This is a genomic window from Microbulbifer mixtoriginis (SeqCode) (genome assembly GCF_052467515.1).
Window position 1 is genome coordinate 4,070,172 of the sequence record NZ_CP174314.1, and the last position, 57,671, is coordinate 4,127,842.

Below are 57,671 nucleotides of genomic sequence, written 5' to 3' on the forward strand. Positions count from 1 at the left end.
TTTGCCAAAAATTATATTTCCCGCTGTGAAGAACGCCACGGGCTTGATGAAGTCGAGGCCATTCTCGACTCCTGCCATGCCTTAATGAACTACGGCGTGGATCGCTATAAACGCCCTTACCCCATCTCAGCTATTGAAGAAGAGCGACAGCAACAGGAGCGTGAAGAATATCGGCAACGTCAACTCAACGATCTATGGCGAACGATCCCAAAACTTGGAGAAGGCACCGAGGAAACCAATGAGAAACGTTTTCCGGAGGAACCCCAGGAGAACCTCCTTTACTTTATCGAAAAAAATGCCCCCTTACTTGAAGGTTGGCAAAGAGAATTAGTACGTATCGTGCGCAAGCTCGCACAGTATTTTTATCCACAGCGCCAAACTCAAGTCATGAACGAGGGTTGGGCCACTTTTTGGCACTACACACTGCTAACAGAACTCTACCGGCGAGGACGAGTGACTGAAGGCTTTATGATGGAGTTCCTGCAAAGTCATACAAACGTGATCTATCAGCCCAGTTTTGACAGTCCTTATTACAATGGCATCAATCCATACACCTTGGGCTTCAGTATATTTAGTGATCTCCGGCGTATCTGTGAAGAACCAACCGATGAGGATCGCCGCTGGTTCCCAGATATCGCTGGAAGTAATTGGCGAGAAACACTCCAGTTTGCCATGCGCGACTTCAAGGATGAGAGTTTTATCCTACAGTTTCTCTCACCAAAAGTGATGCGTGATATGAAACTCTTTTGTGTCAGCGACAACGATCAGGAAAATGAAATTGTTGTCAGTGCAATCCATGACGAAAGTGGTTATCGACAACTTCGGGAGAATCTCGCGGGCCAGTACAACTTGGGTAATCGAGAACCCAACATACAGGTTTACTCTGTAGATACACGGGGAGATCGTTCACTTACCTTAAATCACACCCAGCATCGCCGCCGGCCACTTGGCAAAGATACTCCGGAAGTTTTAAAGCATCTACACAGACTCTGGGGTTTTGATATACATCTAAACAGCCTCAACGGCGATGAAATTACGGCTAGTTTCCACTGCCCTGAACAGGGCCGTGATCGGCAGGAAGGAGAAGAGGAGTCAATGCTGATTCCGAAACCTATCTGAATCTTTGCACGGGAGCTTTCTGTTAAAACTCCCGTGCAAACGGGGCGAATGGCCAGGAATAAATCCAGGCAGAAAACTTGGCTTAGTGATCAGCCTCTAGCAGCAACCTGGCTTTAGCAGCCAGTTCACCGCGTTCTTCACGATGTGCCAGAAGAGCATCGGCCCCCGCATCCAGCCAGCGGGCTTTATCCAGATCTTCCTCAGCAGCCACAACCAGGATACGCAGGCTGCTATACTCGCTGCGCGACCTCAAGTAATCCAGTACCTGAAAGCCCCCGTCACCAACCAATGCGGCATCGACAACCAACAGCGCCGGCTTGGCATTAGCTAATAAAACACCCGCAGAGAAACTGTCACCAGCCACTTCAATTTCACAGCCGATATTTTTCAAGGCCTGGAGGCCTGAAGAAGTCAGTTCCGGATCTGTTGTCAGCAACAGAACTTTGCGACTGGGTACCGCCAGGTCATTCGGCACTGGCATAGAGTTATCCCGTAGGAAACCCACGAAGTCCTCTACACAAATCCGATGGTCGCCACGCCCAGGAAGCTTGTAAGCCTTGAGCTGCCCCCGCTCAATCCAGCGAATCACCGTCCGGAAGTTGACCCCACAATACCGAGCCGCTTCCCCGGTGGTTAGCACATGTAGTTCGCTCATATTTATTCTCCCCAACAACTGCAATCCTTGACGACCAGGTCAATTTCAAAAGCCCCAACTCCATCCCCCGAAGCCAGGCGCGAAATTATCCTGCCCAACAGGATCGCCCCTATAAATTATGCTGTTCAATGCTGCAAAACCAGCCCGAAATTCGGTCCATGTATTTAGTTAACGAACAGAGATACAACCCCCTCAAAAAATACTAAAAGATATAGTTGACAGGTATGACAGGTCACATAGAATGACTTCAGATTTAGCGGTACCAGTGTGTCGCCAGATCCTCTCCAGCGGGTATGGCCGGTAAGTCAGCGATCCCGCTATTGGCAATTAGATGTTTGCTAAGCGAATACCCTAAGACCCTGGGCCCCCTTGTTTTTTCGGGGCCTTTTTTTTATCTTGCCAAAACCTCTGACCCTCCTTCCCTGCATTCTTATCCAGCAGCACCCCTGCGGACATTGCCGGAATAAATGGACTTATGGCAGTACAATCACCTACCGAATTAATGATATCTCCAGCTCTGGAGAACAATTTTTGAAGATCTACCTTGTTGGCGGCGCAGTGCGCGACAGACTTTTGAATCGCCCAGTCACCGAGCGTGACTGGGTAGTGGTTGGAGCAGATGCAGATAGAATGCAGGACCTCGGATACAGCCCAGTCGGCAAAGATTTTCCAGTATTCCTACACCCTGAGACCGATGAAGAATACGCGCTCGCTCGCACCGAAAGAAAGAGCGGCCACGGCTATGGCGGTTTTACCGTTAACGCCGATGCCAATATCACTCTGGAAGAGGATCTCCTGCGGCGAGACCTCACTATTAATGCCATTGCAGAAGACATCGACGGCAAGCTAATAGACCCCTACGGCGGGCAGAAAGATCTGAAGGCACGGCTTTTGCGCCATGTTTCTCCTGCATTTGCCGAAGACCCCCTAAGAATACTGCGAGTAGCCCGCTTTGCCGCCCGCTACCATCACCTTGGCTTTAGCGTTGCCCCTGAGACCATGATACTCATGCGCCAGATGGTAGAAGCGGGTGAAGTGGAATATCTGGTGGCCGAGAGGGTCTGGAAAGAGGTAAGCCGGGCGCTTACCGAGCCAGACCCCGATATATTTATTCGAGTACTGCGAGACTGCGGTGCCCTCTCGGTACTGTTACCAGAATTAGAGAATTTGTTTGGTGTTCCCCAACCGCCCAAACACCACCCCGAAGTGGACACTGGAGAACACGTACTACTAGCCCTGCGCGCCGCACCGGCAGAGCTCCCCTTGCGTTTTGCAGTACTGCTACACGACCTGGGCAAAGGACTGACTCCCGAGGAAATTCTTCCCAGCCACCACGGCCACGAGGCCGCAGGCGTACCTCTTGTAAAGGCCGTCTGTGAGCGCTGGCGTACCCCAAAAGACCTGACTGCACTAGCTATCGGGGTCTGCGAATATCATCTGCATTGCCACAGAGCCTTCGAATTGCGCCCACAGACCATTATGAAAATGATCCGCAGTCTGGATGCCTTGCGACGTCCCGAGCGATTTGAAAACTTTCTTCGCGCCTGTGAGGCAGATGCCCGAGGTCGTGAGGGGCTGGAGAATAGAGATTATCCACAGGTGGACTTTTTACGTGCCGCTCGAGATGGGGCAGCAGCAGTAACTGCCGAGGAGTTGATTAAACAGGGCTACCAGGGTGCGAAACTCGGGCAAGCACTGGACCGGGAGCGCATCAAGGCAATCGCCAGAGTAAAGGATAACTACATTGCGTAATGTGTTGATTACCGGTGCCGCCGCACGCCTGGGCCGTGCTATTGCTGAAGAGCTGCATAGAGATCACAGAGTTGTTATTCACTATCGCAACTCGGCTGATGCTGCCAAGGCCCTGGCAAACGAGCTGAACCAACTTCGCCCCAACTCTGCCATAGCGTTGCACAGTGAATTGAATAGCGCCGAAGCCTGTTCCAATCTGGCCCAGCGCGCGCAAGAGGCCTGGGGCGGTATTGATGTTCTGGTCAACAATGCCTCTGCATTTCACCCCACACCTGTGGGAAAGGCGACCGAGGAGGACTGGGATCGGCTGGTAGGCAGTAACCTCAAAGCTCCCTTCTTTCTCACTCAGGCCCTGAAAGAAACACTCTGCCAACAACAGGGTTGCGTTGTTAATATGGCGGATATTCACGCCGAGCGCCCGATGCCCAAGCATACTATTTACTGCGCCGCCAAGGCTGGACTGGTAATGCTGACAAAAAGCCTCGCTCTGGAGCTATCGCCCCAGGTGCGGGTCAATGCAGTCGCCCCCGGTGCCATTCTTTGGCCGGAGCAAGAGGCAACTAACGAAGCCAAGAAAGCACAAATCACCCAGCGCATTCCTTTGGCCCGAACCGGTGACCCCAGCGATATCGCCAAAACCGTGCGCTTCCTGATCTGTGACGCCCCCTATATCAACGGCCAGGTTATTGCCGTTGACGGCGGCCGTAACCTCAATATCTAGAGCGGTCCAATCAATATCTAAAACAGTCCAACAACGGGGCTTCACTTCAATTTCACCGGCACTCTGTCAGAATGCTTTGTAACTTCCTCTGCCAAAAGAGATTTGCCGGTGCGCTCACTGAAGATATTGTTGATTGAAGATAACCCCACTATCGCCCGCCAGCTTGCCGAATTCCTGCACGCTGAGGGCTGGCAGATAGATTATGCCCAGCGGGGCCGCCAGGGCTTACAGCTGGCCCTGGAACAAATCTTCGACCTGATTATTCTCGACCTGGGCCTGCCGGATATGGACGGTTTAGAGGTCTGCGAAAAGATCAAGGCACAAGCGCCAGTTAACATGCCAATTCTGATGTTAACTGCCCGAGATGCTCTCGCAGATAAAGAACGCGGATTTGGTATCGGTGCCGATGACTACTTATGTAAACCCTTCGAACCAAGGGAACTGATACTGAGATGCCGCGCCCTGGCACGTAGACACCAGCTGCATACCAGTGAAGAAATTAAGGTCGGTGATTTACAGATAAACCAGCGCCAGCAAACGGCCTACCGGGATAAACAGCCTCTGCCCCTGACAACTATCGGTTTTCGCATTCTCACTATGCTCGCCCAGGCGTCGCCAGCACCAGTAAGCCGCTCGGCAATAATCCACCATATTTGGGGTGATGAACCCCCAGAAACAGACGCCTTAAAATCCCACATTTATAGTCTTCGCCAAACACTGGATAAGCCTTTCCAGGCCCCTATGTTGAAAACCATCACCAATCTCGGTTATCAGTTGGAAACTCCCAATGCGCGAAACCAGTAATTTACAGAGGAAGGTCTTCGCTATTTTTGGCAGTTTTACCCTGCTGCTATGCTTGGTGTTTTTTGCCATTTGTATGATGGTGGCCTATGTAGTTGAAGATCATTTACTCGATAACTTATTGGCCGGAGAAGTCCGCTACCTCGAACAGCAGGCAAGACTGACTAATGCGCCCCCAGAGCCACGCCTACCCTATTTAACGCTATACACTGAAAGCAAAATAATTCCGGCCGAACTGCGCACTGCCCTACCAAGCTATGCAGAAAAGGCTGAGTTGTTTAGTGATACTGAACATCACTTCCATTTACGCAGAGTACATTTTCCGGACAACCATTCCGCCGTTCTCGTAGCTGAAGTCAGTGAATTGCTCACTGTTACCCGACAATCTTCAAAACTTCTTTGGCTCTTTGCCAGCGCCTGTATCTTGACCCTACTCTTAGCCCTCTATTGTGCTTTTCGTATTTCCCGTAAAACCATAGCGCCTGTAGTAACCCTTGCTAAAGCAGTTCAGCAGCAGAGAAACTGCGATTCTCAAATTTCCCTGCCCTATAACAATGAACAAGATGAAATCGGTTATCTCGCAAGTACGTTGCAAGATACACTTAACCAGCTCAAGCTAACATTGCGCAGGGAAACTGAGTTTACCCGGGATACAAGCCATGAGTTGCGCACCGGGCTAACCATTCTGAAAAGCACACTGGCTCTCAGTCAAAATCGGGAAATGACTTTAGCTGAGAAAAATGAGCTATTAGAAACTGTTACCGGTATGGAAAAAACCGTTAAGACACTATTAGCCCTCGCCCGCTCTGAGTCTCTACAGTCGGAAGATATCCCATTGTGCGCTTTACTAGAGGAACGTCTTTTAGTTCAACACCAGTTAATTGTACAAAAGCATTTTAATGTTGATTTAAAGTTAGGGCACAAAGTCAGAGTCCTGGCCAATCGACACCTGGTAAGTCTGCTCTTCGACAACTTGATCAGCAATGCATTACAGCACGCTACCAGCCCTGAGTTGGTTATTACCTATAAGGGGGACACACTCTTTTTTGAGAACGCCACAGACAACCAATTAGATCTAGAAACCTCCCTCTTACCCGGCCAAAAAAGGGAAGGCAGTGACGGTATTGGTCAAGGCCTTTTCCTGGCCAAGAGAATCTGTGAAGCCTTAAATTGGACCATCTCAATCCAATGTCGAAACAATACTTATCAGTGCGCTCTGTCTTTTACACAGTAGCGTTCTAAGATTCAAATTCTTACCGTATGCGCTCGATATGCACAGTGAATCGGCATCCATACCTTATACGATCTCGAGCGCAGCTTTTTCTTTCATCCTAAATAGCAATTACAATCTCACCTGAATTTCACCTTCCATCCCTTATTCTCCTGCGAACTCACTAGAAGATTTTCCGTCTGCTACTGTAATTTTGGAGATTAATATGTTGAAGAAAATTGTTATTTCCCTGGCTCTGACTTTGTCCGTATTTTTTGGTTTTATTATTTGGATTAAGGGCCTAATTCCAGCCCAAGAGCAGGACTTTTCCACTACGACAGTAAGTGACCTGCCGTATTTACAACAATTACCCAGGGAAAGCCGAGGAAAAATCTTAGCTGTTGTCACCAGTACTGAAACGATGGGAGACAGTGGCAAGGCGACTGGTTATGAATTAACTGAACTGGCACGCCCCTATTACATCTTTTCAGCTAACGGATTTATTGTCGATATTGCCAGTCCCAAAGGCGGCAAACCGCCTGCGGTGATCGATAAAGATGATCTGGGGCCTTTCGACTATGCCTTTCTCAATGACCCGGAGGCACAACAAAAGGTCAACAACAGTATTCCTATCGATCAGGTATCAGCAGAGGATTACCAGGCCGTATTTTTTGTCGGCGGTAAAGGCACCATGTTCGATTTCCCCGACAATCCCCATATCCAGTCCCTGGTGCGGGAAATCTATAACAGCGGCAAAATTATTGGAGCGGTATGCCACGGGCCAGCAGCCCTTACCAATGTCACCCTGGATAATGGCAAGCCCTTAATCGCCGATCGGCAGATCAGTGCTTTTACTAACGAAGAGGAGCTTTTTCTTATCCCTGACGCCGAGCAACGATTTCCATTCCTGCTTGAGGATCGCTTACGTGAGCAAGGCGCGGTGTTCCAGGCTGGGCCCACTTACCTGGAACAAGTCAGTGTGGATGGCCAGTTTATTACCGGGCAAAACCCCTGGTCCACCTGGCTGGCGGCTGAGAGTATGGTAAGCGCGATGGGGTATACCCCTGTTCCACGCCAAATCACTCCGGCGGAGCAGACCGTCAAATTACTACTCACTTATGAGCAGCGCGGCTTTACCGAGGCCACAGAGAAATTACAAAAGCTTCAGGAGAAAGGGAAAATAGACCAACGCCTACTGGCCATGCACGGCGTTGTCTCTGTTATGCGTTGGGAGCCGGGCAGGGCTCTGGACATAATCAGACTGCTGTCCAAGAGCCAGGATTGATAGAGCCCTCAAAAAGCCAGCTAGCCAGCCTGCTCTAGGGGCTGGCCATTTTCATCCACAAATAATACATCGCGAATACTGAGTTTTTGTCCCTGGGCATTCTGTACAGCCACTTCGGAGATAGGCTCACCACTGTTTTTATCGACCAGGTGCATCCCATCTTTATTGCCATTCCAGCGCAGATTCCACTGGCGCAGGGCGATTACCACCGTAAACAGGTCCCGACCTTTTTCCGTTAAGCGGTACTCGTAGCGAGTGCCGTGTTCACCCGCATCAAAGCGAACCAGCACCTCGTTATCCACCAGACGTGATAACCGATCCACAAGGATATTTTTAGCAATTCCCAGGTTTCTTTGGAAATCCACAAAACGGCGGGTACCCAGCATCGCCTGCTTAATTATCAGCAGGGACCACCAGTCCCCCACCTCATTCAGGGCGCAAGCCAGGGAGCAATCAAGATCATCAAAGCGTTTACGTGACATATAGGGAGCCTCTAAATAACTCCGTGATACCTCTGGCATGCAGAGCGGTTCACAATCAAGGCGCGGCTTCGCAGGAATGTCTAGACCTTTCAAGAAGTCGCAACGCGGAGTGTGAATCGCTCTGCAAGCCCCGAAGGGCGGGCCTTGAAGGCCACAGCTGCTGCGTTGCAGCTCTTGCAAAGGACTGAGCCATTCGCGGCGAGCTGCGCCTAACATCTGTAGCCTTCAAGGCCCGCAGAGGCATTACGGAGTTATTCAGAGGCTCCCTAGCCATTATACCGACAAAAGAGTTGCAATACGAAACCAGATATTGAACTCAACCTTAAAATAAGGTCTTATAACGCAACCATTTTAATTGTGACCTAGTGGGACCAGTGAGTCCCAGTGTTGAATCGAGACATTCAGGAGAGAAATATGAGTGGTTCCCTGGACAACCTACTGCGTCCTTTCGAGCATAAATCCCTAAAGCTGCGCAACCGGGTCGCAATGGCCCCCATGACACGCACTATGTCACCGGGCTATACAGCCAATGACCAAGTGGCCGGCTATTACCGCCGTCGAGCTGAAGGTGAAGTGGGACTGATTATTACCGAAGGCACCTTCGTTAATCATAAAGCTGCCAACGGCTACGAGAATGTACCGGCAATCTACGGTGAAGCCGCTCTCGCCGGCTGGAAAAAAGTGGTAGACGAAGTACACGCTGCCGGTGGCCAGATTATCCCGCAGTTATGGCACGTAGGCTCCGTGCGCAAAGAGGGCATAGGCCCGGATAAATCAGTGCCCGGCTACTCCCCCTCAGGCCTGTTCAAACCCGGCAAGCCCAATGGCCAGGCGATGAGCAAAGAGGACATTCGGGAAGTTGTACAAGCTTTTGCAGACGCGGCGAAAGCAGCCAAGGAAATTGGGTTTGACGGCGTAGAGATTCACGGCGCCCACGGCTACCTGATCGACCAGTTTTTCTGGGAAGGTACCAACCAACGCGATGACGAGTACGGTGGCTCCATCGAAAATCGCACCCGCTTTGCAGTGGAAATTATCAAAGCGGTACGTGAGGCCGTAGGCGAAGATTTCGCCATAGTGCTGCGCTACTCCCAATGGAAGCAGCAGGATTACGAAGCCAAGTTGGCGCAAAACCCGGAAGAACTGAAACGCTTCCTGACTCCGCTACTTGAAGCCGGCGTTGATATTTTCCACGCTTCTACAAGACGCTTCTGGGTGCCAGAATTTGAGGGTTCTGATCTCAACCTGGCAGGCTGGACCAAGGAGCTGACTGGAAAACCAGTAATTTCTGTCGGCAGTGTCGGCCTTGACGATGATTTTATCGGCGGCAATAACCAGGGCATGGGCGGTACTGCCAACCCTACCGATCTAGGCGAACTAACTCGTCGTATGGACAACCAGGAGTTCGACCTGATTGCCGTTGGCCGCGCACTATTACAAGACTCACACTGGTTCGCTAAGGTACGTGAAGATCGCGCGGAGGAAATCACTCCGTTTACCAAAGAGGCACTAATGAGCCTGAGTTAATTTTTACTGACAAAAAAGCAGCCTCTAAAGGCTGCTTTTTTATCTACATTTTTTAAAAAATTATTGGAATCACGGCCAAATAAATTCTACCGGCCACAATTTTTGTGAAGCCTGGTCGTACTCATTCCACAACTGACGGTAAGTTTTCTGCTCGATCGGATGCAATACTTCCGGAGCAATCTCTGCCAGAGGCTGTAAAACAAAGGCATTTTTTACAATCTCACCTCGAGGCAATTTCACTCCATCGATAGTCCCCGTAAGTTGATCATAGGTAAGAATATCAATATCTAGGGTGCGCGCACTGAATTTAGGTCCAGAGCGCAGGCGGCCGTTGGCATCTTCGATACCACGCAGACACAGGGCCAGCTGTCCTACCGGCAGGTCAGTTTGTAGCCCCACCACCAGATTGTAAAAATTATCCCCTGGGAATCCTACCGCTTCGCTCTCGAAAACCTGAGACACCTTCAAGTCGCCAAACTGTCCTGCAAGGGCATCCAGCGCTGCGCGGATATATTGCGCGCGATTGATATTACTGCCGAGGCTAAGATACACCTGAGCCACGTTTACACTCCCGCAGACATCGCTGCTGCACCTTTTGCTGGCCTTTCGCCACGCTCAATAATGACACCCACATCCCTGGACCCTCGGACCGCACCCGGCTTGGACAAACGCAGTCGCAGCCAGCTTACGGAAAACTCTTCCCTGACAATTGCCGCAGCCTGTTCCGCCATAGTTTCCACCAGCAAGAACTCGCTGCTTTCAATAAAAGCGATCAAGCGCTTGGCCACCGCCTTATAGTTAAGTGTGTGCTCGATATTGTCTGTACGCGCCGCCTCGCTGATATCGAAAGCCATTTCTATATCAAGGCTGACAGTCTGGCGTACTTCCCGCTCCCACTCGTAAATACCGATAATGGTATTCACCTTTAAATCCCGTATATAAACAATATCCATTTATCGGCTCTTTTCTTTTTACTGCCAGGATGCCCCTGGGATTTCTTAAAGTTCGGTCTTGGGCAATTCTGTCATTGGCCAACGTGGACGCACATCAACTGCAAGGCTCGTCTGTTCTCCGGCTTGCAAACGCAAACTACCGGCATAGGCGATCATAGCGCCGTTATCGGTGCAAAACTCATGACGGGGGTAGTAGACGCTGGCACTATCCTTGCTCAGGCACGTTTCCAAACGTGCACGCAACAATTTATTCGCGGAAACCCCACCGGCAATGACCAGAGTTTTATAACCAGAGGCTTTAATTGCACGACGACATTTAATCACTAGAGTATCCACGACCGCCTCTTGGAAAGCTGCCGCAATATCCGCACAGGTCTGTTCATCCGGCAGGCCATCTTCGAGGGCGTGCTGACGCACAGTGGTCAGGGTGAAGGTTTTTAAGCCCGAAAAGCTGAAATCCAACCCCGGTCGATCCGTCATAGGGCGAGGGAAGGTAAAGCGCTTGGAATCACCTTTCTCAGCCAAGGCTGCCAAACGCGGACCACCGGGGTAGTCCAGATCGAGCATCTTGGCGGCCTTGTCAAAAGCTTCACCAGCGGCATCGTCCAGGGATTCCCCCATCAGTTCGTAGTCGCCAAGACCGCGCACTTCTACTAATTGGGTATGACCACCAGAGACCAGCAAGGCCACAAAAGGAAAAGCCGGTGGATTGTCCTCCAGCATCGGAGCTAATAAATGCCCCTCCATATGATGCACCGCCACAGCGGGCACCCCCCAGCCATACGCCAGGGCGCGGCCGGCACAGGCGCCCACCATCAGGGCGCCAACCAAGCCTGGACCGGCGGTATAAGCTACACCCGCCAAATCGGAAGGCTTGGTATTGGTCTTCGCCATTACCTGCCGTACCAACGGCAACAGCTTGCGCACATGGTCGCGGCTTGCCAGTTCAGGGACTACACCGCCGTAATCGGCGTGCAGGTCAACCTGACTAAATAGAGCATGGCCGAGCAGACCGGACTCAGAATCGTAGATAGCGATGCCAGTTTCATCGCAGGAAGTTTCTATACCGAGGACGCGCACTTGATTTCATTCTCGTGACTACTTCGAGGGGCGGTTATCATACTGGAAAATGGGGTTGCGATCCCGTATAGGAGTGTTTAGAATTTGCGCCCTCGCTGTGAACCGGCCACCGGATGCAACTGCGAGAGCATTGCCGGAATGGCCGAGAGAAACGAATTTTAACAGGTATCCTAATGCCCTCTGTACGAATCAAAGACAACGAACCTTTCGATATTGCTCTGCGCCGCTTCAAGCGCTCCTGTGAAAAAGCAGGCGTACTGTCTGAAGTACGTCGTCGCGAGTTCTACGAGAAGCCCACCGCTGTTCGTAAGCGCAAAGCTGCTGCCGCTGTTAAGCGTCACGCTAAAAAGCTTCAGCGCGAAAACCGCAAGTTCCAGCGTCTCTACTAAGAGCCGCAGGCTGAATAAGCCTGTCGCAGCGAGGCGGCCGGACGGGCTTAGCCCGTAGCGGAGCTATAAAGAACGGCGTGCGAGCCCTACTCGCGCGCCGTTTTTCGTTCTGCCAACCGCATTTTCCATGCTCGGCGGACGCGCTATCCTTAGCGCTCAACCCAATAAACCACAATCAATGCCAATCCCGGAACACTCACTATGAGCACTCTCAAGGACACCCTGACTCAAGCGACCAAAGACGCAATGAAAGCACGCGACAAAGAGCGTCTTGCCACCCTGCGTTTAATCAATGCTGAGATCAAACGAGTTGAAGTGGATGAGCGCATCGATCTGGATGACGCGCGTATCCTCGCTCTGCTGGACAAGATGACCAAACAGCGCCGCGACTCCATCACCCAGTATGAAAAGGCCGGCCGCGCCGAGCTGGCTGCAGTGGAACAGGCGGAGATTGAAGTCATTCAAGAGTTCCTGCCCAAGCAGTTGACCGAAGCGGAGATTAGCGAAATTGTCGCTTCCGCCGTGCAGAGCACCGGGGCCAGCGGCATGGCCGACATGGGTAAAGTGATTGCCCAGGTGAAGCCCCAGGTTCAAGGCCGTGCAGATATGGGCGCAGTCAGCAAATTGGTTAAGGCCCGACTGGCCTAACGCCCAGCCGGATTGCAGAACAGTATGCCCAGCAAGATCCCCCAGCACTTTATCGACGACCTGCTCGCCCGTGCAGATATCGTCGAGCTGGTGGACAGTAGGGTAAAACTGCGCAAGACCGGAAAAAACTACTCCGCCTGCTGCCCCTTCCACGACGAAAAAACCCCATCCTTTACCGTGAGCCCAGACAAGCAGTTCTACTACTGCTTCGGCTGTGGCGCCAACGGCAATGCAATCGGCTTCCTGATGGAATACGATCGCCTGCCATTTCCCGAAGCCGTGGAAAAACTGGCAGCCACCCGCGGCTTGGAAGTACCCAGAGAGGCATTGGCTCCCGGGCAGGAAAAGCGCCAGAGGGAAAGCCAATCCCTCTATCAACTGGCGGAAAAAGCTGCAGAATTCTACCGTGAACAGCTACGCAACCACCCTGCGGCAGGTAACGCAGTGGCCTACTTGCGCAATCGCGGATTATCCGGGGAAATTGCCCGAGATTTCGACATCGGCTTGGCACCACCGGGCTGGGACAACCTGCTCAACGCCCTGGCCGACACTCCCGAAAAAGCCGACCAGCTTGAACTGGCAGGGCTCGCCATTCGTCGCCAGGACAGTGACGGCAACAGCAAACCAGGCGGGCGTCACCACTACGACCGCTTCCGTAACCGTATCATCTTCCCCATTCGCGACCAGCGCGGCCGCACCATCGCCTTTGGCGGCCGGGTATTGGGGGACGAAAAGCCCAAGTACCTCAACTCCCCGGAAACCCCGATTTTCCACAAGAGCCGTGAACTCTACGGCCTGTGGGAGGCGCGCCAGGCCAATCGCAACTTAGAGCGCTTGATCGTGGTGGAGGGCTATATGGATGTAGTGGCCCTGGCGCAGTTCGATATCCGCTACGCCGTCGCCACCCTTGGCACCACCTGCGGCGAAGAGCACATTCAGCTGGCCTTTCGCCATACTAGTGAATTGCTATTCTGTTTTGATGGTGACCGCGCCGGCCGCGCCGCCGCCCGCCGCGCACTGGAATCTGCCCTGCCCCATATGCAGGACGGCCGCAGCCTACGCTTTTTGTTGCTGCCGGAAGGCGAAGACCCCGACACTCTGGTGCGGCAACTGGGTGGAGAACGTTTCCAGCAACTGATAGAAGAGCAGGCCCGCCCCCTGGAGGACTTTCTCTTCGACCTGCTCAGCGAAGACATCAACCTCCAGACCATGGACGGCCGCGCGCGCCTGTCCAAGCTGGCCGCCCCACTGCTGGATTTGCTGCCAGGAGGCGTATATCGCCAACTGATGTTCCAGCAGCTGGCCTCGCGTACCGGACTAGACAAAGACACTCTGCAGGAGGTGATTCACGCGGAGAAGGCTCGCAACACCCAGTTACAGCAAGCACAGGCACAGCCAACTGTCACCGGCGCACCCCTCTCTACCGAGCAGGATGAGGAACTCCAACACCGCACCCCGCCGGAGCCCTGGCCCCGCGAAGACGAATCTGAATATTCCCCCACACTTGGGGACAGCCCACGCCGCACCGGCCAGTATCGCCTACCTCCTGAACGTATGCTGGTAGCGCTGATCCTCCACCACCCCGAGCTGGCCACGCAGATTGAGGACTTGCAACAGTTCCTCGGCGCCGACAACCCAGACCTGCTGCTATTTGCCCAACTGGTGGAGCTTTTCAAGAGCCGCCCACAACTTAACTTTCGCCAATTGATCGGCCACTGGCGCGCCCATCACGGCGCCGAATCCAGCGATATTCTGGCTAAGCTGGCGATATCTCCCCTAGTTTCCGGGGTTCGTCACCTAGCCCAAGGCGATAGCAATCTGGAATACGATCCCCAGGCTGAATTTAACGACTGTCTACGTCACCTAGAAAAATCCGATGCCAAGCAGCGTAATCGCGATCTCTTGGCCCAGTTAAAAGCCGGTGCCCAGCTCAGTCAGGAAGAACAACTGGCTTTATTGGCCAACTGGCGCAGAAAAGACAATTAATCTGCAATAACCCCTTGAAAACTGCGGCCTCAACACTATATTCACTCACCCCGCCGGGCGGGAACGGGAACCTCAGCACCCTAAAATTCACACCAGAGCCGTTGCTTGACAGCTAGAGTGGTTATTGCTAGTGCATATACGCTATAATCCCGCGTCTTTGTCCCGTATTTTCATCCCCAGAATTCAGGGTTGTGCATGACCGACAAAACCCAGCAACAAACCTCCCGTATCAAGGAGTTGATCGCCCGCGGTAAAGAGCAGGGCTATCTCACCTATGCCGAGGTAAATGACCACCTCCCGGAAGATATTTCCGATCCCGATCAGGTGGAAGACATTATTGGCATGATCAACGACATGGGTATCAAGGTGTTCGAAAGCGCACCAGATGCCGAAGAGTTGTTGATGGCCGAGGGTGACAGCTCCGCCGACGAAATCGCCGCAGCCGAAGCCGCCGCCGCACTGGCCGCAGTTGAGTCTGATGTAGGCCGCACCACCGATCCGGTACGCATGTATATGCGCGAAATGGGCACTGTAGAGCTGCTCACGCGCGAGGGCGAAATCGCCATTGCCAAGCGTATCGAAGAGGGCCTACGCGAGCTGATGGCCGCCCTCGCCTACTGGCCTGGCGCAGTACAGCAAATCATCGATGAATACGCGCTAATCGAGAAAGAAGAGCGCCGTATCCCCGATGTCATCGCCGGCTGGCTCGATCCAGCTGAAGATGTGCCCCCCGGAGCCCAGGCTGGCCAAGCCGCTGTAGTAAGCGACAACAGCAGCGAGTCCTCTGAAAGCGAAGGCGAAGAGGACGATGACTCGGACGACGCCGACGATTCCTCCAGCGAGGAAGAAGAGGAAAACGCCGGCGGTCTCGACCCAGAGGAGCTAGCCGAGCGCATGAATGCGCTGATCGCTGCGCAGAAAGCCGCCGATGAGGCCATCGCCGCCCACGGTCGCGACTCCAAGGAAGCCGGTACTGCTCTGGAAGCCGTCGCCGAGGTATTCCGCTACTTCAAACTGGCACCACGCCAGTTCGATCCTCTCTACGGCGAAGTTCGCGATATTCTCGATAGTGTGCGCAGGCAAGAGCGCATCACTATGAATTTGTGCATCAAGCGTGCACGTATGCCTCGCAAGACCTTTATCAAGGAATTTCCCGGTAACGAAACCAATGAAGAGTGGATCCCCGCGATCATCAAAAAGAAGCGCGACTACTCTGACGCCCTGCGTCATGTCGTAGACGATATCGTTCGCGCGCAACGCAAGCTGGCCCAGTGCCAAGAGCGTTCCGGTCTAGACGTAGGCCAGATCAAAGAGATCAACCGCCGTATGTCCATTGGCGAGGCCCGCTCCCGCCGCGCTAAAAAGGAAATGGTTGAAGCCAACCTACGCCTGGTTATCTCTATCGCCAAGAAGTACACCAATCGCGGCCTGCAGTTCCTGGACCTGATCCAGGAGGGCAATATCGGCCTGATGAAGGCAGTAGATAAATTCGAATACCGCCGCGGCTACAAGTTCTCCACCTACGCTACCTGGTGGATTCGCCAGGCTATTACCCGCTCCATCGCAGACCAGGCGCGCACCATTCGTATCCCGGTGCATATGATTGAGACCATCAACAAGCTCAACCGTATCAGCCGCCAGATGCTGCAGGAAATGGGCCGCGAACCCACTCCGGAAGAGCTGGGTGAACGCATGGATATGCCAGAAGATAAGGTACGCAAGGTCCTCAAGATCGCCAAAGAGCCCATTTCCATGGAGACCCCTATTGGTGACGATGAAGACTCGCACCTGGGTGACTTTATTGAAGACCAGAACCAGTCCTCCCCGGTGGACACCGCCACCCAGACTGGCCTGCACGACGCCACCCGCTCCGTGCTCTCCGGTCTGACCGCGCGTGAAGCCAAGGTACTGCGTATGCGCTTCGGTATCGACATGAACACCGACCACACCCTGGAAGAGGTGGGTAAGCAGTTCGATGTAACCCGTGAACGTATTCGCCAGATCGAGGCTAAGGCCCTGCGTAAGCTGAGGCACCCATCCCGATCAGAGCACCTGCGGAGCTTCCTCGACGAGTAAGCCCCCACAAAAAAGCCCGGTTCGACCGGGCTTTTTTATGTGACACAATCATGACCGCCCGCAAGGGTCTACGGATGGCAGGAGAGCAGCATGCAAAAAGAAGTCGCCAATAAACCGGAAGAGTCTGAAGAAGTCGCCAACAAGCCAGGCAAAAAAGGCATTGCCCGCCTGATTGCCGCCGCCAAATATTCAAGCGAAGGTCTCAGCGCCGCCTGGCGTAATGAGGAAGCCTTTCGTATTGAAGTTATCCTCGCTATCTTCTTTGTCCCTTTTGCCCTATGGGTAGGAGACACCCCGGCTGAACGCGCCGTATTGATCGCTGTTAGCCTGGTGGTATTGCCTTTGGAGCTTATCAATAGCGCTATTGAAGCCACTGTGGACCGCATAGGAGCTGAGAAGCACCCACTGGCCAAGATCGCCAAAGACACCGGCTCTGCCGCAGTAGCGGTGGCCCTGTTAATGTGGTTTATCGTCTGGGGTTGTATTGTGATTCCCAAGTTGCCGATTTAACCGCACTACTTGAAAATCGTTAGCTATAAAAAAAGGGAGGCTACGCCTCCCTTTCTACAACCTGAACAATGGTACTAATTAACACCAACAAACTGAACAGGCGTACCAACAAGCTCAAAATGGGATATCCATCCCTTACTTTCCAGGCTGGGAAGTTAAAAGCTCAAATAATAGCTACTGAGATTGACGTTGTTGTGCAAACACGACAAGAAGAAATTTCTGCCACAAAGGCATTGATTTGAAAGGAAAAATCTTGTACTTTGCCCAACCGCTTGCAACGATACCCGCAAGCAAAGTGTGGGCCCTTAGCTCAGTTGGTTAGAGCATCCGACTCATAATCGGCAGGTCCTGGGTTCAAGTCCCGGAGGGCCCACCATTTTGATCTCCAATTAATCCCTTCTCATGTGACTCACTGGGTTTCTAGGCGTCTAGGAAAAGCACCCACTTACGCACTCCCAACGTTGAAGTAGCTAGCGATATATCACATCTTTTCTAAAGCCCACTAAATTCAAACATCAAGCTATTAATCCGCCATCACCACCAAAATCTCCAAGAAACATAGAAGGTCATAAAAACTTTTACAGCGGATGATATTCACCACTGATAGAGAGCGATTAGAAGCCTGAACTTTTATGAATAGATCTATATCAAAACTACCCCTAACAACTAGTCGAAGTATTGTAATTTCAAATAGGGTGCTCAAGCCTCTCAGTAAACCATTAAAAATAGTGTTCAGTTATTTGAAACAGCAGTATCTCTAAATAAATTTTGATCATTCATCCAAGGTATTTTTTCGGCGACATGACATGTCATACATGCAGAGCGGGCATTGGAAAATCCTTGCCAGGCTTTTTTTATATCCCTGGTCTCAAATGTACTAAGTACAGCTTCATATGTTGAGTTTATAAAAATTGCATCCGAGTTTGCCCTCCGGGCAGGACGTTTTAGGTAACCATTCTCAATGACAGCTTTAATTTTTTTCCAATGATATATAGCTAGGTCAAAGTTCTCATTCTGAAGTGCCGAATATATGGTTTTGTAACGATCCCCTACTTCCCACATGGAAACAGAAAAACCACCAAGATAGTTTTGCAGTAAAATTAAGCGATCTTTATCATTTTCTGCATTCAACAACCAATCACGCTCATCGCCCGTATCATAATTCTCAGAATACGCAAAATTTTCTACAGATAAAGATACAACCAGAGCTATCAATAACTTATTCCCATTAAAAATCTTTGTCATGAGCTATACCAGTTTCCCAGAGACGTATACCAACTAAATACTTATAGCAGCAGAAAATGACGCCAGTTACTCTCCATTCAAATAATTTTTAATTTCTAGACTTTTAAGCATCCAATTAAATATATTGCAAGCACTTAAACCTTTCATTAGATATAAGATTTTCTCATAGAGAATAATGAATAAAAATTTGAAGTACATAGCCCTATGACCCCTTCAACGCCATACAGAAGAGTCGTGAGCTTAAAGAATATATTGGCAACTCTGCAGAGAAAAGTGATTGACCGTCATCAACATTACCAAGACCACAATGAGTAAAATAATCTGGTTCAGAGCTTCTCTCAGGATTACCCAATAACCATTGCTCTAGGTAAATTTTATCTCAAAGCCAGCTATAACTGATGGGTGGCCACTACTCCATGCCTATTAACTCTGTAAATGTCCAATTCCAGAATTGGCAGGGACCTGAATTAAGTAAAGGTACACAAAGTATATTTTAAATTCTCGATTTCCGGTTGAAGCGCGCTATGTAGGATATACTGCACCAGTTAAACAATAGTCAGCACCTGCAGCTTGATATGGATGTTCAGCACGCCTGGTTAACAATATCCTCAGATAAGAAGCACAGAATCGGTTGCCTGCCATTGAATTAGTGATAACCCAACCTAATCCTATGATTATTGGCCATCAAGATTGGCTAGAAGGCCTGAAAACAAAGGCTCTTAAGATTAAAGGAAGAACATAATGAAAGCACTGACGCTAAAAGCACCTGGCGGTCTTGAAAATATCTCTCTGAGCGAAATTAATGACCCCGGCAAGCCAGGGCCTGGGCAGATCCGTGTTGCCATTGGCGCATCCTCGCTCAACTTCCATGATTTGCTGGTTGCCGACGGCAGTATATCTACCGAAGATGGCCGTATTTTAATGTCTGATGGTGCAGGAACAGTTGAGGCCGTTGGTGAGGGTGTCACCGAATTTAAGATCGGTGATTCCGTGGTTTCCTGCTTTTTCCCCCAATGGCAGGCAGGGCCGGCATGCCACAGTGTTTGGGGCTTCGCCAATACACCCGGAGATGGCATTGATGGAATGGCAGCCCAGCATGTAGTACGTGATGCCACTGCATTTACCCTGGCACCCAAGGGCTGGAGTCATACTGAATCTGCCACTATTACCACAGCGGGCCTCACGGCCTGGAGGGCCTTGGTCAGCGATGGCAAGGTTAAACCAGGAGATATAATTTTAACCCTTGGTACTGGCGGCGTATCTATTGCCGTAATTCAAATTGCCAATATGTTGGGCGCCCAAGTAATTGTGACCTCATCCTCCGATGAGAAACTAGAACGCGCCAAGAAGCTGGGGGCAACTCACGGGATTAATTATAAAACCCATACACAGTGGTCAGAAAAAGTACTGGAGTTAACCCATGGCAAAGGGGCCGATCATATTATCGAGGTGGGTGGGCCCGCCACTTTGGAACAATCCATTCAGTCAGTTAGGGTGGGGGGGCACATTTCTCTCATTGGGGTGCTAACTGGCAGAGAGGGAGAAGTCCCAACAGCATTACTGATGGGAAAACAAGCACGCCTACAAGGGCTGGTTGTGGGAAATCGCCGTGAACAGCAGAATTATGTTGCGGCATTGGAAAGCAACACAGTGCATCCAGTTATCGATAAGACATTTCCGTTTGCCAATCTTGAGGAAGCTTTTGAGTATCAAACCAGCGGTTCGCACTTTGGTAAGATTTGTGTGGAGTGGTAACCGTTTATTTTAAAGAGCTATTCCCTAGAAAATGAGTAATACACTGCTACCGGCATTTATTATGTATAAACTCATGGATGCGCTCAATGAGTATTGAAACCTAATAAGATTTCGAGTGCAGTGTATTATTTTTTCAGTACAATGAAAGTCAATATTTACTATGACTTTACCTGATTTTCGCGATCCTTTTCTTGAATATGATTTAGTAACTGTAATAGTGTTCCGTCCCTACCCGGCTTATAGTCACGCCAGCTTGTCGTCATCGGAAAATCAGGGTAGAGCGCATCGGTAGGAGATTGAATAAAGCGATAATAGCGCTTGGCAATACTTATCTCTCTCTTCGAGTTTTTAAGCTTAAAACGGTTAGTTTCAGAGGCTATATTAGGATCAGCACCTGTCGGAGTACCCACCAAGTTGGCATTGAGAATTTGCTTATACTGGGCCGCATTACTCACCGCTGCTGATTGAGTACCCTCATCAATCATTACATATATACCATTGCGCCAATCGAATTGATCCAAATTTTGAATACTGGAAGAGAGAGCCAATCCTACGTAAAAATTTCCGCCATGATTATCTCGAAAATCGATAACAAGATTCTGAACTCTACTATCACGTACGATATCAACAATATTCTCACACTGTTCTTGAAGATCACGTAAATCTGGATAACTATCAAAGTCCACGTAAACTGCGTCGTACTTTCTTAGTAAAGCCAGGCGGATACCAGACAAGTCGATATTAAAATAATTAATATCAGGAACCAAAACCGGATACTGTGTGCTCAACCCACCAAATTTTTCCATAGGCACAGAGTGCACTTTCATTGAGATAGATCTACCATCTTTTAAAAACTGGTAAGTCACCTCATCTTGCCCATCAATAATGCCAGTGCCATAAAGAAACTTTGCCAATACTACGCATTAAACGCATTATTCCCACCTCTACTTCTGCTTCATTCATATCTGGCAGAGATTTAAGTAGAGTATGAATTTGCTCATAGAATTCATATTTATCAACATTAACAAGCGGATCTATATGATGTGTTTCAATTAATTTCTGTAATTACTGTATATCTTCCTTCCACAAACTAACCTTCTCAGTTTCAAGTGTGTTGGCTTTATATGAAAAAAATAACAAGTAGATAATTAAAAATAATCTTTGTTTTATGCTTGATTCCGGCTGAAATATGAGGGAGAGACCCCAAACTGAAGGTGAAAGGCCCGGCGAAAACTATCGTAACTGGAAAAGCCCACTCTTAGAGCTACTTGCTCCAAGCTCAAGGGCTCGCAAGTAATCAGGTCCCGCGCCCGGTTGAGACGAATTTGATTTAAATACTGGCTAGGCGTGCTGTGTAAATGACGCTTGAACAAGCGAGTTAACTGGCGCTCACTGATAGATATTCTCTCGGCCATATCGGAGACACTGATAGGTTTTTGATAATCTTGAGCTAACCACTCCAGCAATGGGTTGAGACGCATGCTATCGCCAGATTGTACCTGTAATAAGTCTGAGTACTGCGCCTGGCCACCACGGCGCTGTAGATAGACCACCAGTTCTTTGGCAACACTTGCAGCAATAGTATTGCCGTGGTCTCTGCGAATGATCTCTAAGGCTAGGTCGACGCCAGATAAAACACCGGCGGAAGACCAAATTCCTTCACTTTCAATAAACAGCGGGTCTTCTTCTACTTGATAATTGACCGCCTGTTGTGCCAATTGTCGGCAGTGTCGCCAATGTGTAGTAACTCTATGACTCTGTTCAGGAAAAATCTTTGCCAGTATAAAAGCACCGGTACAGATACTCATTACCCTATGGGCATTTTCAGCTATCAGTCTCAAAGCATTGAGTTGCTTCGAGTTCAGTTCCAATTGCCGCATTCCAACACCGCCACAAATGACCAAGTAATCGACTTGTGGTAATTCAAAGATATCGCAGTCTACAGAAAGGGATTGTCCATATGCTGTTTCAACAACCCCTGAAGACAAACCTAATAAATAGCAAGAATAGGCCTCACTGATAAAACTGTTAGTCTCCATAAATGCATCCAAGGGGCCAAATAAGTCCAGGGCCTGAAAACCATCGGCAATGAAAAAACCAATCTTTTTGCTCATAGCAATTCCTCCTTGTACCTATTCTACTCCTCTAGAAATGTCACAAAAGACGCAATTACGACAAAAACAGACATGCCGATTGCAACGTAAAATACGCTGTGGGTAACAGCTTCATTTTCCATGCCATCTTATGTACTCGTGTCGCAAGCCACAGATATTCGCTATTCATAAGTACTCATTCCTTCAAATTTCTCCTTTTATAGTTTCAACAGAGAACCGTCGAAGTGGATAATCAAATGGAGATATTGCAAAGCAAAGAAATCCGTATGGGGATAGTTGAGAATTCATGAGGGAAAATAGGTTTAGCAGAGTGACCGGTATAGACCTGTCACTCTGCTGTGAGAGAGTATAGATTGACAAAACTCTGGTATAGATCACTACAGCTCTGTAGCCGACTTAGTTATACTTCCCGAGTGATAGCCTAGTGCCTCGATTACCCCGACTTCGGCCAAAGAACAAGATTTATGCTCTTTTCATCTGCCCTACTAGCCATGGTTATGGCCACCACCACACCAAATAATTGTACCGATGGTATTGCCCTGGCAAGGGGGGTAGCCGCCATTGCAAACGAATACCCTTGGTTGAGCGCAAACAAGAAAGACTACGTATTACGTAACTATCATCGTATGTACATCATTATCCCCAAAAAGTCCGATATCAATATCAAGGGTGGTGGTATGCCAACGGCTACAGTAGGTAAGGAGAACTGTGAGGTAATTAATGTTCACCTAGCTCGTTAATTTATTGTCGAACACTAATAAGATGTACTTTAACCTTGCTTTTTATAAACCTGCGTATTGTTAGTTTCATCGCATTCCTCCACGATGTTTTTATAGTCTGCGGTCACTTCCAGCACCGCATCAGGATCAAATACCCAATAATTCAAGGTAAAGATGAGGGTTATCGTCGCACTAACGGCTAAGGCTGGGATTGCTTGAACATCATTGGCCAAAGTATCGGGATCGATCAGGCGAGCAAAACTTGCGGCAGCTGCCATTTGCCCGACATTGGTGATATCTACAGCAATCAGGGATTGCCCTGAACCAGAGTCCCAGATTGGATCATGTATTTTGCTCACGATCAGGTCTGGTTTATCACATACACATAAGCAAATGTAGTGATCATCTTCAATTACTCCAAAGGGTGTACCCGCATAACAATTAGCTTTGTCGTCAAATTGATTACCATATAACCAATGGGCCAATGGATCATCATATGGCTTTTCAATAATCTCTGGATTGCGAGTGATTTTACAAACATTGGTTCGTTCAAACTCCTCTGTCATTTCCTTTGTCAGTTCAGATTCTGGTGTAGCACCGACCCAAATTGCACAAGTTCTACGGCAGGTCAATGGACCCTGACCTTGATAGAAGTTAGGGTACCAACCAGCATTATAGTTCTGCATACTTATATCCTGAATCGGATCTGCATAACTGGTTATCGCAAAAATTAATGTCAGTAAACTAGCTAAAAGACTGATTATTAGTCTCAACATGTTACCCTCCACAAAGTATTCTTTTACTAACTATTTCACCCTTCAGCCATATATCAAATAAAAACTACATTCTATTGGCTGGAGAGATTGTAAAGCGACCTTATGGAATATCTATATATAGCTGGAAAATATTGGCGGGGTTTAACCTTAAACAGTTGCGACTCTCTTATTTATCATGATTTTTTTAATTTTAAATTCAGTTTTATAATTAAGACACTTCAGCGCTAGAGAAAATGTAAATATAACCAAGATGCAAAGCATATATCCTCATCCATCCACATTAACTTATCCTCTTATAATCAAGGGTATTAAACATGTATTTTTAATACCCTAGCACCCTAATTACTACTGAGTGAGAACATCCGAAAATAAACAGAAAATACTAAAATTCCGCGACGCTATATAAAACTGCCAATGTAGCTCCAATTGAAAGCATTAGCGGATACACAACAGCTAAGAAAGAATACTTAATCAAAGTCATAATCCACCCTTGCCTATATAAACGCTTTTGCATGATTAAAAGATATACAGGCATCCAAAACAAAAGGATAGATATTAAACACCACGTGATCTGCTCAACCCATGGATAACCGCCAAACCAACCCTGAACATTAAGTAGAAGAGTCGTCAGTAATAGTGCCAAACTAATAAATGCATGGCTATGTAATGCAACAATTAAGTGTTCCATATATAACCTTCGTTTGAACAGATAAAGCACCCATAACATGAGTGCAAAAATAGGCAGCATAATAAATAGTGTGGAAGGTAATGAACCAAGAAAAATCTTCTTGAAACGATTGGGATCAGCTTCAACTAGATCACTATTTTTTTCGATCTTTAGCAAGAATTCAGCCACGCTATCCACCAGGGATTGTGGTACACCTGAAAATCTTGGGCGTTCAGCTTTGTTATCCCAGCAAGCTCCACCAACCTTTACATTGCAATGATCATCATCTTCACTATCAAAAATATCAACTACCAATTTGGGCTCAGCCCTCTGAAATTCATCGATCATTTCACCAACTTTTTTCTTTGGAGCCTCATTCGGCAAAAACTCAGTCTCGACATCCTGATTTGATGTGTCTGATATAGTATTTCTCACTTCATCAAGGGGCTGCTTTATATCAGATACTTCCTCAACCACAGTCTCATCATTCTCAGATGAATAATCCTTCCAATCAGTGCTAAGCTGAATTGTAAAAAAGGTTGTTATACATAAGAAAATAAACAAACGTACTGGGCTTACATAACGTACCCGCCGTCCAGCAAAATACTCGACTGTTAGAAAACCAGGACGAAACAGCAAAGGCGCCAGAGTGCGTACTATACGCGAATCAAGCGCTAGTAATGTGTCAAAAAAATCCCCGATTATGTTAGAAAATTGGCGCACCATTCCTTTTACAGGCTGACCACAAGAATAACAGTGTGGCCCCAAAAGTTCGGTCTTGCAGTTTGCACATTCAGCAACACTTCCTTTTATATGTTCCACTGTTTCTGAACAACTCATTACCTCTATCCTTTTTTCTACTTCTAGGTATCAACCATAAAAACGTTCTATTTCTTTGCATCTTATTATGTGACGAACGTCCAAAAAATAATAACCACTGATCAATTTGTTTTATTTCACGAATAGCTAAAAACTAGCACTAAAGCTCTGCCAAGCTCCAGAGAACAGTCAAAGCCGCGCCCAAGGCCAGCAAAATCAAATAAGCCCCTCCCAGAAAAGAGTATTTACATAAGGTAATAAGCCACCCCTGCTGATATATACGCTTTTGCATCCAAAATAGATAAATGGGGACCCAAATAATTAGCAGAAAAAACAGATTATCAAAAAGTGAAGAGATTACATTGTAATCAGAAAACTTTTCGCTTGCGCTGTAAAACAGATTGGCAGTTAAAATACTTAAACAAATAAAAGCATGACTGTGCAGTGCAACAATCAAATGCTCCATATAAAGTCGACGTTTGAAGATGTAAGCTACCCACAACATCATGGCGAAAATTGGCAACATGATTATTAAAGTAGAAGGCAAGGCTCCCAGAAATGCTTTCTTAAGTCGATTTGGATCTTCAGTGACTCGTTCTACATTTTTATGGGCACTGTCTACTTTTTTATTAACCCAACCTTCCAAAGAATCAGGAAGCCAGCCAACTTGAAAAAACTCTTCATCTATTTCGGTAATGGTTTCATTTAGTCCCGAAGCAATAACATCCTTAGTGAAATATTCAGATTGCTTTGATGCCCCTGTAACTCCGTTTAGATTGATATTAACTTTATCTAGATCCGTATTCAGTTCGCCTAAATCTGTCTTAATTTCAATGCGTTCTTCAACAAGCTCAGATTCTACCTCCTCTAAATTGATGACCACCAAATTGTCTTCAGCATGTTTTTTTTGGAGGTCTTTTAAATTCTCAACAGCCTGATCAAGACCTCTTTCGGCAGACTCCGTATCCACAACTACAGATTTATTGCCACCAAAGTTAATAGCCCAGTCACTATTAATCTGAGTAACAAAAAAACTGGTGATACAAAGAAAAATAAACAACCTTACAGGACTTACATAGCGGACTCTACGACCTGAAAAATATTCAGTAGTTAAAAATCCAGGTCGAAAGAATAAGGACGGCACTGTTTTCCATGTACGCGAGTCAAATGCCAGTAGAGTGTCAAAAAAGTCTCCAATTATGGAGGAGAAATGACGCACCATCCCCTTGACCGGCTGACCACATTTGTAACAGTGAGGTCCCAAAAGTTCAGTTTCGCAGTTAGCACAACGATTTGATTTTTGAGCAGAATGATTTGCGGATGCCGTAGTACTCATTACCTATTACCCCTCGACATTTAAAATAAATTTCCGAATTACACAAAACGTATTTATGAGCTCAAGTCCCAATTAACGAGCTAAATTAAAAAAACCTCAACTAGTGAAAGTTCACTGATTAAAGCTTTCAAAAGGAATATAATTTCTTGAAAATTTACAGGCGCAGGTCGGGAAAAAATAGAAACGCGCCAATTTTAGGCGCGTTTTGCAAGGCTTTTGGCAGTAATTGCTGGGTGTTAATTATCCAATAGGAAACGAGCAATAGTTCGCAAGCCATGTCCCTTGGCACCAGCGGCCCAAAGGTCATTGGCACTTGGCTGGTAAGAGCCAGAGAGGTCTATATGTACCCAGTTGCGGCCCTCCTCCGATACAAAACGAGCAAGGAAGGCCGCCGCAGTTGAAGCCCCAGGGCTACCGTCAGCGCCTATATTAGAAATATCGGCAAAGTTAGAGGGGGTCTGCTCTAGATGGAAGGGCTCCAGTGGCAAGCGCCAGGCCTTCTCATTCTCCTGTGCTGCGGCATTCAGTACCTTCTGTGCCATTTCATCTTCAAAACTGAAGACTGAATTAAAGTCGCGGCCTACAGCCATTTTGGCAGCACCCGTCAGGGTAGCGGCATCCAAAACAAAGCGAGGCTTATCTTCCCCTGCGGCGAGTAGGCCATCCGCTAATACCAGACGCCCTTCCGCATCGGTATTCAGCACTTCAACGGTGACACCATTCTTGTATTCAATAATATCGCCCAACTTAAATGCGTGGCCGGAAACCAGGTTCTCCGCACAGCAAAGATACAGCTTCACTCTTTTTTCCAGACCACGCGCAATGGCCAGCGCGAGGCCTCCAGTCACCATAGCGGCACCGCCCATATCAGATTTCATGGTGGCCATGTTGCTTGAGGGCTTAATGCTGTAGCCACCGGAATCGAAGGTGATCCCTTTGCCCACCAGACAGATATCCACCTCAGCATCCGCATTGCCTGTAGGGTTGTAGTCGAGCTGTAACATGACCGGCTCGCGCACGCTACCACGGCCCACATTGTGGATACCAACAAAGCCATCGCGCAGCAAGTCATCCCCGGCCACTATGCGATAGTTAACTGCGCTCGGGGCAAGCTTCTGTAGCATTTCCGCCGCGCTCTCCGCCAGCACCCTGGGAGAAACATCATCCGGCGTGCCATTGGTAATCTCGCGGACCCAACACGCAGCATTTTCACGTGCTGCCAGTTCTTTTAGCTCGCCAGCATCCTCGCTGCCCCAGTGGATTTTATTATTGATACGTGGATTAAAATAACCGCCCCAAAAAGCCCAGCGACTTTCGATATCCCAACCCTCACCGCTGAGTATCACCTCATTGATTCCCATGCCATCGAGGCGTCGAGCCGCGCGTTGCGCCGCCACCAGTGCAGCACCTTTGGCCGCACCAATATGGATATGCGCTTCGCTGCCATTAAAACTGAGTAACGCCGCCTCGCCCCAGGGTTCTCCTGCAGTGCCTTCCACCAAATGAACGCGCATAGCTTTTGTCATACAACACCTTTTTTGAAACTTGTGTGCCAATTTTATTGGGATTCACGCTGCATTCTAACAGTACATCAAAAATACTCGACGATTGCGCCGCCACGATGACGGCGGATAAACTGTTAGAAAGAAACACAATAAACCTTTAGGAAGAAAAGTTTTTAGGGAAAATTCATGGCTGAATCCTGCCGCTACCATTCCAGTGCCGATGCATCCTGGCAATGCCAACCCTGTCAGCGCAAATACTGTAGCGAATGTATCCCAGGCTCCAGTGCCAACTATCAGGGCCTTGGACCCGAGTGTCCGTTGTGTCGCGATCCAGTTGAGTATATCGGTGCCAGCAACAGTGCTAAGCCCTTTTGGCAGATGGGAATTTTTTATTTTCTCTACGCCTTAAAACCAGGTCCCCTGGCGATCATAGCACTGGCAGCTGCAGCCAGTTTGCTAATCTCAGGCCTGGGTCTTTTAGCAATCGTGGCCCTGGTGGGCATCGTTGCCCTGGTGAGCCGCTACAACTTGCTGGTTATCGAGCGGCTTGCCAGTGGCCAGTTGGAAGCTCCCGGAATTGGCGATGCCCTGGACGGTAATAGTGCACCGCTGTTCTTGAAAGTCATCGCTATGACCTTGATTGCCGGTTTTGTTGGTTACAAGCTCTTCTCTTTCGGTATGGGTGCCGTGCAGCTTTATGCTTTTGCCCTCTTCCTATTCGCGCCGGCAGCGATGATTGTACTGGCCCTTGAACACAGCCTGCGTGCGGCGATCAATCCACTTAAGTTACTACAATTCACTTTGATTATCGGCTGGCCCTACTGGCTGTTGTGGATTACCACCACTGCGGTTTCCGCCGCACCCAACCTGCTGATGGCCATTGCCATTGAAAAGCTACCCCCCTGGTCCCTGAGCCCGGTGATTGCAGCCACGACTACCTATTTCTATATCGTGACTAGCGCCATGATGGGTTATATCTGCCTGTCACGGCAGCAAAAGCTGGGTATTCAGGCCGAACTGGATGACGAAAGCACCTTTCTGGAAGAGGACGAATTCAACCGCGCACGCGCTTTGGCCGATGCACAGATTTTAATGCGCGAATCGAATCTTCCAGCCGCACGTCAGGCGCTGGTAGATGGCTTGCGCCGCTACCCCAATGATGAAGCCCTCAACGAACGCTACTACCGCTTGCTACTGGCAACCCAGGACCAAAAAGCCCTGCGGGAACTCGGCCCCCATTTACTGGATAAGTTCATACAACTCAACCGGCCACACAAAGCGGCGGAACTTTACCTGGCCACCGAGCCGGCCCCCCCTATTGTAAAACCCGAGCTTCGCCACACCCTAGCCAAGGTGCTCTACCAACAGCACAAATACCAGCTGGCGGCGCAATTATTGAACAATCTACACAAGGAAAGTTATCCACAGCTGGATGCGGCTTACCTGCTGCTGGCACAGGTATATATGGATGGGATGAATCGCGAAGACCTGGCCAGGAAATTACTGCAATTCATTAGACAGAAATTCCCCAACAGCACTCTACGCAATCAAATCGATACTCTGTGGAAAGTACTAAATAGTTCAGAGAACACACGCCAATAAATTCACAGAGTCAACGAGTCAGTAGCCTGTACCGATAGCACGCTTCCAGGAGAGGGGTGCGTGCTTTCTCTATCCGTTTATTCCACCCGGTAGAAAACCAGAAGCAATCTCACCAGTGCTTTAAAGCCCTATTCCATAGATAGAGGCAGCGGGCAAAGCCATTATAGGTTTTGTTAAGACACCATCGCAGACCCGGTGTTTTTGACAACCTTGCTTTCCACTGTTCACTGGGAGAGTTCTCCCAAATCGCTATAAATGCTTCGTAACCCACTCGCAGGTGCCCCTGTGTATCAATCACGTGCAAGCGCTCTCGCACAAATTCCAGGTCCACATCGAGCTGCTGTGCTTTGGCATTATCAAGGTGAACATCTTCCCACTCTACACCGCAAGTGGTGTTTTTCTTCTTCTGAGCACGGATACCCGCATCGCATACCGGACAGGCAGAATTGTAGAAAACACGTACTTTTGTGGCCATACAGAATCTCTGTCTGTGGAGTTAACGAGGGTGCTCGATATCTTTATGATCCACTAGCTCCCACGGCAACCCCTTATTACGGTAAATCCTCTTATTCTTATTGGGGTAGTCTGCCACATCATGATCCAGGCGCTGGCCCACTACGATACAGCGCAGAATATCGTTTCCGGTATTTTTCATCACATGGGGAAGGCCATTAGCCGGATATCCGATAAAGTCCCCTTCACCCACTATATAGTTTTCTTCGCCGATGAATACTGAAGCCTGCCCCTGCAGGATATAGACACATTCATCTTCAAATTTGTGGCAGTGATACTCTGTGGATTCGTACCCAGGCTCTATTTCAATAATGTGAAAGCCAAAGCCACTTATCCCGGTCATGTCTCCCAAGGATTTATTGCGGCGCACTGCATTCGGGTTGAGGAAGTGCACCTTGTGCTCCCCCTCCATATCCAGGATTTGTTCTTTTTTAAGAATATATTTATTCATAAGGCTCCCCTGCCAATTTGATCTTATGGATGCTTACTGGGATCTGTCTAACTGCCTATGTATTTTAATAAACAGGTTATTATCCTCTAGGGCTGTCCAGATATTTCCATCCCCTGGGTTAACGCCTTCATTTCCCGCGCACGCCCCTCCTCGCCCAGGCGTCGGTAATAATTCACCAGAGTCATACCTAATTTGGGTATCAACGGGTGCTGTACTTTTTGCGCAATAAGCTTGTTCAAGAGTTCATCGAGCCAGGGCCAGTTTTTGGCTTCAGCAGCGCGGCGCGCCATCAACAGGCAAGTTTTGGCAGTTAGGGCTCGAGGCTTCTGCGTAGTTTGCAGGTAACTGTAATAACCGGAGGAAATAATACGAGCATCAACTGTTGGGTTGGCCGCCTGGGTAAATAGCGCCAAATTGGCTCGGTGATACGCCTCACTATCGGGATTAATCGCGGTCAACTCGATAAAGCGCTGTATCAGCGGTAGGTGGTCGGGATACTGACGTACTGCGGAGGCCGCAGCCTCTGCGGCTTCGAGCAGCTTACCCTCTTCCTGGAATCGATCGATGCGCGCCAGCGCGCTCTTTTGCGGGGATGGTAGTTCCTCTTCTTCCTGCGGCATCGCCTTTAACGGTGGTCGCCAAAAAATCAACAGTAAGGCCAGAACAAATCCAGCCAGCAAGCCGCCGGTATGGGCCCAATAGGCGATCCCGGCATCACCATATAGGTAGCCAAACACTTCCTTACCCAGCCAAAGGGGCAACACCATCAGAGCCGGTGCACTGAACTCGCCAAACATAAATCCGATGGTGTAAAAAAAGCGCAAGCGCCGCACTCCGTATATAGCAACGAACATCCCCATAATCGCCGATACAGCGCCAGAAGCACCGACCATAGGTACATAACTGCCCGATTCAACCAACATATGCAGGCTAGCTGCAGCCAAGCCACCGAGGAGATAGAGGGTGATAAACCAAAGCCCCCCCAGTGCCAGCTCAACCGATAAGCCAAACAGCAGCAAAAACACCATATTGCCAATCAGGTGATCCCAGCTGCCGTGTAAAAACATATGACCAAAAAGTCCAGCCGCGCTGGGCTCCGCCGGCGTCAGACCCAGGGCCATGCTGCTAATCTTGTCGCGCAGCCCGGCAAAATGCTGGCGCTGCTGTAACCACTGGGTTTGCCCCTCCTGTTCTAGCCGGGGTAGTAACCACTGGTGAAATTCCGTATTCCACAGTAGTTCCCGATAGACAAATTCCTCGCCCTCTACATCCATCTGCAGGCGCCACTCGGGATGCTCCTCATTGACATAAATCAGGAAGCGCTGCTCCTCCAGATCCGGTAAGTCACTGTCGAAGTAATATTCCTCAGCCTGCTGCCAGCGGGCATCGTCACCGCCCTGGTAGAACATAAACACCAGTAAGTTGGCGAGGATTAGCACAAAGCACATCAGAGGAGGTCGGCGCCAGTCTGGTTTATTCTGGATCGGGATTATTAGCACGGGCAGTTCCTTGTAGATATTGCACGAACGCCCAATAGCAAAAGGCTGCAATAAAAATAACAGGGATGAAGCCGACATCACCGTCGGCCGTTTGGAAAATACTACGCCTGTTCACCGCAACTCAAGCCCGATGCTCTCCCTGGGTTACTACTTTTTCCCTGCGCGAGTAATCATTGCCGGTGCATCCCAACTGCGCAGGTGCAGATCTCGCTGTGGGAAAGGCACCTCGATACCCTTTTCACGAAATTCCCGCAACAGTTCTAAATTGTAAAGCGCATAGGAGTCACCCAGAGATGTGACCATGTTACTGTTCACCCATACCACCAGCTTAAAATTCAGCGCGCTATCGCCAAATTCCATCAGCCAGACTTCAGTTTTACGCTTCCAGTCGGTATGAGTGATATTGACCCGCGAGGCGGCCTCCAGTGCAGCTTCCCGCACCAAGTCTGGATCGGAGGCATAGGAAACACCAAAGGACACATGAATACGACGCACCGGGTCATCAAGGGTATGGTTAATCACCCGCCCAGCGACAAACTCGGTATTCGGTACCAGGATATCCACATTGTCGCGGGTGGTGATACGGGTTGAACGTACATTGATATCGCGGATTCGACCAAAAACACCGGATTCCAGCTCTACCAAGTCCCCAACCTTCAAGGGCCTTTCGAACAGCAAAATAAGCCCGGAAATGAAATTGGAAAAAATAGCCTGCAAGCCAAAACCAATACCTACAGATAGGGCTCCAGCCACCAGTGCCAGCTTGGAGGTATCCAGGCCGAGCATACTCAACACCACAATCAGGGCGACGCCGATATAGGTGTAGTGCAATACGCGACTCAGGTTATACATGGAGGATTCGCTGGCGTGTTCCCTGCGTACCAGCCGGCGTAGGAAGGCGCGAGTCAGCACCGACAGCAACCAGGCGCAGACCAACACAAATGCCATCCTGGCAATCAGGCGCAACGTAATTGGGTTTTGCGCGATAGTAAACAACTGGTAATCCGCCAGAGTGCGCCAGCGTTTGTATACCTGGCGGCCGGTTAGCGCCAAACGTTCGCGAACCGTGGCCCACCAGCCCTGGCGCTCGCGGTAAACTTCAAGTTGGGCCTTCTCGTAGCGCTGGATATCCTGCTCCAAGTCGTTGGCCCGAGCCAGACCACTGCCGATCCGTTCAAAGTAGGCCCACCAACGGCTCAGATCGGCACTTTCCTCCTCATCGCGCCAAGCCACCACCTGCCGCTGTCGGATCGCCAGCTCCCGCGAAGTGCTATCGATCACCGCATTGGCATTCTCCAGCAGCTCGCGACTGACAACCAATGTCTCCTCGCCCGTTTCTGGATTCAATACGCGGTTGATGGATTGCAGTAACTCACTCTTGCGCTTACCCAGGTGTTCCTCTAAAAGGTCCACCTCCAGTTGCATCAGGGTGAGGTCCTTTTTCATATTGACGTCGGGATCAGTGGAGGGCTCGGTAGTGCTCTGAATACTGGTGCGAGTAGCGGCGATACGCTCAATTTTCTTATCGCTGTCGGTGATGGATTTCTCCAGCTTTTCGGCATCCTTCTCACTGAACTGCAGGTCGTCGAGCATACCGCGCAGCTTGGTTTCCGACAGTTCGATTTTTTCCTGCCAGGTGCCGAGAAACTCATTCACCGTATCCAGCTGCTCAATAATATTCAGGTGATTGATCTGCGCCAATAAAAGCGCTTGTGCCGCCTGATCTTCTTCCTCACCTTTGGCATCACGCAGCACAATTACCTGCTTGCGCAACTGCGCCAAGGATTGCGATCGGCTAGCGCGCAGCTGCCGCGCCTCTAGCTGCACACCACTCAGGCGGCGTTGACCGCGGCTAATGGCCGCATCGGCGCGGGCCCAGTCGAGTACACTAGGGCTTTCCGGAAACTTCACCTCCGGCATCAACTCAACTTTTAAATATTCCTGACGCTTCTTCCAGGTGACCTCCACCCCCTCCAGGCTCTGGGTAATTTTTTTCGCCCCTTTTTGCAGCGCCTCATCCTCTTCAGGTAATTCTTGCTGCCACTCTTGCCAACCCTTTTTAATGGCCTGTAGCCACTCTCGTCGCTGCTCCGGCGATGCATTGGTCCAGCCGGTCCACCAATCTGCAGAAGGATCGGCAAACTCAGGCACCACCGCCTTGAATTCCTTGGGCTTGGAACCGGGTAACTGGGCACTAGCGGCCAGAGAGCAAAGGGCGAAAAAAATCAGGCAGAAGGCGATCGGAAAAAAGTGGGAAAGTCGTTGCCCGGTGCGAGTCTTAGGCTTATCAGTAAAGAAGTAACCACCAACACCCAGCATAAAATACACATCTGTCCGTGAAGCAGTATCAGCAAGGGGAAGACCTTGCCCTTAGGGGCTTATTTCTTGAGTGTAGCCGAGAGCGGCCAGGCTCTCGGCTCTTCAACTTAAAGGGGCTCAGTAGCGTCTGCGCCCATAGCTGCGCATACAATTGAGGTATTGTCTGCGATAGGCGCGAGTACTAACCACAGATACTCTTCCAGGTCTATGCACACTTCTCACCAGATTGGCTGCTCTGGCCTTGCAAAACACTTCCCTACGGCCGAGATTTCTGTCAGGGCGGCGGACATTTCTCGAATGACGTAGCTGGCTGACATTGCGGGAGGATTCGTATTTAGGAGGATAGGCTCGGGTAGATTCGTAATTGGGCGGATAGGCACGCGGGTAAATTCTTACTTCGGGTGCTAGGGGATTGCGATTGTAATTGCGCCAATTGGCCGGAGGGGTAACCACCACAAATTGGTTGTCTTTAGGGTCAAACTCGAAGAAAGTGCCATTCCCCGCTCGCCGGTAATCCTTGCCACCGAGGTAAAAGGATGTGCCTGTTGGTACTTCCGGCACTCTAGCCCCGAGTGGTGGCTCCACACGGGTGTAACCATCTGGTCCCTGCCGGTAGAAATATCCATCTGCATAGAAATAAATTTCATTGTTGGCTTCGATAAGGCGCGCCCCGTCCAGAAGGGGCACCACCTGCGTCTCCGCGAGAGGTGCTGAGGCAATCGTCAGTAACAGCAGCGCAAGCAGGAAACGCATAAGACACCTCGACGAGCAAGTAAATGTCGCAGAAGTGTATTGTCATGGAACTCTGTTCCCCAATTTAATTGAAAGAGACTGGTATCAATATTTCAGTCAGCCACCGCCAGAACACTGCTGTCATCTTTATCGCGCACCACCTCTGATAATATCTTCACCTCCTGCCCCGGCTGCAGGCGCTCGGCACCGCGCACGATAACCCGATCGCCATCAGCGAGTTCACCGTAAACGGCTATCCACTCTCCATCACCGCTGCCAACACGAACCGACAAACGCTCCGCTTTATCCTCTTTATCCACACGGTAAACAAAGGTTTCGCCATTGCGTAACACCAAGGCGTCACGCGGAACTGCCATGGTGTCGCGGGCCTCAGACAGGGGGACTGCCACCTGTACCGGCATGCCCACTACCCAGTCCCACTGCTGTGAAGCCTTGCCGGGCAGCTGCACCATCAGCTTAACTCTGCGAGAGTTTTCGCTGGCCACAGGTACATACTGGCGCACATGACCGCTGATAATCCGTGCTTTGGCGCGCTCACTCTCGGAGAGGGACAAGGCATCGCTTCGCACCGAAATACTGTCGCCGGCACCAATCAGGGGCAGAGCAGCCAACGGAATATCTGCCTCCACCTCCAGCTGGGACATATCCAGCGCGCGTAACAGCTCGGAGCCGGTGCGGACATATTCCCCCGCCTGCAACTCGCGACTCACCACCAGGGTATCGAAGGGGGCGTCAATGTTGGTCTTACCAAGTTCATAGGCGCGCCTGTCCCGCTCAATCTGTGCGGCTAACAGATCCTGGGCCATCGCCTCGCGCTCGGCCTGCTGTTCCTCCAGCGCTGCACGGGAGGTGCTGTTGGTTTCCGCCAGTTTACTCAGTCGATGCAGCTGCGCGTCCAGGTAGGTGAGACGCGCCTTCAGCTGGGCAATACGACTTTCACTATTGCGCAACTGCAGGCGCCAATGGGTTCCATCCAACTGCGCCAGGCGCTCACCTTTTTTTACCAAGCTACCGGGCTCAGCAACAAACTCCAACACGCCATCCAGTTCAGAGGAAATACGTATATCGCGACGGCTCACCACCTCCCCGGCGGACCACTGGCTAGCTGCCATCTGGCGGGTCTCAGCCCGATCCACAGTGACCGCCACGGCGCCACTCTGGGCCAAAACCTGTCCCACAGAGGTGAGGGACAGGACAACTCCGGCAAGTAACTTTTTCATTGGGAACTCCTCAGGGCCAGTCTTTGACGCAAGCCGGTAAATTGCGGCACAGGCAGGCGACCGGTCTGTAACAGCGCCGGTAATAAAATCAAGGTAAACAGAGTACTGACCGCCATTCCACCGACAATCACGGCAGCCAGACCGCGGTAGATCACACTTCCTTCGCCCGGAGCTACCAACAGGGGCAACATGCCGAATACGCTGGTCAAGGTACTCATAAAGATCGGCCGCAGGCGCAGGCGCAACGCCTGCTCCACCGCCTCTACCCGACTGGCGCCCGCGCCTTCCGCTGAGCGGGTCTGGTGTACTAACAAGATGGCGTTATTCACTACCAACCCCAGAAGAATAACGAAACCAATCATGGTGAGAAGATCGAGGGGCTGGAAGCTGATCAGATTCAGCAACTGCAGTGCCAAGACCCCGCCGACAGTAGCCAGCGGTACGGTTAACAGCACCAGCCCAGCATCGCGCAGTGAGCGAAACAAAGCACTCATCAGCAGGAACAGAATCAACAGCGCCAACAGGAAGTTCTGTGAAAGAGATATCAGAGCTTTATCCAAATCACTAGCGTTCCCCCCTACCAGGATACTGCCATCCTCGGGCAGAGCCTCGCGAATTTTCGGCAGCACCTCTTCCTCAAGCTGGGCACGTACTTCCTCTAGAGAGATGTCATCCGGTGGCACAATATTCAGGGTAATAGTGCGACGGCCATCTACTCTACGCAGATTGCCCGGGCCCACGGTGCGCTCCACACTCGCCAACTGGCTCAGCGATACCACCTCTCCACGGGGAGTGACCAACGGCGTATTCTGCAACTGTTCCGGTGTACTCCAAGGCTTGGCCTTGAAAATCATATCCAGGCGTTTTTCCCCGTCGAAGTATTCGCCCACATAGAGACCATTGCCGAGGGTGCGAATCAGCCCCCCCATATCCTGGCGGTTCCAACCCTGCTCCAGCATGGCGCGGTCGTTAGGGCGCACCGTCAGCTCTGGTTCAGACAGAGACAGACCCGGGTTAGTCTGCACTGGGGTGCCAGGCATCACCTCTTCCACCACTTCAACACCGCGGGCAGCCGCGCGCATTAATCCATCAGCATCGCGGGATTGCAGGTGCAGGGCGATATTGCGATCTCCACCAAAGCGGCTAAACAGGTTGCCCCTTGCGGCGAAGCCTTGAAAGTCGGGAATATCTACCAGGATCTCCTCACGCAACAGCGTCTCCATCTCCTTGGCCTGATCCATATCCTTAACACGCACGCCCATATTGCCGCCGCTGGGCCAGGTAATGATGTAGTAGTTTTTGAGAGCCGGCTCGCGCTCACCACTCATAAAGGGTGCCATGCGCCGGTCAAGTTCGTTGACGATATCCTTTTCGATAGTTTTGGTATTTGTAGCCGCGGGGAAATTCATCCATACATCCACCGCATCCCTTTTTACCGGCGGTAAATAATCGAGATTGGGTAATAGGAAATAAGTTGCGGCAATAGGCACCAGCAGAAAGCCACCGATCACCTGCCAGCGACGCGCACGGGTACCGGTCAGTGCCATAACCCGAGTGGCGATTTTCTCCCACACATGAGCCAGGCGATCCTCACTGGAAATCGAGGGCAGCCACAGTTTTGCCGCCAGTGGCACTATGGCAATAGCCGCCAACAGGGAAAATACCACTGCCACTGCAATCGTCAGAGCCAGATCACCAAAGACCTGTCCCTCGACACTGTTGAGGAAAAATACCGGCAGGAAGATCGCTACGGTAGTGGCAGTACTCGCCAGCAATGCACCCCAAACCTGACCGGCGCCCTGTTCCGAGGCCTCCTCTGGATTGCTGCCTTTTTCCCGCAGACGCACAATATTCTCCAACACCACAATTGCCGCATCGAGCACCATACCGGTAGCGAAAGCAAGGCCAGCAAGGGAAATCACATTGACACTGCGCCCAGCGGCGGACATGACAACGAAGGTGGATAAAAGGGAAATGGGAATAGCGGCTGCCACAATCAAAGTAGCGCGCATACGCCGCATAAACCACCAGAGCACCCCCACCGCCAGCAATATGCCCAAAATCATATTACCGCCAAGTAAATTGAGGGCGCGGTAAACGAATACCGAGGCATCGAAGGACTGCACCAGTACCAGCTGTTCGTTTTTCAGCTTGGTCTCATTCAGTTCCTCAACCTTCTGTTTTACCAGCTCCAGAGTGGCAAGCATATTGGCATCGTTTGCGCGGTTGATGCGCATAGAGACAGCCGGATTGCCATTTTGTGTAGCCACTCCGCGGGGCTCAGAGGGCCCTACACGCACCTCGGCAATATCACCGAGGCGCACCGGCTGGCCATCGCGCCACTCTAGCACCAGCTCGGATAAATCCGTCGGCTTGTACTCACCGACAAAACGCAGTGTGTAACGGCGACGCCCGACATCGGTAAAACCACCAGAAACATCTCTTGCCGAGGCCAACTGACGGCTGATCGCCGGCAACTGAATACCTAAATCGGCCGCTTTCCAAGGGTCGAAAATAACCTGCAGTTCCTCTTGCGCGGCACGACCGGATTGGGCCTCCACACTTGCCACACCCGGCACAGACTCCAGCTCCGGCCGCAAAACATCCTCAATCAGGCCGGTAAAGTCGTCGAGGTGGTTGGGATTTTCAGGCAGCTTCTGCAAAAAGAAATAAGTAAGTGCATTGGTACCACCGCCCCAACCACCTAGCATTACCCGCGGCGGTTCCGCATCTCGCGGCAGAGGCGGCAAGCTGCTCATACGGCTGATCACATCGATCAGCACCTTGTCCATGTCGGTGCCCATACTGAATTCGAGATTTACCCAAGCACCGCCACGGCCAGCATTGACCTCCATGGTTTCCAGGCCGGTGAGGCCCTGCAGAACCGATTCAATCGGCTCAACAATTTCTGCCTCCACCTCTTTCGGTGCGGCAGCACGCCAGCCCGCCTGGATAACAATACGCGGGCTTTCGATATCGGGGAAAAGCTGTACTGGTAAGCGGCTGGCAAGAAAAGCCCCCAGCAAGACGGCGAACACCACTACCACGCCGGCGGCAGCAGGATTTTTCAGTGCGGCTTTTGTCAGTGCCATTCCATAGGCCCTTAATTATATATTTACGGTTAGTGTGGCAGTGACCCAGACAAGTCCTGATCTATTTCACTGTCTCTGAAAAAACACTGGTGCAGAGATCGTAAACCTGCAGTTAGTATGTTGGTTCGCACCCGGTTTATTTTCTTGGAAAAAATACCATTTTTCTGGGAGTCATAGGCATTATTCCAGACACTCTAGCTCTGGGCCAATAACCGCACTTCCTGTGCCGTGCGATATGCCCGCGGCTGGAGAACAGCGGGCTAGGGAAAGGAAGATTAATGCAATAGGAGTTGCAAACAAGGCCGTTGCGACAAAGTGTCGGGAATATTCGATCAGGTTACTGAGTGAATTTTTATTTCCACTAGGCGCAAAAATACCTCAAAGAAAATGCTGCACTTTACTCTTATAGCTGCGGCTCATTTTCAGGCACTCGCCACTGTCCAACACCAGGTGATATTCACCATTAATATGCGCGCGAATTTCCCGTACACGGCTTAAATTTACGATAGTGGAGCGGTGAATACGCTGGAATAATTTTGGATCCAGCTGTTGCTCCAATTCCTTCATGGTAATGCGCATCACATGGGTTTCGCCCTGGGCGTGTACACACATATAGTCCCCGGCAGCGTCAATCCAATCGATTTCCCGTGCCGGTACAAGGGTGATCTTACCAGAGTCCTTCACGGCGATTTTGTCCGGGTAGGCGCTGCCGGCAAACTGGCCGCTGACCAGTTTCTGCTCCAGTGCCTCCGGAGATTCCTTGGTCAAATCCGCAACCGCCTCCAACAGCTGCTCGCGCTGTATAGCGATATCTGCCGTGGCCATTTTTTCCCGTGCGCGAGTCAGAGCCAGTTGCAGCCGCTCCTCTTCGATGGGCTTCAATACGTAATCTACTGCATTGACCTCGAAGGCCTCCACCGCATATTGATCATAAGCCGTTACGAACACCACCTGGGGCAGTTTTTCCAGAGGTATTTGCTGCACCAGCTGCAGGCCATTGACACCAGGCATCTGAATATCCACAAACGCCACATCCGGGTTTAGCTGCAGAATAATTTCCAGAGCCTCGCGGCCGTTGCCGCACTCAGCAACTACATCGACACCGGACATATGCTCCAGGCGTAGGCGCAGGCCGCGACGTGCCAGGGGTTCATCATCGACAATTACTGCGGTCAGGTTTTCAACTGCACTCATCTCGTTATTCCTGTTCATAGGGAATGCGGATATTCACCGACAGCCCACCCTGTGGACGGTTGTGGAAACGCACTCTCTGATCATCGCCATACAGAGCGCGCAGGCGCTCACAGGTATTGCGAATACCAACACCGTAACCTTTGCCTATGAGGCGCAACTCCTCTTCTGGCATACCCGGACCATTGTCGCTCACTTCGAGCAGTAACTCCCCTGCGAACACTCGCGCCTTGATATTGATCTCGCCACCGCTCTCTAGTTGAGAGATACCGTATTTAATCGCATTTTCCACCAGGGGTTGCAGTAGTAGGCTGGGCACTAGTGCCTTGGGCGAGTCGCCCTGCAGATCCAGCCGTACCCCAAGGCGATCGGCAAAGCGTACTTTCTCGATATCCAGATACAGCATCAGCGCCTCTACCTCTTTGGCCAGAGTGACCTTCTGCATGGGGTCGTTATCAAGGGAGTGGCGCAGGAACTGAGACAAGCGTGTGACCATATTGTTGGCGGTGCGCCCATCGTTATCCAGGATCAGAGTGGAAATAGCGTTTAGCGTATTGAAGAGAAAGTGGGGATTCAGCTGGTAGCGGAGCATCTTTAACTGGGCCTGATGCGCCATGGATTCCGCGCGCAGAGCCTTGGCCCGCTGAGTCTGTGAAGACCGATAATACTTGATGCCGTAATACAGTGCCGCCCAGGTGGTGAGAATCAGGAAGGAATAGGAAAACCAGTACATGGCCAGCACGGCCGGATGCTCATCGCTGTCCTTACCGTACAACCACAGGGAACCGCCAAACTTGATTGCCGCCCACACAGCGGCTGCACCAATCACCAGCAGCTGTGAACCAAAGAATCGAGTCGCCGGAGGCTTGTTCCAGAGGCGCTGAAAGCCGAAGCGCATGGCTTCACTGAGAAATATCCCCGCGACAGTAGCTACAGCGATATAACCCGAGTGGATCCAGTGGTCCTTCACCCAGAAAAAGCTCCCGACAAAAGTCAGCAGTGTGTAGCCGGCCCAACCACTGATTTGCAGGGCCCAGTACTGGGACCTGTGGCTCGACAGGCGCTCTGAAAGCCACTGAAATGCTTTGTTTCCCATAATCTCCCGCTAGAGGCGTAAATAAATAACGCCGATTTGACACTTTTGTATGGCTTCATACTAAATGGCGCCGATCGCCGGCGAAACACCAACCGGCGCAGCACAGGGACAAACTGCCGCATGACACACTGGTTATTCAAATCCGAACCCGATGAGTACAGCCTGCAAGACCTCGCCGCCGAAGCCAATGGCAGCGGTCGCTGGGATGGTATTCGAAATTACCAGGCGCGCAACTTCTTGCGCGATCAGGTCGCCGTGGGCAATGGGGTGCTGTTCTATCACAGCGCCTGCAAGCTGCCGGCGGTGGTGGGCACCGCCGAGGTAGTGCGCGCCGCCTATGCGGACCCGGCGCAATTCGACCCCGAGAGCAAGTACTTCGACCCCAAGGCCAGCGCCGATAGTCCGCGCTGGTTCTGTGTGGACCTGGCATGGCGCAGCGAATTCAAACGCCCGATACCCCTGGCAGAAATCAAGAAGGATCCACAGCTGGCGGAAATGGTACTGGTCAGGCAGGGGCGGTTGTCGATACAGCCGGTGCGCCAGGAAGAGTGGGATTACATCCTGAGATTGGGCGGGCAATAAAACCGGAAGCGAAAACTAGAACGGGGCGGTTACATACCACCCCGAAGTGATTTATCCCAGCTTACGGTTGTTCATCTTTACCGGGCTCGCCGCCCCTCTGGGTAGGGCTGTGCCCGACGTTGTACCAGTCCAGTTGACGAGTCAGTACCATAGTGCAGCCAAGCACCCCGAACACTAACAGCGAACCCATCAACAGGGCGTAGTCCTCAGCTCTGAGCAGACCATACAAGAGTGCATATAGGGCGGCCAACAACCCGGCGAAACCCAGACCGCGCTGCCAACTGCGCAACACCGCGCTGGCATAAAAACCAATTAGGCCCACACAGGCTGCAGCGGAAATTATGTAGGCTTTGGCGAAAGCGATATGCTCCGACAGAGACAACAGCAGCAGGTAAAACAACGCCAATGCCAAGCCCACCAAGGCATACTGCACCGGATGCACTGCCAGGCGCTTGAGTATTTCAAATAGGAAGAAGGTGGCAAAGGTCAGGGTGATAAACAGCAACGCATATTTGATCGCGCGATCTGTTTTTAGGTATTGATCCACCGGGTCGAGGAAGCTCACACCAAAGCGGCTGTTAATCAAGTTATTACAATGATCACTGCCCATACAGCGCTGCAGTATCTCCTCCAAGTTGGTGGCGAAAAAGCTGGTCTGCCATTCCGCAGTAAATCCTTGATCGTTTAAATCTCTACTACTGGGCAGGAAGTTGCCAAAGAAGCTCGGATGCGGCCAATCGGCCCTCATCATTACACGACTGTCACGACCCACCGGTACCAGGCTGAAGTGCTCGGTACCCTGCAGCTTGAGATCGAAGGAAAACTCCAGGGTTTGGCCGCCTTCCGAGTCCAACATTGGCAGCATAGCGTGCACACCATCACCGAGAATCGGTGCGCGACTGCCCGGGGCAAATTCCAATGTCTGGTTGTTCAAGCGCAATTTCAGATCGTTGCGGATACCGCGAATATCGTTGATACCTACCGATAAGTAAGGCGTGCTAAAGCGGTACTGATCCAAATTCGCTCCCAAGCCCAGTTTCTCCGGCACTCGGAACAAGCCACTGACCTTGCTATCGCTGTGGTACAGAAGCGCCTCATAGATACCCCGAGCACGCCGCTCGGTTGTCAGGTCGGCATCGAAGACAAAGCGCTCGGGAAGGAAATACAAGTGGCCGCGCTCTTCCCGCTGCTCTTTGTGCCTCTCACCGGTTTTTTCATTGGTTATCCACTTCCAGTATTTCTTGACGTAGGGCACCACTAAAATAGGGCCGGTAATTTGCTGGTTAAAGCTGGAACTGCGGGCAATATCCTTTAACACATCACTCTGATAACGCTTTCGCTCACTGATCAGGCCATCGATCATGGTCAGTGGAATAAGAAGCAACAAAATCAAAACAGCAATAGCGCCCAATTTAAAAGCCAGGGCTCGGTTCATGGTTCAGACCTCGGTATCCAATTTCGATAACCTCAGTCTGAGCTGCGAGTATGGATTGCCGATGGAGGCAATATGGAGAGTCTGGGGAGATTGTGTGGGGGCCAGTGGAAAGTAACCTTACCCATCAGGCAGCGGGCAAATTTAGACTGACCTCAACGCCACCAGGCACATTGCGGATCGACAGAGTACCGCCGTGTAACTCCGCCACCTCCTCAACAAAATTGAGTCCCAGTCCAGTACTCTTACGCCCGCCCCCAGGGCGCGGCAGCGAATAGAAGCGCTCAGTAAGGCGCCCTAGGGCATATTCCGGGATTGCCTCGCCCCGATTGAACAAGCACACCTTGACCCATTCTCCACAGCATTCGGCTTTGACGCGAATCAGGCCGCCATCCGGGGTAAAATCCAGCGCGTTGTCCAGTAGGTTGGCCAGGGCCTGCCGCAGCAGAAAGCGCTCACCGTACAGCTGCAGTGCCGGTGCCAGCTCTTGCTCCACATGCAGTTGGGCGGCACTGATACGAACTCGCTGAGCCTCGATTAGCTCCTCAACGAGCGGCGCCAGCGGTATCGCCACTCGCTCCTCCAGCCCCTGACGCTGCTCCACCTGGGCCAGATGCAGCAGCCGTTCGCTTAACTGCTGCAATCGCTCGGCCTCCCGCTGGATGTTGCCCACAAAACGCTGGTGCTGTTCGGTCGGCATATCACTATCGAGCAGTTCGGCGGCACCGCGAATGGCCGCCAATGGGCTCTTCAGTTCATGAGTCAGGGTGTGTACATAGCGCTCCACATAGTCCCTGCCCTCTAGTTCACTGCGCATCTGCTCTACCGCCACAGCCAACTGCCCCAACTCTCCACTGGGTAACTGCGGCGGTTTTACCCTGTGGCCCGCACTGGCAGCCTGGGCATAATCGGTTAGTTTCCCCAGAGCACGACTGAGCCACCAGGACAGAAGGGCGCCTACCAACAAGCCGAGCACAACCAGCCCCGCACCCTGCCAGATCAAACGATGCTGCGAACGCTCGATATAGGGCTGCAAGGTTTGATTGGGCTTGGCTACCGAAACCACGCCGATAATCTGTTCGCCATCGCGGATTGGCGCCGCCACATACATGACGGAAGAATCTGGATTATTGGGGTCTTCGCGGGTGGATCGGGCACCGTAATCGCCACGCAAGGTCAGATAAACATCGTTCCAACGGGAGTAGTCCCGCCCCACCGCGAGGCCACTGGAGTCAAGTAATACTGTACCGTTGGCATCGGTGACATAGATGCGGTGATTGACCTGGCTCTTGGTATACCCCCAGATACTCGCCTCCGGGCGGCGACGACCATAGGCTTTAAGCACTTCGGGTAAATGACTTTGAGCCAAGTTACCGGCGATCACCGGGTCGCGCAGGATTTCCGCCAATAGATTAGCGGTATCCACCAGGGTTTCCTCGGTGGACTGGCGCACGCCGGGGCGAATCTCATCCATCACCGTGCCCAATACAAACCAACCGGCCAGCCCTACAAACAGGAAATAGACGGCAAAAATGCGTATCCCGAGCGGCATATTATTGCTCCGGGCAACAACTATATCCGAAGCCGCGATGGGTTTGGATTGGCTTGGAGTCTGGCGCTATCTCGCGAATTTTTGCCCGCAGCCCTTTGATATGGCTGTCGACATTGCGCTCATACCCCACTTCCAAAGCCACCCCCAAAGCATCGAGCAATTGTGCACGGGAAAACACCCTTCCGGGCTGGGCCAGCAGGGTTTCCAATAGGCGGTACTCGTGGCGGGTCAGGGGCAATAACTGTTCGTGGAAGAGGATTTGGTAACTCGCCGAATCGATACGGAAAGGGCCTTTAGCCTCAGATAGCTTTACTCTCTCTGGGCGTGGCGCCACCCTTTTGAGGATGGCCTTGACCCGCGCTGCCACCTCGCGCGGGCTGAAAGGTTTCACTACATAATCATCAGCGCCAATTTCAAGCCCTACAACCCTGTCTATTTCCCCGTTGCGCGCAGTGAGAAAAATCACCGGCACTTCGGAGAAGCGTCGCAATTGTTTACAGGCTTCGAAGCCACTGATATCCGGCAGTCCCACATCCAGAATCACCAAGTCGAAAGACTCACTCTTCAGCAGTGCTAATGCCTCGCCGGCAAGCGCCAGCCAGTGAGTGGTAAAACCCTCGGCCTGCAGCGCGTAAATCAGGGTATCGGCTATTGCGCCTTCGTCCTCGACGATCAATATTCTTGGCATGGAACCCTAAGCTCAAATTCCACCAGTGTATCTATTTTTGCCGCGCGGAAAGCGGTAACTCAAATAAAATCAGCAATTTCATCCAAGGGTTTTCTGCCGATAGCTGGCACCTGAGCACCTTCAGCGGGCAACCCAGCCACCAGAATCATATAGGGTTTTTCCTGTATAGGGCGGCCAAGAATTTCATTGAGAAATTTCATTGGACTGGGGGTGTGGGTCAGGGTCGCCACACCGGCATTATGCAGGGCAGCAATCAATATGCCTGTGGCGATACCTACCGATTCCGCGGTGTAATAGTTTTTTAATCGCTCACCATTTTCCGCACTGGAAAACTTCTTCAGAAAAATTGCAATCAGGTAGGGCGCCGTTTCAAGAAAAGGCTTGTGCGCATCTGTGCCCAGGGGTTCCAATGCGTTGAGCCATTCCTCTGAGGCACGGCGCTGGTAAAATTCGCGCTCCTCCTCTTCCGCGGCCAGGCGAATACGTCGTTTAACCTCGGCATTTTCAACGACGACAAAATGCCACGGCTGCATATTGGCCCCGCTGGGAGCGCTACCTGCGGCACGCACGGCGTCTTCGATAACCTCGCGGGGCACAGGTTTAACTGAGAAATCCCGCACCGAGCGGCGCCGGCGCATCAAACGGAAAAAGTCCCCTGCGCGACGGCGCATCTCGTCATCGTCAAGGCAAGTAAAATCCAGTGGCTGAAAGTTTTTATCGGGCTCCATAGCAAGCCCCTCACACCACGCCTTTGGTCTGCGCGATCAACACGCTGATCAACGACAGCAGGGTCAGCACCACCAGGAGCATGACGAACAACAACCAGGGGCGGAAGGGCTTGCGCTCCACTTGGTTGACCGCGCTTTGCAGATACTGATCGACCCGGGCCTGGTCTTCCTCGGAGAGTCTCTTCTGGGAGATATTGGTCATTGGCTGTTTCGCTCTTTATTGTTTTCTCCCGAGTGTAGGAGAAAGCGAAAAGCGACTCCATAAAAAAAGCCCCGCAAGGCGAGGCTTTTTTAGAATCTACCGAGAGGGCTGTTAGAACAGTTCCTCTTCCAGATCCATCAGGGTGGCGCTACCGGCATTGACGCTGCTGGCGAGTGCCTGGGTGCGCGGCAGTAAGCGCGCAAAATAGAAGCGTGCAGTTTTCACTTGGCCCTTGTAGAAGCTGTCCGCCTCCTGCTTGTCCAACGCAACTGCAACCACCTTGGCCCACATAAAAGCGTAAGCCACATAGCCAAACAGATGCAGGTATTCCACCGAAGCTGCACCCGGCGCGTGGGGGTCTTCCTTGGTTGCGGCGATCATTTTCTCTGTGGCTTCGCGCAGGCGCTGCAACTCAGTTGCCAGCGGCTGTACAAACTCAGCCATCACCTCGCGATCAACCTGGCTAGCGATAAAACGCTGTACATCCGCAGCAAATAGTTCGAACAGGGCGCCACCGCTGGCGACGGTCTTGCGACCCACCAAGTCCAATGCCTGAATACCGTTGGTGCCCTCGTAAATCTGGGTAATACGCACATCGCGCACCAGCTGCTCCTGGCCCCATTCACGAATATAACCATGACCGCCGAAAACCTGCTGGCCGATTACGGTGCAGTCGAGGCCCATATCGGTGGTGAAGGCCTTGGCCACAGGGGTCAGTAAGGCCACCATTGCCTCGGCGTTCTTTTTCTCTTCACCCTCGCCGAACTTGGAGATATCCAGCCATTGAGCCACGTAAGTGGACAGGGCGCGGCCACCGCCCACCAGTGCTTTCTGGGTGAGCAGCATACGGCGCACATCGGGGTGCACGATAATCGGGTCGGCAGCTTTTTCGGGCTGCTGGGCACCGGCAGGAGAGCGGCTCTGGATACGATCGCGGGCGTATTCCAGGGCGTTTTGGTAGGAGCGATCAGAGGCGCCGAGGCCTTGGATACCCACACCCAGACGCTCGTAGTTCATCATGGTAAACATAGCGGCGAGGCCCTTGTTCTCCTCACCCACCAGCCAACCCTGAGCACCGTCGAAATTCATCGCACAAGTAGCGGAGGCTTTAATGCCCATCTTGTGTTCAATGGAACCACAATTAACGTTATTGTTCTCGCCGATGCTGCCGTCTTCGTTCACCTTGTACTTCGGCACCAGGAACAGGGAAATGCCTTTAGGGCCCTTGGGTGCGTCCGGCAACTTGGCCAGTACCAGGTGAATTATATTTTCGGACAAGTCCTGGTCACCGCCGGTGATAAAGATCTTGCTGCCGCTAATGCTGTAACTGCCGTCTTCGCGGGGCTCGGCCTTGGTGCGGATAATACCCAGGTCGGTGCCGGCGTGGGGCTCGGTCAGGTCCATGGCCCCGGCCCAGGTGCCCTCGTACATCTTGGGCAGGAATTTCTGTTTCAGCGCTTCACTGGCATGAGCATCGATCGCCAGACAGGCACCGTTGGTCAGTACCGGGTAGAGAGCGAAGGAGATATTGGAGGCGTTAATCATTTCCTCGACCTGAGCGCCCAGCATCTTCGGCATACCCATACCGCCGTACTCTGGGTTGCCCAACAGCGCGCCCCAGCCACCCTCACAGAAAGTGGCGTAGGCTTCTTTGAAGCCCGCAGGGGTGGTCACAACACCATCGTTCCAATCACAGCCCTCTTCGTCACCGCTGCGGTTAATCGGATCCAGGGTGTTGGAAGCCAACTTGGCCATCTCTTCGAGAATCGCATCTGCGGTCTCGCGATCCACAGCTCCGGCCAACCCGGGCAGTTCCGCCCAGAGTTTTTCCGCAGCAAATACTTCGTGCAGCAGGAAGTTCATCTCCCGCAGTGGCGCCTTGTAGTCGGCCATGCTCCCGGTCCTCATTCAGGTGTTTCAAACGCTTGTTTGAATCTAGGGCCGAAGGCGTACAAAGTCAACCAATTTGGGCCCTCTCGGGCCCGACTGAGAATGCTTTGATGAGGTGCTTTAGCTGGGTATCAGCGGGCGGATATCCAGGTGTTGAGCCGCTTCGCGGTAATCCCGCATCTCTCTATGGGGCAGCACACCGAGCAACGGGGCCGGCAGCAGGGCCTCAAGGGTGGCCAGGTTTTCCTCGGCCCGCGCCATGCCCGGACGGACGAAGTTGGCCACCCAACCCGCCAGAGGCAGCCCATCGTGGCGGATCGCCTCGGCGGTCAGCAGTGCGTGGTTGATACAGCCGAGCTGCATACCCACCACCAAAATCACCGGGGTATTCAACTCCCGCGGCAGTTGCGAAAGAAAGGCTCTGGGACCCAGGGGTGTGCGCCAGCCGCCGGCCCCCTCGATTAACACCAGATCAGCGCCGGCACACATCACACCCCGGCAGACTCCAGCCATGCGCGATACGTTGAGCTGCTTACCCGCCTCTATGGCGGCGATATGGGGGGCGATTGCCGGTTCCAGTGCAAAAGGGTTCACCTGCTGGTAAGGCAGCTGCAGAGTCATGGCCTCCTGTAACAGCAAGGCATCCTCATTGCGCAGCCCATATTCAGTTTGCTCACAACCGGAGGCCACCGGTTTTACCGCTGCGGTTTGCAATCCCACATTCGCGGCCGCTGTGAGTAGGGCCGCACTGACAAAGGTCTTGCCCACTTCGGTATCGGTACCGGCTACAAAATAACTTCTGCCCAAGACCAAGGCCTCCCCTATTCAAAAAGTTCAAATTTTTTCTTGTGGTGACTTTTCACGCCAGCCACTTGATGATAATTTAGTCGTGTAGCGCAGATTTTGAACAAATCAAGCCAAGCACTGATAACAAAGGCACGGGGCCGCGCTCACAAAATAATTCCCTCAAAAGGGGAAACTGCTCTGCAGGGACGCGGGAAATCTCGAAATAACTGAAAACATTCAAGCAGCTTAGAGACCATGCGATACCTGACTCTTGCCCTGTTGCTGGCGATGCCTCTGTTCGCCTCAGCAAAAGTAACTCCTGTCGATCATGTTGTTGTGTACAAGTCGAAGAAGCTGATGCAGCTGATTCGCGACGGCCGGGTAGTGAAAAGCTACACCGTCTCCTTCGGCGATAATCCCAGAGGACACAAGGTCCGCGAGGGAGATGAACGCACCCCCGAAGGGCGCTATACCCTCGACTGGAAAAACCCTAAAAGTCGCTTCTACCGCTCCATTCATGTGTCCTATCCAAATAAACAGGACCGTGCGCGGGCAGCCAAAATGGGGGTCAGCCCTGGCGGCGATATCATGATCCACGGCATCAAGCCCGAGTGGTCCTATATGGAGAGACACCTGCGCCGCAATAACTGGACCGATGGCTGTATCGCGGTGGCCTCCAATCGGGAAATGGACGAGATCTGGGCGCTGGTGAAAACCCCGATTCCCATCGATATCTACCCCTGATCGAGTTTACAGACCAGCTTCATATAGATGACCTCGTAGCTTACCGGCAGCCCTCTGGGCTGCCTGAGGCCTTCATAGGCTTCGGCCAGTTGCTGTAACCTGGCTCGCCCAGTCATCCCCCGCTTAGCGGCACGATTAATATTGTGTGCTCCCACGCCTTTTAATTCCTTCATCAGCTGGCGCAGGCTATCGAAATACAACAGGCGCTGCTCATCGAGCACCTCGCCATTTAATTGCGATTGCACCGCCGCTTCACGCCACTTTGCCAGGGGAAGGAAACGATTGACGTGTATATCGCCATCCACCTGGGCCCAGCTATTACGCAACTCTGCCAGCGTGCCCGGCCCCAGTGTCGCCACCAGGCAGAATCCCTCTGGAGAGAGTACCCGACGCAACTCGGTAAACAGCTGTGGCAAGCGATAGCACCACTGCAGCGCCATACTGGAAAACACCAGATCCACGCTGTCATCTGCTAGGGGCAACTGTTCAGCATCCGCAACAATATAATCATCAGCCTGGGGGCGTTCTGTGCGAGCGTAGCGCAACATATCTTCCGCCAGATCCAAGGCGATAATTCTCGCCTCGGGAAAATGTTGGCGCAGCAACTCACTACCAAAGCCGGTGCCGCTACCAAGGTCGACAATCGTGCGTGGCGTCCAGTGGCGATCCGCCATTTTCATCAACTGCCGGCACACCGCCCTCTGTATATGGGCGCAGTCGTCATAACTGGCGGCGGCGCGACCAAAAGAACGCGCCACCGCAGATTTATCGAAGGGCTCGGAAGTACCGCTATCAGAGGGAGACAGGCTCTCGACAAAATGCCGCAATCGCCCTGCCACTTGACGCGGCTGAGATAAATGCGGTTTATGACCACACCCCTCAATCACCTCTACCGCTGCACCACAGCCCTGGATCTCCTCTACGGCAGCTTGGGGCACCAGGGCATCCCGCTTGCCAAACAGGTGCAGAGAGGGGACTTTGAGTGTCTGCAGTAAATGGCGATTGTCCAAACCCGCCAGGCAGTCCAGGGCCCGCTTCCAGGCTTCGGCATTGATATTGGGGCGGCGCTCTTTCAGCTGTTTGAGCAGGTCGCGCATGGCACTGTCACCATGGGACTGCAGGGCACAAAAGCGCTCCCAGATTGCGTAAGGGTCCTGCACAAAGGCCCTGCGAAATCTCTCAAAAACACGCCGCTGCATACCCGGCCAGTTGTCCCGCTCCACAAAACAGGCATTGGCAGAGATGGTGACAACACCGAGGATTTTTTTCTGTCCCGGTCTGGCCGCCAACTGCAGGGCCAACATGCCTCCGAGAGAGTGCCCAACCAAAACACAGTTATTAGGCAGTTCGTTATACAGCCGCTGTAAAAGTGTCTCTAATTGTGGCCAGGGCTCGCCACTACGCTCCCCACACCCCGGTAATTCGATACAAGTCAAAGGTTGTGCCAGTTGTTCACGCACCGCTTCGAGTAGGGGCTGCCAGGGCCCTTTATCTCCCCCCCAGCCGTGCAGGAATACCAGGTTCTCTATCTCAATCACAAAGGCACCGCTATTTTTTCCTGAAGCACAGCTACGAGGGCATCGACCAAAGCATCAATTTGGCTGTGGTTATGGGAGGCACTCAGGGTGATTCTCAGGCGAGCGGTACCTCTGGGCACGGTAGGTGGGCGAATAGCGCCCACTAGAAAGCCGCGCTGCTCCAACTGTTTGGACACAGCCATCACAGTTTCTTCACAGCCCAACAGGAGTGGTTGAATCGCACTGGATGAATCCGTCAGAGGTAAATTCGCTTGCGCCGCACGCCGGCGGAAGTAAGTGATATTCGCCTGCAGGCGCTGGTTCAACTCGGGGGCATTGCGCATCAGTTCAATTGCGGCAATACAACCTGCCGCCACTGCCGGCGGCATACCGGTGGTATAAATATAAGGCCGTGCAAACTGCACCAAAAAATTGATCAACATACGCGAGCCGGCCACAAAGGCACCTGCATTGCCGGCGGCCTTTCCCAGCGTACCCATCAGTACCGGCACTTCATCCTGGCCGAGACCGGCGGCCGCGCAGCTGCCGGCAAGGGGCAGCTGTTTACTCCCCATCACTCCAAAGCCGTGGGCTTCATCCACCATTAGCCAGGCATCAAATTCCCGACACAGGGCAGCAATCTCCGCCAATTGAGCCCTATCGCCGTCCATACTGTAGACCCCATCTACCGCCACCAGGGTATTGCCACCGCGTGCGGCCGCCCTTTGCAGCTGGCGGCGCAGGGCTACTGGGTCGTTGTGGGCAAAACGCAAACTGTTAGCGCCACACAAGCGCGCGCCGTCTATCAGGGAGGCGTGGTTGAGCTTGTCGGAAATAACATTGTCCGCGCGGCCCAGCAGCGCACAGAGTGTCCCCACATTGGCCATATAACCACTGGAAAAAACCAGTGCGGCCTCGCGCCCGGTGACTTCGGCAAGGCTCTGTTGCAATTGTTGATGAACTTGAAGGTGGCCGTTAACCAAATGGGAAGCGGTGGCACCGGCGCCCAGCTCAGCACCGGCCTGCTGGGCACGGATAACTTCTGAGTGGCTTGCCAGTCCCAGGTAATCGTTACTACTAAAGGTCAGCAGCTTTCGCCCATCCACTACAGCGATGGGGCTGGGCGCCGCTTCCAGAGTTTTAATCTGGCGATAAAGATTGTCCCGATGCCGCTCATCGAGACGCTGGCGCAGGGTTTTATCCAGGGTCATTTGGCCGCATCGTAAAAGAAAGCGTCGTTTTGCTGCTCGGTAATCTGTGCATTCAACTCCGCTTCCACTGCGCTCTCATCGGCGTATTGTTGATACTCCTCCGGCTGGATACCCAGGCGGGAGAACAATTGCATATCCTTGTTGGCCTCGGGATTGGCGGTGGTCAGCAGCTTCTCGCCATAGAAGATGGAGTTGGCACCGGCGAGGAAAGCCATAGACTGCATCTCATCACTCATCTGTTCGCGCCCGGCGGACAGGCGCACATGGGACTTGGGCATCATAATGCGCGCTACGGCGATGCAGCGGATAAATTCGAAGGGGTCTAGGTCCTTCTCCTGCTCCAGCGGCGTACCAGCTACTTTTACCAACATATTGATGGGCACCGACTCGGGGTGTTCAGGCAGGTTGGCCAGTTGCATCAGCAGGCCGGCGCGATCTTTGTCGCCCTCGCCCATGCCGACAATACCGCCGGCGCAGACTTTCATACCGGCGGCACGCACGCGCCCCAGTGTCTGCAACCTATCCTGGTAGGTGCGGGTGGTAATAATCTCGCCGTAATACTCCGGTGAGGTATCCAGATTGTGGTTGTAGTAATCGAGCCCGGCATCAGCTAATTCCTGCGCCTGGTCATCATTCAACATCCCCAAGGTCATACAGGTTTCCATACCCAGTGCCTTCACTTCGCGCACCATCTGGGTGACGTAGGGCATATCCTTTTTCTTGGGTGAGCGCCAGGCAGCTCCCATACAGAAGCGAGTGGCGCCGCCAGCCTTGGCCGCGCGAGCTTCTTCCAACACCTTCTCCACTTTCATCAATTTTTCCCGCTCCAGCCCAGTATCGTAACGGGCGCTCTGCGGGCAGTAGGCGCAATCTTCCGGGCAGGCGCCGGTCTTAATGGAACAGAGGGTGCTGACCTGGACCCGATTGGGATCGAAGTGTGTCCGGTGAACCTGCTGCGCGGTAAACATCAGATCGCTAAATGGCATAGCGAAGAGATCCAGAACCTGCTGACGGGTCCAGTCGTGGCGGATATCGGCGGCGGGCATAGTCTGGGCTGCAGTCACAAGCTTACTCTCTCTGTTACTGGAGTTGGGGTGCTGTTTTTATGTATTCGGGCGGGGTGACTGCAGAAGACAGCAGTGGCAAACTCGACCAAACAGACTGGCCAGTTTAGCCAGGCCCCACCTGCTGTCAACTCAGAAGCTCTCTTATGGTTTACAGCCTGATTTCAGCTCGACTCTCCCGCTACCTGACGCAGTGCTTGCTGTGCGGTGATAGAGCCGGTGACTTTGGTATCTGTGCCAGCTGTATCCGAGACCTGCCCTATCTGGGCCAGGCTTGTGAAAGCTGTGCGCTGCCGTTGGCCTCCAGCGCACGCCTGTGCCCCAGTTGTTTGCGCCAGCCGCCGCACTGCCAGAGGGTTCAGGCCGCCTGGCAGTATGCCTTTCCGGTGAACCAGCTAATCCAGCGCTTCAAGTACCAACGCGACCTGGCCGCCGGCCATAGCCTGGCGCAACTTGCCGCCACCTCAATAGCCCCACACAACGAGCCCCCCGACCTACTCGCCCCCATTCCTCTCCACTGGCAGCGCTACTGGCAACGCGGCTACAACCAAGCGCAACTGATCGCGAGCGAGTTGGGAAAGCAATGGCATTTGCCGGTGCAAGCGCGGCTGTTGCGCAAAACTGGCGCCACCCGCACCCAGTCGCAGCTGCGCCGGCAACAACGCCTACGCAACCTACTGCAAAGTTTTGCCCTGCGTGAATCCGTTGAAGGAATGCATATCGGGCTGGTGGACGATGTCCTGACTACCGGAGCCACCCTGGAGGCGGCGGCACAGATACTCCTGAAAGCTGGTGCACACAAGGTCAGTGCGTTCGTTTTGGCCAGAACGCCATGACTCTTCGGCGCGACCGCAGATAGACCGGCAGTCACAGAGACGTCACAATAACTTGCCTTGCCGTTCTGGCAGATAAATCCCAAACAAGCCGGCACCGCTAAAGGCTAAGGTTTTAATCAGTGACTAATTGCTCGCAGGTGTTTTGCTGCGAGCCAGGGATTCAGCGATGAGTGAACACAAGTTGCCACGGGGCATTGTCATCAGCGGCACCGGCCTGTGGACCCCACCGGAAGCGATCAGCAACGAAGAGCTGGTAGACGCCTACAATAGCTACGCCAAGCAGTACAACCTGGAGCACGCTCAAGCAATTGAATCCGGCGAACTGCAGCCCAAGCCACAGTCCTCTGCGGAATTTATCGAAAAGGCCTCCGGTATCAAGAGCCGCTATGTGGTGACCCGTGAAGGAATTCTCGATCCCGCGCGCATGCGCCCCTTTATTCCCGAGCGCAACGACGACGACCTGTGTGTTCAGGCGGAGATGGGGCTAAAAGCCGCCAAACTGGCGCTTGAGAAAGCCAATAAACAGGCCTCCGATGTCGATATGGTGATTGTTGGCGCTTCCTATATGCAACGCGCCTATCCCGCCATTGCCATCGAAATTCAGGGCGCCCTCGGCATCGATGGATTCGCTTTCGATATGGAAGTCGCCTGCTCCTCGGCAACATTTTCTCTACAGCGCGCGGTAGATGCCATCTGTTCCGGCGCCGCACGCACCGTACTGGTGATCAATTCTGAATTGGCCTCACCGCAAGTGGACTTTACCGATCGCGACAGTCATTTCATCTTCGGAGATGTGGCGGTCGCCAGTGTGATCGAGCGCCGCGAGACCTGCAGCGTAGACACTGCCTGGGAAATCCTCGGTACCAAGGCCAAGACCGTCTACTCCAACAATATCCGCTCCAACTTCGGCTATGCTGCACGCGCTGCCGATGTGGACCCTTTCGGCCCCGGAAAGTTGTTCCGCCAGAACGGCCGCAAGGTTTTCAAGGAAGTCTGCCCCATGGCCGCCGCCCATATTGAGGAGCACCTAGGGGAGAGCGGCACCGACCCCCGCGAAGTGAGCCGCTACTGGCTACACCAGGCCAACATCAACATGAATAATCTGATCGCCAAGAAACTGATGGGGGATGAAGCCAGCGCAGAACGCGCCCCGGTAGTGCTGGACCGCTACGCGAATACCGCTAGCGCCGGTTCTGTCATCGCCTTCAATCTGCACAGCGATGACCTGCAAGTCGGTGAGCGCGGAATTATCTGTTCCTTTGGCGCAGGCTACTCTATCGGCAGCCTGGTAGTGGAAAAAGTCGCTTTATAAGCTAGCACTCGACTCATTTCCGCACCATAGGCACAAAAAACCGGGCATCGCCCGGTTTTTTTAACTGCTCTCTTCACATTTTTGTTCCAGTTGCTGCAGCATATTTTCCGCCCAGTTGATCCAGGTCTTCTCCGCCTCTATGCCTAACAGCAGCGTCTGGTGGGCCAGCCAATAGCGCTCCTGCAGGGCGGGGTCACTCTTAAGCACCCGCTCATTTTGTTCCCGATAATTCTCCAACAGCCCTCGGTGCCTGTGCAGCTGATCATTGAGAGCCAAACGCAACTCCTTTTGGCTTAAATGGTGGCCGGCAAACATACGCACTAAAAAGGGTTCGCGAATCTTCTGTGGTGCCGCTGGCTGAATGACCCAATCGCGCAGCTCCGCACGCCCCTTGTCGGTGAGGCTGTAGACCTTTTTGTCCGGTTTGCCCTCCTGCGGTTGCTCCTCGCAATCCAGCAATCCTTCGTCGTGCAACTTGTGCAGCTCCCGATACATCTGCTGGTGGCTGGCGCTCCAGAAATGGGAAACACTGCGCTCGAAGCGGCGCTTTAGGTCGTAGCCACTGCCGGGCTCTATATCCAGCAGGGTGAGTACGGCATAGCGCAGGGACATGGCGGCTCCGATTTGTCTTATGCAAAGAGTTGCATATTAACCTCTGCGGCGCCATCGTGACCAGGAGGCGCGTCAGGCCAATAAGATAATTAGATTAATTTTCTAATAATTAGTAGGACGTTTATCTCGGCAGACCTCGCCAGTCGAGATGCAAGGCTAGCATTTACGCAATTTGGAGATATAATCGCCGGCCTGCCGCCATCTTGATATGGCGGCTCGAGGTTCAAGAGGTTGTCTGCTCCATGTCCGCGCCCGCATTAACACCATCCGGCCCCGACGCCGAACCAGCCGCACCCAACTCGCGACGCTGGGATTTCCTGCTCGATATCTTCGCCATGAACAGTTTTTCCTGGGCCGTGGCGATCCCCATCGAGCTGGTGTTGGCAGGTATGAGCTGGAGTGAGCACCTGAAAGTGCGTCTGATGGCTCTGGTGTTCAATACATTGATCGCTCGCCCTTTCAGCATGTACCGCAGCTGGATTGTGAACCGCTTTAGTGGCGGCGGTTTTGTAAATGCTTACCTGGTAGACACCTTTGTCTTCCTCAGCTTCCAGTTTCCCCTATATATGGCCAATATGCGCCTAGGCGGTGCCAGCTGGAACGAAATTGCCACAGCCAGTATCACTTTTATGCTGATCGCAGGCGCCTT

52 protein-coding genes and 1 tRNA gene (2 of these 53 cut by a window edge) are annotated in these 57,671 nt (G+C 52.0%); 21 read left to right on the forward strand and 32 right to left on the reverse strand.

Annotation, left to right across the window (positions count from 1 at the left end; all coding sequences use genetic code 11):
* Positions 1-1,119, forward strand: the 3' portion of a protein-coding gene (locus ACJJIT_RS17555; protein WP_444899180.1) for a SpoVR family protein. The gene continues 471 nt to the left of window position 1, outside the view; 1,119 of the gene's 1,590 nt are visible here — the last part of the coding sequence; its start codon lies off the left edge, out of view; the stop codon is at positions 1,117-1,119.
* 82 nt (positions 1,120-1,201) lie between these two features.
* Here ACJJIT_RS17555 and ACJJIT_RS17560 read toward each other — a convergent pair whose 3' ends face one another.
* Positions 1,202-1,774: a helix-turn-helix domain-containing protein gene (locus ACJJIT_RS17560; RefSeq protein WP_444883633.1), complete on the reverse strand. Its 573-nt coding sequence runs from the start codon at positions 1,772-1,774 to the stop codon at positions 1,202-1,204.
* A gap of 531 nt (positions 1,775-2,305) precedes the next feature.
* On the opposite strand from ACJJIT_RS17560, the gene ACJJIT_RS17565 reads away from it, so the two are divergent.
* The 5 genes from ACJJIT_RS17565 to ACJJIT_RS17585 all read left to right on the forward strand — a co-directional run bounded on the left by ACJJIT_RS17565 (position 2,306) and on the right by ACJJIT_RS17585 (position 7,543).
* Complete coding sequence (locus tag ACJJIT_RS17565) at positions 2,306-3,526, forward strand: multifunctional CCA addition/repair protein (RefSeq protein WP_444899181.1); 1,221 nt, start codon at positions 2,306-2,308, stop codon at positions 3,524-3,526.
* Complete coding sequence (locus ACJJIT_RS17570) at positions 3,519-4,247, forward strand: pteridine reductase (protein ID WP_444899182.1); 729 nt, start codon at positions 3,519-3,521, stop codon at positions 4,245-4,247. The genes ACJJIT_RS17565 and ACJJIT_RS17570 overlap by 8 nt, the downstream gene beginning before the upstream one ends.
* 108 nt (positions 4,248-4,355) lie before the next feature.
* Positions 4,356-5,051, forward strand: coding sequence for a response regulator transcription factor (locus ACJJIT_RS17575; RefSeq protein WP_413664232.1), 696 nt, complete (start codon positions 4,356-4,358; stop codon positions 5,049-5,051).
* Positions 5,035-6,282 (forward strand): sensor histidine kinase, encoded by a 1,248-nt coding sequence (locus tag ACJJIT_RS17580; RefSeq protein ID WP_444899183.1) that lies wholly within the window; start codon positions 5,035-5,037, stop codon positions 6,280-6,282. Before ACJJIT_RS17575 ends, ACJJIT_RS17580 begins: the two co-directional genes overlap by 17 nt.
* A gap of 202 nt (positions 6,283-6,484) precedes the next feature.
* On the forward strand, positions 6,485-7,543 hold the full coding sequence (locus ACJJIT_RS17585; RefSeq protein ID WP_444899184.1) for a type 1 glutamine amidotransferase domain-containing protein: 1,059 nt from the start codon (positions 6,485-6,487) through the stop codon (positions 7,541-7,543).
* Positions 7,544-7,563: 20 nt separating this feature from the next.
* Here the strand turns inward: ACJJIT_RS17585 and ACJJIT_RS17590 are convergent, their stop codons facing one another.
* On the reverse strand, positions 7,564-8,025 hold the full coding sequence (locus tag ACJJIT_RS17590) for a winged helix-turn-helix transcriptional regulator (RefSeq protein ID WP_282934464.1): 462 nt from the start codon (positions 8,023-8,025) through the stop codon (positions 7,564-7,566).
* A 414-nt stretch (positions 8,026-8,439) separates the two neighbouring features.
* Between ACJJIT_RS17590 and ACJJIT_RS17595 the strand changes: the two genes are divergently transcribed.
* Entirely contained in the window at positions 8,440-9,552 is a 1,113-nt protein-coding gene (locus ACJJIT_RS17595) for an NADH:flavin oxidoreductase (RefSeq protein WP_444899185.1), read from the forward strand.
* Between the two features lie 69 nt (positions 9,553-9,621).
* On the opposite strand, the gene folK is transcribed toward ACJJIT_RS17595, so the two are convergent.
* Genes folK through tsaD form a run of 3 tightly spaced genes read right to left on the reverse strand, consistent with a single transcriptional unit; the run spans position 9,622 to position 11,585 of the window.
* Positions 9,622-10,113: a 2-amino-4-hydroxy-6-hydroxymethyldihydropteridine diphosphokinase gene (folK, locus tag ACJJIT_RS17600; protein ID WP_444899186.1), complete on the reverse strand. Its 492-nt coding sequence runs from the start codon at positions 10,111-10,113 to the stop codon at positions 9,622-9,624.
* A 2-nt stretch (positions 10,114-10,115) separates the two neighbouring features.
* Entirely contained in the window at positions 10,116-10,505 is a 390-nt protein-coding gene (gene folB, locus ACJJIT_RS17605; RefSeq protein WP_444887906.1) for a dihydroneopterin aldolase, read from the reverse strand.
* 45 nt (positions 10,506-10,550) lie between these two features.
* On the reverse strand, positions 10,551-11,585 hold the full coding sequence (gene tsaD, locus ACJJIT_RS17610) for a tRNA (adenosine(37)-N6)-threonylcarbamoyltransferase complex transferase subunit TsaD (RefSeq protein ID WP_444899187.1): 1,035 nt from the start codon (positions 11,583-11,585) through the stop codon (positions 10,551-10,553).
* A 173-nt stretch (positions 11,586-11,758) separates the two neighbouring features.
* On the opposite strand from tsaD, the gene rpsU reads away from it, so the two are divergent.
* The 6 genes from rpsU to ACJJIT_RS17640 all read left to right on the forward strand — a co-directional run bounded on the left by rpsU (position 11,759) and on the right by ACJJIT_RS17640 (position 17,570).
* The gene (rpsU, locus tag ACJJIT_RS17615) at positions 11,759-11,974 is read left to right on the forward strand and encodes a 30S ribosomal protein S21 (RefSeq protein WP_020411530.1); all 216 of its coding nucleotides are present in this window, start codon (positions 11,759-11,761) and stop codon (positions 11,972-11,974) included.
* Between the two features lie 201 nt (positions 11,975-12,175).
* On the forward strand, positions 12,176-12,622 hold the full coding sequence (locus ACJJIT_RS17620; RefSeq protein WP_444883624.1) for a GatB/YqeY domain-containing protein: 447 nt from the start codon (positions 12,176-12,178) through the stop codon (positions 12,620-12,622).
* A 24-nt stretch (positions 12,623-12,646) separates the two neighbouring features.
* The gene (gene dnaG, locus ACJJIT_RS17625) at positions 12,647-14,608 is read left to right on the forward strand and encodes a DNA primase (protein WP_444899188.1); all 1,962 of its coding nucleotides are present in this window, start codon (positions 12,647-12,649) and stop codon (positions 14,606-14,608) included.
* Between the two features lie 195 nt (positions 14,609-14,803).
* Positions 14,804-16,684: an RNA polymerase sigma factor RpoD gene (gene rpoD, locus ACJJIT_RS17630; RefSeq protein WP_444887903.1), complete on the forward strand. Its 1,881-nt coding sequence runs from the start codon at positions 14,804-14,806 to the stop codon at positions 16,682-16,684.
* Positions 16,685-16,774: 90 nt separating this feature from the next.
* On the forward strand, positions 16,775-17,194 hold the full coding sequence (locus ACJJIT_RS17635; protein ID WP_252084337.1) for a diacylglycerol kinase: 420 nt from the start codon (positions 16,775-16,777) through the stop codon (positions 17,192-17,194).
* Between the two features lie 299 nt (positions 17,195-17,493).
* Positions 17,494-17,570 (forward strand) — tRNA-Ile (locus ACJJIT_RS17640).
* Between the two features lie 356 nt (positions 17,571-17,926).
* Here ACJJIT_RS17640 and ACJJIT_RS17645 read toward each other — a convergent pair.
* Positions 17,927-18,439 carry a hypothetical protein gene (locus ACJJIT_RS17645; protein ID WP_444899189.1) on the reverse strand — a complete coding sequence of 171 codons (513 nt, stop codon included), beginning with the start codon at positions 18,437-18,439 and terminating at the stop codon, positions 17,927-17,929.
* Positions 18,440-19,180: 741 nt separating this feature from the next.
* On the opposite strand from ACJJIT_RS17645, the gene ACJJIT_RS17650 reads away from it, so the two are divergent.
* Positions 19,181-20,194, forward strand: coding sequence for a zinc-dependent alcohol dehydrogenase family protein (locus ACJJIT_RS17650; protein WP_444887899.1), 1,014 nt, complete (start codon positions 19,181-19,183; stop codon positions 20,192-20,194).
* 158 nt (positions 20,195-20,352) lie between these two features.
* Here ACJJIT_RS17650 and ACJJIT_RS17655 read toward each other — a convergent pair whose 3' ends face one another.
* Both ACJJIT_RS17655 and ACJJIT_RS17660 read right to left on the reverse strand, forming a co-directional pair.
* The gene (locus ACJJIT_RS17655) at positions 20,353-21,108 is read right to left on the reverse strand and encodes a hypothetical protein (RefSeq protein WP_444899190.1); all 756 of its coding nucleotides are present in this window, start codon (positions 21,106-21,108) and stop codon (positions 20,353-20,355) included.
* A gap of 252 nt (positions 21,109-21,360) precedes the next feature.
* Positions 21,361-22,308 (reverse strand): GlxA family transcriptional regulator, encoded by a 948-nt coding sequence (locus ACJJIT_RS17660; RefSeq protein ID WP_444899191.1) that lies wholly within the window; start codon positions 22,306-22,308, stop codon positions 21,361-21,363.
* Positions 22,309-22,772: 464 nt separating this feature from the next.
* Between ACJJIT_RS17660 and ACJJIT_RS17665 the strand changes: the two genes are divergently transcribed.
* Complete coding sequence (locus ACJJIT_RS17665; protein ID WP_444883615.1) at positions 22,773-23,048, forward strand: hypothetical protein; 276 nt, start codon at positions 22,773-22,775, stop codon at positions 23,046-23,048.
* 29 nt (positions 23,049-23,077) lie between these two features.
* Here ACJJIT_RS17665 and ACJJIT_RS17670 read toward each other — a convergent pair whose 3' ends face one another.
* From ACJJIT_RS17670 to pepB, 4 genes are all read right to left on the reverse strand, one after another.
* Entirely contained in the window at positions 23,078-23,803 is a 726-nt protein-coding gene (locus ACJJIT_RS17670; RefSeq protein WP_444899192.1) for a CARDB domain-containing protein, read from the reverse strand.
* 382 nt (positions 23,804-24,185) lie between these two features.
* A complete protein-coding gene (locus ACJJIT_RS17675; RefSeq protein ID WP_444899193.1) occupies positions 24,186-25,310 on the reverse strand; it encodes a DUF3667 domain-containing protein in 1,125 nt (374 codons plus the stop codon).
* 139 nt (positions 25,311-25,449) lie between these two features.
* Entirely contained in the window at positions 25,450-26,625 is a 1,176-nt protein-coding gene (locus ACJJIT_RS17680; protein ID WP_444899194.1) for a DUF3667 domain-containing protein, read from the reverse strand.
* A 236-nt stretch (positions 26,626-26,861) separates the two neighbouring features.
* Entirely contained in the window at positions 26,862-28,151 is a 1,290-nt protein-coding gene (pepB, locus tag ACJJIT_RS17685) for an aminopeptidase PepB (RefSeq protein WP_444883611.1), read from the reverse strand.
* A 165-nt stretch (positions 28,152-28,316) separates the two neighbouring features.
* Between pepB and ACJJIT_RS17690 the strand changes: the two genes are divergently transcribed.
* Complete coding sequence (locus ACJJIT_RS17690; protein WP_444899195.1) at positions 28,317-29,732, forward strand: hypothetical protein; 1,416 nt, start codon at positions 28,317-28,319, stop codon at positions 29,730-29,732.
* 109 nt (positions 29,733-29,841) lie between these two features.
* On the opposite strand, the gene ACJJIT_RS17695 is transcribed toward ACJJIT_RS17690, so the two are convergent.
* The 9 genes from ACJJIT_RS17695 to ACJJIT_RS17735 all read right to left on the reverse strand — a co-directional run bounded on the left by ACJJIT_RS17695 (position 29,842) and on the right by ACJJIT_RS17735 (position 41,866).
* Complete coding sequence (locus ACJJIT_RS17695) at positions 29,842-30,207, reverse strand: thiol-disulfide oxidoreductase DCC family protein (RefSeq protein WP_252084325.1); 366 nt, start codon at positions 30,205-30,207, stop codon at positions 29,842-29,844.
* A gap of 21 nt (positions 30,208-30,228) precedes the next feature.
* Positions 30,229-30,696, reverse strand: coding sequence for a cupin domain-containing protein (locus ACJJIT_RS17700; protein WP_444883608.1), 468 nt, complete (start codon positions 30,694-30,696; stop codon positions 30,229-30,231).
* An 86-nt stretch (positions 30,697-30,782) separates the two neighbouring features.
* Positions 30,783-32,195, reverse strand: coding sequence for a rhomboid family intramembrane serine protease (locus tag ACJJIT_RS17705; protein WP_444899196.1), 1,413 nt, complete (start codon positions 32,193-32,195; stop codon positions 30,783-30,785).
* 147 nt (positions 32,196-32,342) lie between these two features.
* Positions 32,343-34,514: a mechanosensitive ion channel domain-containing protein gene (locus tag ACJJIT_RS17710; RefSeq protein WP_444900929.1), complete on the reverse strand. Its 2,172-nt coding sequence runs from the start codon at positions 34,512-34,514 to the stop codon at positions 32,343-32,345.
* Between the two features lie 117 nt (positions 34,515-34,631).
* Entirely contained in the window at positions 34,632-35,267 is a 636-nt protein-coding gene (locus tag ACJJIT_RS17715) for a DUF6515 family protein (protein ID WP_444887887.1), read from the reverse strand.
* 92 nt (positions 35,268-35,359) lie between these two features.
* Positions 35,360-36,487, reverse strand: coding sequence for an efflux RND transporter periplasmic adaptor subunit (locus ACJJIT_RS17720; RefSeq protein WP_444883605.1), 1,128 nt, complete (start codon positions 36,485-36,487; stop codon positions 35,360-35,362).
* Positions 36,484-39,579 carry an efflux RND transporter permease subunit gene (locus tag ACJJIT_RS17725; protein ID WP_444883604.1) on the reverse strand — a complete coding sequence of 1,032 codons (3,096 nt, stop codon included), beginning with the start codon at positions 39,577-39,579 and terminating at the stop codon, positions 36,484-36,486. Before ACJJIT_RS17725 ends, ACJJIT_RS17720 begins: the two co-directional genes overlap by 4 nt.
* A gap of 378 nt (positions 39,580-39,957) precedes the next feature.
* A complete protein-coding gene (locus ACJJIT_RS17730; RefSeq protein ID WP_252084319.1) occupies positions 39,958-40,773 on the reverse strand; it encodes a LytR/AlgR family response regulator transcription factor in 816 nt (271 codons plus the stop codon).
* A 4-nt stretch (positions 40,774-40,777) separates the two neighbouring features.
* Positions 40,778-41,866: a sensor histidine kinase gene (locus tag ACJJIT_RS17735; protein WP_444899197.1), complete on the reverse strand. Its 1,089-nt coding sequence runs from the start codon at positions 41,864-41,866 to the stop codon at positions 40,778-40,780.
* 120 nt (positions 41,867-41,986) lie between these two features.
* Here ACJJIT_RS17735 and ACJJIT_RS17740 point away from each other — a divergent pair, with 120 nt between their 5' ends.
* A complete protein-coding gene (locus ACJJIT_RS17740; protein WP_444899198.1) occupies positions 41,987-42,448 on the forward strand; it encodes an EVE domain-containing protein in 462 nt (153 codons plus the stop codon).
* Between the two features lie 61 nt (positions 42,449-42,509).
* Here ACJJIT_RS17740 and creD read toward each other — a convergent pair whose 3' ends face one another.
* The 7 genes from creD to bioD form a co-directional block, all read right to left on the reverse strand.
* On the reverse strand, positions 42,510-43,883 hold the full coding sequence (creD, locus tag ACJJIT_RS17745; protein WP_444899199.1) for a cell envelope integrity protein CreD: 1,374 nt from the start codon (positions 43,881-43,883) through the stop codon (positions 42,510-42,512).
* A 124-nt stretch (positions 43,884-44,007) separates the two neighbouring features.
* On the reverse strand, positions 44,008-45,432 hold the full coding sequence (gene creC / locus ACJJIT_RS17750; RefSeq protein WP_444899200.1) for a two-component system sensor histidine kinase CreC: 1,425 nt from the start codon (positions 45,430-45,432) through the stop codon (positions 44,008-44,010).
* 1 nt (position 45,433) lies between these two features.
* Positions 45,434-46,120 (reverse strand): two-component system response regulator CreB, encoded by a 687-nt coding sequence (creB, locus tag ACJJIT_RS17755; protein ID WP_444899201.1) that lies wholly within the window; start codon positions 46,118-46,120, stop codon positions 45,434-45,436.
* A gap of 59 nt (positions 46,121-46,179) precedes the next feature.
* Complete coding sequence (locus ACJJIT_RS17760) at positions 46,180-46,848, reverse strand: nitroreductase family protein (protein WP_444899202.1); 669 nt, start codon at positions 46,846-46,848, stop codon at positions 46,180-46,182.
* A gap of 10 nt (positions 46,849-46,858) precedes the next feature.
* Positions 46,859-47,050: a DUF3094 family protein gene (locus ACJJIT_RS17765; RefSeq protein ID WP_252084312.1), complete on the reverse strand. Its 192-nt coding sequence runs from the start codon at positions 47,048-47,050 to the stop codon at positions 46,859-46,861.
* A 111-nt stretch (positions 47,051-47,161) separates the two neighbouring features.
* Positions 47,162-48,943, reverse strand: coding sequence for an acyl-CoA dehydrogenase C-terminal domain-containing protein (locus tag ACJJIT_RS17770; RefSeq protein WP_444899203.1), 1,782 nt, complete (start codon positions 48,941-48,943; stop codon positions 47,162-47,164).
* A gap of 117 nt (positions 48,944-49,060) precedes the next feature.
* Complete coding sequence (gene bioD / locus ACJJIT_RS17775) at positions 49,061-49,753, reverse strand: dethiobiotin synthase (protein ID WP_444899204.1); 693 nt, start codon at positions 49,751-49,753, stop codon at positions 49,061-49,063.
* Between the two features lie 228 nt (positions 49,754-49,981).
* On the opposite strand from bioD, the gene ACJJIT_RS17780 reads away from it, so the two are divergent.
* Complete coding sequence (locus ACJJIT_RS17780) at positions 49,982-50,470, forward strand: L,D-transpeptidase family protein (protein ID WP_444887876.1); 489 nt, start codon at positions 49,982-49,984, stop codon at positions 50,468-50,470.
* Here the strand turns inward: ACJJIT_RS17780 and bioC are convergent.
* From bioC to bioB, 3 genes are read right to left on the reverse strand one after another with little or no spacing between them, the layout of a single operon-like run.
* Entirely contained in the window at positions 50,461-52,008 is a 1,548-nt protein-coding gene (gene bioC / locus ACJJIT_RS17785; RefSeq protein ID WP_444899205.1) for a malonyl-ACP O-methyltransferase BioC, read from the reverse strand. The two genes, ACJJIT_RS17780 and bioC, sit on opposite strands and share 10 nt — an antisense overlap.
* Positions 52,005-53,198, reverse strand: a complete 1,194-nt coding sequence (gene bioF, locus ACJJIT_RS17790; RefSeq protein WP_444899206.1) for an 8-amino-7-oxononanoate synthase — start codon at positions 53,196-53,198, stop codon at positions 52,005-52,007. The genes bioC and bioF overlap by 4 nt, the downstream gene beginning before the upstream one ends.
* The gene (gene bioB / locus ACJJIT_RS17795; RefSeq protein WP_444888898.1) at positions 53,195-54,244 is read right to left on the reverse strand and encodes a biotin synthase BioB; all 1,050 of its coding nucleotides are present in this window, start codon (positions 54,242-54,244) and stop codon (positions 53,195-53,197) included. Before bioB ends, bioF begins: the two co-directional genes overlap by 4 nt.
* A gap of 164 nt (positions 54,245-54,408) precedes the next feature.
* Here bioB and ACJJIT_RS17800 point away from each other — a divergent pair, with 164 nt between their 5' ends.
* The gene (locus ACJJIT_RS17800; RefSeq protein ID WP_444883596.1) at positions 54,409-55,098 is read left to right on the forward strand and encodes a ComF family protein; all 690 of its coding nucleotides are present in this window, start codon (positions 54,409-54,411) and stop codon (positions 55,096-55,098) included.
* A gap of 166 nt (positions 55,099-55,264) precedes the next feature.
* A complete protein-coding gene (locus ACJJIT_RS17805) occupies positions 55,265-56,410 on the forward strand; it encodes a beta-ketoacyl-ACP synthase III (protein WP_444891486.1) in 1,146 nt (381 codons plus the stop codon).
* Positions 56,411-56,470: 60 nt separating this feature from the next.
* On the opposite strand, the gene ACJJIT_RS17810 is transcribed toward ACJJIT_RS17805, so the two are convergent.
* Entirely contained in the window at positions 56,471-57,022 is a 552-nt protein-coding gene (locus tag ACJJIT_RS17810; protein WP_444899207.1) for a PadR family transcriptional regulator, read from the reverse strand.
* A gap of 242 nt (positions 57,023-57,264) precedes the next feature.
* Between ACJJIT_RS17810 and alaE the strand changes: the two genes are divergently transcribed.
* Positions 57,265-57,671, forward strand: partial view of an L-alanine exporter AlaE gene (gene alaE / locus ACJJIT_RS17815; RefSeq protein ID WP_444899208.1) — the 5' portion only. Its footprint extends 88 nt past the window's final position; only the first 407 of its 495 coding nucleotides appear in the window; it begins with the start codon at positions 57,265-57,267; the stop codon falls past the right edge of the window.

Coding starts and splice junctions, on each gene's coding strand:
- ACJJIT_RS17560 (WP_444883633.1), bottom strand. CDS start 1,774: ATGAGCGAACTACATGTGCTAACCACCGGGGAAGCGGCTCGGTATTGT.
- ACJJIT_RS17580 (WP_444899183.1), top strand. CDS start 5,035: ATGCGCGAAACCAGTAATTTACAGAGGAAGGTCTTCGCTATTTTTGGC.
- ACJJIT_RS17585 (WP_444899184.1), top strand. CDS start 6,485: ATGTTGAAGAAAATTGTTATTTCCCTGGCTCTGACTTTGTCCGTATTT.
- ACJJIT_RS17590 (WP_282934464.1), bottom strand. CDS start 8,025: ATGTCACGTAAACGCTTTGATGATCTTGATTGCTCCCTGGCTTGCGCC.
- ACJJIT_RS17595 (WP_444899185.1), top strand. CDS start 8,440: ATGAGTGGTTCCCTGGACAACCTACTGCGTCCTTTCGAGCATAAATCC.
- folB (WP_444887906.1), bottom strand. CDS start 10,505: ATGGATATTGTTTATATACGGGATTTAAAGGTGAATACCATTATCGGT.
- rpsU (WP_020411530.1), top strand. CDS start 11,759: ATGCCCTCTGTACGAATCAAAGACAACGAACCTTTCGATATTGCTCTG.
- ACJJIT_RS17620 (WP_444883624.1), top strand. CDS start 12,176: ATGAGCACTCTCAAGGACACCCTGACTCAAGCGACCAAAGACGCAATG.
- dnaG (WP_444899188.1), top strand. CDS start 12,647: ATGCCCAGCAAGATCCCCCAGCACTTTATCGACGACCTGCTCGCCCGT.
- rpoD (WP_444887903.1), top strand. CDS start 14,804: ATGACCGACAAAACCCAGCAACAAACCTCCCGTATCAAGGAGTTGATC.
- ACJJIT_RS17635 (WP_252084337.1), top strand. CDS start 16,775: ATGCAAAAAGAAGTCGCCAATAAACCGGAAGAGTCTGAAGAAGTCGCC.
- ACJJIT_RS17645 (WP_444899189.1), bottom strand. CDS start 18,439: ATGACAAAGATTTTTAATGGGAATAAGTTATTGATAGCTCTGGTTGTA.
- ACJJIT_RS17650 (WP_444887899.1), top strand. CDS start 19,181: ATGAAAGCACTGACGCTAAAAGCACCTGGCGGTCTTGAAAATATCTCT.
- ACJJIT_RS17660 (WP_444899191.1), bottom strand. CDS start 22,308: ATGAGCAAAAAGATTGGTTTTTTCATTGCCGATGGTTTTCAGGCCCTG.
- ACJJIT_RS17665 (WP_444883615.1), top strand. CDS start 22,773: ATGCTCTTTTCATCTGCCCTACTAGCCATGGTTATGGCCACCACCACA.
- ACJJIT_RS17670 (WP_444899192.1), bottom strand. CDS start 23,803: ATGTTGAGACTAATAATCAGTCTTTTAGCTAGTTTACTGACATTAATT.
- ACJJIT_RS17675 (WP_444899193.1), bottom strand. CDS start 25,310: ATGAGTTGTTCAGAAACAGTGGAACATATAAAAGGAAGTGTTGCTGAA.
- ACJJIT_RS17680 (WP_444899194.1), bottom strand. CDS start 26,625: ATGAGTACTACGGCATCCGCAAATCATTCTGCTCAAAAATCAAATCGT.
- pepB (WP_444883611.1), bottom strand. CDS start 28,151: ATGACAAAAGCTATGCGCGTTCATTTGGTGGAAGGCACTGCAGGAGAA.
- ACJJIT_RS17690 (WP_444899195.1), top strand. CDS start 28,317: ATGGCTGAATCCTGCCGCTACCATTCCAGTGCCGATGCATCCTGGCAA.
- ACJJIT_RS17695 (WP_252084325.1), bottom strand. CDS start 30,207: ATGGCCACAAAAGTACGTGTTTTCTACAATTCTGCCTGTCCGGTATGC.
- ACJJIT_RS17700 (WP_444883608.1), bottom strand. CDS start 30,696: ATGAATAAATATATTCTTAAAAAAGAACAAATCCTGGATATGGAGGGG.
- ACJJIT_RS17710 (WP_444900929.1), bottom strand. CDS start 34,514: ATGCTGGGTGTTGGTGGTTACTTCTTTACTGATAAGCCTAAGACTCGC.
- ACJJIT_RS17715 (WP_444887887.1), bottom strand. CDS start 35,267: ATGCGTTTCCTGCTTGCGCTGCTGTTACTGACGATTGCCTCAGCACCT.
- ACJJIT_RS17720 (WP_444883605.1), bottom strand. CDS start 36,487: ATGAAAAAGTTACTTGCCGGAGTTGTCCTGTCCCTCACCTCTGTGGGA.
- ACJJIT_RS17725 (WP_444883604.1), bottom strand. CDS start 39,579: ATGGCACTGACAAAAGCCGCACTGAAAAATCCTGCTGCCGCCGGCGTG.
- ACJJIT_RS17730 (WP_252084319.1), bottom strand. CDS start 40,773: ATGAGTGCAGTTGAAAACCTGACCGCAGTAATTGTCGATGATGAACCC.
- ACJJIT_RS17735 (WP_444899197.1), bottom strand. CDS start 41,866: ATGGGAAACAAAGCATTTCAGTGGCTTTCAGAGCGCCTGTCGAGCCAC.
- ACJJIT_RS17740 (WP_444899198.1), top strand. CDS start 41,987: ATGACACACTGGTTATTCAAATCCGAACCCGATGAGTACAGCCTGCAA.
- creD (WP_444899199.1), bottom strand. CDS start 43,883: ATGAACCGAGCCCTGGCTTTTAAATTGGGCGCTATTGCTGTTTTGATT.
- creC (WP_444899200.1), bottom strand. CDS start 45,432: ATGCCGCTCGGGATACGCATTTTTGCCGTCTATTTCCTGTTTGTAGGG.
- creB (WP_444899201.1), bottom strand. CDS start 46,120: ATGCCAAGAATATTGATCGTCGAGGACGAAGGCGCAATAGCCGATACC.
- ACJJIT_RS17760 (WP_444899202.1), bottom strand. CDS start 46,848: ATGGAGCCCGATAAAAACTTTCAGCCACTGGATTTTACTTGCCTTGAC.
- ACJJIT_RS17765 (WP_252084312.1), bottom strand. CDS start 47,050: ATGACCAATATCTCCCAGAAGAGACTCTCCGAGGAAGACCAGGCCCGG.
- ACJJIT_RS17770 (WP_444899203.1), bottom strand. CDS start 48,943: ATGGCCGACTACAAGGCGCCACTGCGGGAGATGAACTTCCTGCTGCAC.
- ACJJIT_RS17780 (WP_444887876.1), top strand. CDS start 49,982: ATGCGATACCTGACTCTTGCCCTGTTGCTGGCGATGCCTCTGTTCGCC.
- bioF (WP_444899206.1), bottom strand. CDS start 53,198: ATGACCCTGGATAAAACCCTGCGCCAGCGTCTCGATGAGCGGCATCGG.
- bioB (WP_444888898.1), bottom strand. CDS start 54,244: ATGCCCGCCGCCGATATCCGCCACGACTGGACCCGTCAGCAGGTTCTG.
- ACJJIT_RS17800 (WP_444883596.1), top strand. CDS start 54,409: ATGGTTTACAGCCTGATTTCAGCTCGACTCTCCCGCTACCTGACGCAG.
- ACJJIT_RS17805 (WP_444891486.1), top strand. CDS start 55,265: ATGAGTGAACACAAGTTGCCACGGGGCATTGTCATCAGCGGCACCGGC.
- ACJJIT_RS17810 (WP_444899207.1), bottom strand. CDS start 57,022: ATGTCCCTGCGCTATGCCGTACTCACCCTGCTGGATATAGAGCCCGGC.